A 57,671-nucleotide genomic window follows, 5' to 3' on the forward strand; every position below is an offset into this window, starting at 1 on the left:
CCGGACATATGGACGCAAGCGATCGAAAACGACGCAAAACAACCGTTGCAGGCAGGGCGCCGTCCACATATGGATCCCAGGGTCTGCGCCGCGTCGCTTTGCTCCTTGCTCCGCCCTGGGATGACGAATTGGAGGGATGTTTCAGCCAATCTCCGAAGTTAGCGGTTTGCCACTGAAATTGGCCGCTGACAGAACTATCGACGGTTGCTGCCGATCGGCTTAGCGATTAGCGCAAACGCCCATCGCTTCGTCATCCTGGGGCGGAGCAAGGAGCGAAGCGACGCGGCGCAGACCCCTGGATCCATGCCGCGACATCAGAGCGCTGCCGCGGTGCGGAATTGTGCTCCGCTGCACTCTTCGGCTAAGGTTACCGCATGGATCCCAGGGTCTCAGCGACGGCGCTTCGCTCCTGCTTCGCCCAAGGATGACGAAGTTGGGGAAGTTTCGGCCGATCCCGAATGTTTATGATGGTCCAACGAAACGAACGATGAAATCTTGGCTGCCGATCGGCTTCCAACCCGTCAAGATCGCTGTGCCGGGACTGACTGCTGCCCACCCCGAGCCGTCTTTCGCGTCGGTACTAAGCGTCAGATTTTCACAACCAGACCATGATCCCGAACCGAAGGTCCGCGTACGCGAAAAGTGGAAACCGGTTTTCAAAAAGATCATGATCAAACAAGAAGATCACGTGCGCTGCAGATCGATCCGGGTGGTCACCACACTCTTCCCGGTTTTCGGATCGGTATCGACGACGGTCAGCCGCATGCCGTCCTCGCCGGTTTTCTCAACCGTCATTTGCGCCTTGCGATCGCCATTGACCTCCTTCGCCCAGCGGATGCCGAGATTGATTGCATTGCCGGAGCGGCTGCCGCTCAATTGCGCCGGCCCGGTGCGCGATCCAACATAGGTGCCGGTGTATTTCGTCCCGCTGGACCTGAGGTCCGCGCTGATGGCGCGCGTCACCACGATAAGACCGCGGCAGCTGCCGTCCAGCGACAACGAGCTCGACGTTGCGTCGGAATTGAAATGACAGGAGACATTCACCGTCGGCGCATCGGTGGTCACCTTGACGATGCCTTTGCCGGCGAAATTCCCCTGGAATGAGCGAAGAAAATCCGGATCGTCGGCATGCGCTGCGCCGGCCCCGGCGGCCGTCAGGCAGCCGGCAAGTACAAATCGTGCGAATGATTTCATCGGACCGCTCCTCGTTGGTATCCAAAACACAGCACGCAAACACTGAGGGACCAACGCTCCCCTCAGCGGCGGGTTCCGGCTTCAACATCACTGTTTGCAACGCTGCACGGCTGGCCCAGCCGAATGCGTCGGCTAGCGGTTGCGATGAGCGCTCCGGCTTGCGACATAACCGCATGGCACCCGCACCCTCGATCCCCAAGGCCGCGTTCTGGATGGCGCTGTCGATCGCCTCGTTCCTGGCGATGTCGGTGGCCGGCCGCGCCACGACGGCAGAACTCAACGTCTTCCAGGTGCTCGAGCTGCGCTCGGTGATCGGCTTTTTCATCCTGTTGCCGCTGGTCATGATGTCAGGCGGTTTTCCGGCGATGCGCACCGGACGCCCGCTGGCTCATATCGCCCGCAACGTCGTCCACTATACCGGCCAGGCTGCCTGGCTCTACGCCCTGACGCTGATCCCGCTTGCGGTACTGATCTCGATTGAATTCACGACGCCGATCTGGACCGCTTTGCTGGCCGTCGCTTTCCTCGGCGAGAGGCTGTCCCGGCCACGGCTGGCGGCGATCGTGCTCGGGCTGATCGGCGTTGTGATCATCGTGCGTCCGGGCGTCGGCGCGGTCAATCCGGGACATGTCATCGTGCTGGGAGCCGCAGTCTGCTTCGGCGTCTCGGTGGTTCTCGTCAAGTCGCTGACGCGGACGGACAGCGTCGTGCGCATCATCTTCTGGATGCTGATCATCCAGTCGCTGCTTGGCCTGGTCCCGGCGCTCTACGAATGGCAAAACCCGCCGCTTGAGCTCTGGCCGTGGATCCTGCTCATAGCCTTCACCGGCATGTCGTCGCATTTCTGCATGGCCCGCGCACTTGTCTATGCCGATGCGACGATCATCTCGCCAATGGACTTTTTGCGCGTGCCGCTGTCGGCGGTGATCGGATGGCTGCTCTATCACGAGCAGATCGACGCCTTCACCGCCGGTGGCGCCCTGCTGATCCTCATGGGAAATCTGCTCAACCTGCAGCGGAGAGCACCGCAACCGGCGGAGATCGCCGCTTCATAAGCGTGCGCTAACTCTTAGACCAGTTCCACCTCGACCACGCCTGGCACCGCCCGCATCGCCGACGCGATCTGAGGCGATACGCGGTAGCGGTTGGGCAACTCGATCTCGACCTCGCCCTCGCCGCCTTCCTTGATGACGATGATGCTCACCTGACTGTCGCCACGCTGGCCAAGCTGCGATTGGATTGTCGATGCCGGTGCGTCATTTCTGACGAAGATGCGCAACGCTTTCTGGATACGGCTTGCCTCTTCCTCCAATGACTGCACGGTCTGGATGCGCAGATTGACGCCTTCAGGCCTGTCCTCGGCCGAAACGGTGATCACCACCGAGCGGCCGGGTTCGAGCAAGTCGCGGTATTGCGCCAGCCCCTCGGAAAACAGCACCGCTTCATACTGGCCCGACGTGTCGGAGAACTGCACGACGCCCATCTTGTTGCCGGTGCGCGTCTTGCGCTCCTGCTTGGTGGTCACCGTGCCGGCGAGCCGGCCGGCGGCAGCACCGCGTTTGACGGCGGCCGAAAACTCGCCCCAGGTCTGCACCCGCATTTTCTGCAGCGCCGCCTTGTATTCGTCGAGCGGATGCGCCGAGAGATAGAACCCGACCACCTGGAATTCACGGTGCAGGCGGTCGGCGGCGAGCCAGGGATCGGTCGCCGGCAAGTTGAGCGCCTGCGACTGTGCGCCCAGCGAGGCGCCAAAGATGTCATGCTGGCCGGTGACGGCATTCTGCTGCGCCAGCGACGCCAGCCCCATCATCCGCTCGACGCCGGCCATCATCGCCGCACGGTCATGACCGAAGCAGTCGAGCGCGCCGGCCATGATCAGGCTTTCGAAGACGCGCTTGCCGACGATCTTCGGATCGACCCTTTCACAGAAATCGGCGAGGCTCTTGAAGGGTTTTTCGCCGCGCGTCGCGACGATGTGCTCGACCGCCGCATCGCCGACGCCCTTGAGCGCGGCCAGCGAATAGAAGATGCGGTTCTCGCCGACCTCGAAATCCCGGAACGACGTCATGACCGACGGCGCCACCACCTCGATGCCGAGGCGCAGCGCATCCTGGCGGAAATCGGCGAGCTTGTCCGTATTGCCCATGTCGAGCGTCATCGATGCCGCCAGGAATTCGACGGGGTAATGCGCCTTCAGATAGGCGGTCTGGTAGGAGACGACGGCATAGGCGGCGGCATGCGATTTGTTGAAACCGTAGTCGGCAAACTTCGCCAGCAGGTCGAAGATGAAGTCGGCTTGCGGCTTGCCGACGCCGCGCTCGACCGCGCCCGAAACAAAGCGCTCGCGCTGCTTGTCCATCTCGGCGCGGATCTTCTTGCCCATGGCGCGGCGCAGCAGATCGGCTTCGCCCAGCGAATAGCCGGAGAGCTCCTGCGCGATCTGCATCACCTGTTCCTGGTAGACGATGACGCCTTGCGTCTCCTTGACGAGATGGTCGATCTTCGGGTGGATCGACGCCATCTCCTCCTCGCCGTGCTTTCTGGCGTTGTAGGTCGGTATGTTCTCCATCGGCCCCGGCCGGTAGAGCGCGACCAGCGCGATAATGTCCTCGATACAGTCGGGCCGCATGCCGATCAGCGCCTTGCGCATGCCGGCACTTTCCACCTGGAACACGCCGACCACTTCGCCGCGCGACAGCATGGCGTAGGTTTCGGGGTCGTCGAGCGGAATGTGGGCAAGATCGATCTCGATGCCGCGGCGGCGGATCAGCTTGACGGCCCTGTCCAGCACCGTCAGCGTCTTCAGGCCAAGGAAGTCGAATTTCACCAGCCCGGCCTGCTCGACATATTTCATGTTGAACTGCGTGACCGGCATGTCCGAGCGCGGATCGCGGTACATCGGCACCAGCTCCGACAGCGGCCGGTCGCCGATGACGATGCCGGCGGCGTGCGTCGAGGCGTGCCGATAAAGACCTTCCAGTTTCTGCGCCGTATCGAGCAGCGTCTGCACGATCGGCTCACGCTCCGCCTCTTCGGCAAAGCGCGGCTCGTTGGCGATGGCGTCGGCGAGCTTGACCGGATTGGCCGGGTTCGACGGCACCATCTTGCTCAGCTTGTCGACCTGCCCGTAAGGCATCTGCAGCACGCGGCCGACGTCGCGCAGCACCGCGCGCGCCTGCAGCGTGCCGAAGGTGATGATCTGGCCAACCTGGTCGCGGCCGTATTTCTGCTGGACGTAGCGGATGACTTCCTCGCGCCGGTCCTGGCAGAAGTCGATGTCGAAGTCGGGCATCGACACGCGGTCGGGATTGAGGAAGCGCTCGAACAGCAGCGAAAAACGCAGTGGGTCGATGTCGGTGATGGTCGTGGCATAGGCGACCAGCGAGCCGGCACCCGAACCGCGGCCCGGGCCCACCGGAATCCCTTGTGCCTTGGCCCATTTGATGAAGTCGGCAACGATCAGGAAATAGCCCGGATATTTCATCTTCTCGATGACGCCGAGCTCGAAATCCAGCCTTTCGCGATATTGCTCGACCGTGTAGCCCGGCGTCGGGCCGTGCGCCGCCAGCCGCGCCTCTAGCCCTTCATGCGCCTGCCTGGCAAGCTCCTGCGCCTCCGCCTTGACCGCAGCATCGGCGTCGGCGACATCGCGGCCGGCAAAGCGCGGCAGAATCGGATTGCGGGTCTTCGGGTAATACGAGCAGCGCAGCGCGATCTCGACGGTGTTGTCGATTGCTTCCGGCAGGTCGGCGAACAGCCTCGCCATATCGGCCTGGCCTCTCAGGAAGTGGTCGGGCGAAAGGCGGCGGCGATTGTCGGCCGCAACCACGGAACCTTCGGCGATGGCGATCAGGGCGTCATGCGCCTCATAGTCTTGACGAGAGAAGAAAAACGCCTCGTTGGTGGCAACCAGCGGCAGATCGTGGCGGTAGGCGAGATCGACCGACGACTGCTCGATGGCGCGGTCATAGCCGGACACGCGCTCAAGCTCGACATAGAGCCGGTCGCCGAACAGGCTCTTGAGCGCCGAGAGCCGGGTCTCGGCGAGTTCGCGGCGATCCTGTTTCAAGGCAGTGCCGATCGGACCGCGCGGCCCGCCCGTAAGGCAGATCAATCCGTCGGTGTGGCCCTGCAGCATCTCGCTCGTCAGATGCACCGCTTCGCCGGGCGGTGTCTCGAGGTAGACGCGGCTGACCAGCCTGACCAGATTGCCGTAGCCGGCCTCGGTTGCGGCGATCAGGACGACCGGCCGCATCTCCGGTCCTTGCCGCCTGCGGTCGCGCTGGCTGTCGCTCGCCTCGCCGGAAAAGGCGAGGTCGATCTGGCAGCCGATGATCGGCTGGATGCCATCCTTTACCGCCTTCTGGGCGAATTCCAGCGCGCCGAACAGATTGTTGGTGTCGGTGACGGCGATTGCCGGGCATTCGTCCTGCACCGCATGGCCGACGATCTTGCCGAGCTGCAAGGCACCTTCGAGCAGCGAATAGGCCGAATGCACGCGCAGATGAATGAATCGACGCGCCGCCGCCTCCGCCCGCGACGCCTTTGCATAGGCCTCGCGCAGCAAGGGATCGCGTGGAAGTCTTTCATCCGCCATGGTTTTTTCGCGCCGCCTGAAGGGACTCAGTCGATGAAGTTGTATTGTCGAGCGCCGGGTAGCACGAGTCCAGCGCTAGTGATTAGAGCTTTGGAGGTTTAGAGCAACCGCCGAAGCTGCCAATTTCCCCCCTTGTGGGGGAGATGTCCGGCAGGACAGAGAGGGGCGCTGTCCCGCCAACCTCAGGCTACAAACAAAACCCGCCTCGGCGGGCGGGTCGTTGGAGCCGATTAGCACCATAGCCAAATTAATAGCATAGCTGCCGGCACAAAGCAAGAACAAAATACGGCGCGACGGGGAAAAATTCGAGTTGTCCGTCTCCCGAGGGCGTATCCAGAGGATTGCAGGTCGCGTTCCTTCGCGCCCTCCTCTGTCCTGCCGGACATCTCCCCCATGAGGGGGGAGATTGGCCATCATCTCGGCTTTCGCCAATTTCCAACGTTGCAGGAGCGAGCTAGGCCCCGAAGCTGCCAATCTCCCCACTTTAGGGACACTTTAGGGGGAGATGTCCGGCAGGACAGAGGGGCGCGCTGTCCCGCCAACTTCAGACAGAGCGTCGAGGGCGGGTCCAACCTCACGCGAATTCCATGATCACAGCATCGACGGCAAGGCTGTCGCCGGGCTTGGCGTTGAGCTTCGAGACGATGAGGTCGCGCTCGGCGCGCAGCACGTTTTCCATCTTCATCGCCTCGACCACGGCCAGCGTCTCGCCGGCCTTGACCTCCTGCCCCTCGGCAACGGCAATCGACACGACGAGGCCGGGCATCGGGCATAGCAGCATCTTCGAGGTATCCGGCGCCACTTTTTCCGGCATCAGCCTTTCGAGTTCGGCGGTGCGCGGCAGCATGGCGCGGGCTGTCACCGAGATGCCTTTCCAGGCGATGCGGAACCCGTTCAGCACCGGCCTGACTTGCGCCGCGACCTTGCGGCCGCCGACCGTGCCGCGCCAGATGAGATCGCCCGGCCGCCAGTCGGATGCCACCGTCAGCGGTTTGCCGCCGTCGATTGTGAGGTCAAGCTCGATCGGAATGGAAATCATGCCTTCGACGATGGCAACCGAAAGATAATCCCGGCCGATCTTCACCACCCAATCGCGTTTCAAGGCGCCCGAATGCGGCGCCAGCCGCCCGCCCAGCCGGTCGAGTCGGTCGCGGCGCAGCAGTTCGACCGCGGTTGCGATCGCGGCCAGCACCGCGTTTTCTTCGCTGTTCGGCACAATGGGCGCGAAGCCGTCGGGATATTCCTCGGCGATGAACGCCGTCGATAGCCGCCCTTCCCGCCAGCGCGGATGCTGCATCAGCGCCGCCAGGAACGGTATGTTGTGCTCGATGCCGTCGACGACGAAACTGTCCAGCGCTTCCGATATCGCGTCTATCGCCGCCAGCCGTGTCGGCGCCCAGGTGCACAGCTTGGCGACCATCGGGTCGTAGAACATCGAGATTTCCGAGCCTTCGGTAACGCCGGTATCGTTGCGGATGACGATTTCGCCGAATTTTCCCTCTTCCGGCGGCCGGTATTTCGTCAGCCTGCCGATCGACGGCAGAAAGTTGCGATAGGGGTCTTCGGCATAGAGGCGGCTTTCCACCGCCCAGCCGTTCAGCTTGACGTCGCTCTGCTTGATGGCGAGCTTTTCGCCGGCCGCCACGCGGATCATCTGCTCGACCAGGTCGATGCCGGTGACAAGTTCCGTCACCGGATGCTCGACCTGCAGCCGCGTGTTCATTTCCAGGAAATAGAAGTTCTTGTCGCTGTCGACGATGAACTCGACCGTGCCGGCGCTCTGGTAGTCGACGGCCTTGGCCAGCGCCACCGACTGCTCGCCCATGGCTTTGCGGGTCTTGGCGTCGAGGAAGGGGGACGGCGCCTCCTCCACGACCTTCTGGTTGCGGCGCTGGATCGAGCATTCGCGCTCGCCGAGATAGAGCGTGTTGCCATGCGCGTCGGCGAGCACCTGGATTTCGATATGGCGCGGATCGACGATGAATTTTTCGATGAAGACGCGGTCATCGCCGAACGAGCTTTTCGCCTCCGACCGCGCCCGGTCGAAGCCGTCGCGCACCTCTGCCTTGCTCGAGGCGATGCGCATGCCCTTGCCGCCGCCGCCGGCTGAAGCCTTGATCATCACGGGATAGCCGATTTCGCCGGCTATTCTTTCGGCATGGGCGGCGTTTTCGACGACGCCGAGCCAGCCGGGCACCGTCGACACCTTGGCCGCATTGGCGAACTTCTTCGATTCGATCTTGTCGCCCATCGCCTTGATGGCCTTGGGCTTCGGGCCGATGAAGACGATGCCTTCCTGCTCCAGCGCTTCGCAGAAGGATGCCCGCTCGGACAGGAAACCGTAGCCGGGATGCACGGCCTCTGCTCCTGTGGCCTTGCAGGCGGCGATGATCTTTTCCGCGACCAGATAACTTTGCGCAGCCGGCGAAGGCCCGATATGCACCGCCTCGTCGGCCATTTCGACATGCACGGCGTCGCGGTCGGCGTCGGAATGGACCGCGACGGTGGCGATGCCCATCTTGCGCGCCGTCTTGATCACGCGGCAGGCGATCTCGCCACGGTTGGCGACCAGGATCTTTGTGAACATGCAGGCCTCGTCCCTCGGCTGCCCTTCTTTTACGGGCCTCCCGTTTTATGGGCTTCAGGGGGCCGGTCAAGGCAAAGTCGGAGCCTATCCCGCATGCAAATCGGCGGGCGCTGACGAAAATCCGGGGTCAGAACGTCGCTTCGTGCATAGCGCAGAGCTGAATGGTAAGTTAAATCTAACCTGAATTGCAGACTGCCTTGGGAGGATTGCCTGATGAAAACGCGCGCCGCTGTCGCCGTTGCCGCCGGAAAGCCGCTGCAGATCATGGAGGTCGACCTCGAAGGCCCCCGCGATGGCGAGGTGCTGGTCGAGATCAAGGCAACCGGCATCTGCCACACCGACGAGTTCACGCTGTCGGGCGCCGACCCGGAAGGCCTGTTTCCGGCGATCCTCGGCCATGAGGGCGCCGGCATCGTCGTCGACGTCGGCAAGGGCGTCACCTCGGTCAGGAAGGGCGACCATGTCATCCCGCTCTATACGCCGGAATGCCGGCAGTGCCCGTCCTGCCTGTCGCGCAAGACCAATCTGTGCACCGCCATCCGCGCCACGCAGGGACAGGGCTTGATGCCCGACGGCACCTCGCGCTTCTCGATCGGCAAGGACAGGCTGTTCCACTATATGGGCTGCTCGACCTTCTCCAACTTCACCGTGCTGCCCGAGATCGCGGTGGCCAAGGTCAATGCCGACGCCCCGTTCGACAAGATCTGCTACATCGGCTGCGGCGTCACCACCGGCATCGGCGCTGTCATCAACACGGCCAAGGTCGAGCAAGGCGCGACCGCGGTCGTCTTCGGCCTCGGCGGCATCGGCCTCAACGTCATCCAGGGCCTGCGCCTTGCCGGCGCCGACATGATCATCGGCGTCGACCTGAACAACGACAAGAAGGAATGGGGCGAGAAATTCGGCATGACGCATTTCGTCAATCCGAAGGAGATCGACGGCGATGTCGTGGCTCATCTCGTCAACATGACCAAGCGCGGCGCCGACCAGATCGGCGGCGCCGACTACACGTTCGACTGCACCGGCAACACCAAAGTCATGCGGCAGGCGCTGGAAGCGTCGCATCGCGGCTGGGGCAAGTCGGTCGTCATCGGCGTTGCCGGCGCCGGCCAGGAGATCTCGACGCGGCCGTTCCAGCTCGTCACCGGCCGCACCTGGATGGGCACCGCCTTTGGCGGCGCGCGCGGCCGCACCGACGTGCCGAAGATCGTCGACTGGTACATGGCCGGCAAGATCGAGATCGATCCGATGATCACCCACACGCTGAAGCTCGAGGACATCAACAAGGGCTTTGACCTGATGCATGAAGGCAAGTCGATCAGGAGCGTGGTAGTCTATTGAAGGAGGTACTGATCCGGGTTCGGATCCGATATCCGAATTTCAGCGAGTCGCTCAGTATGCAGAGCTGGCAATTCGGCGAACATCTTTGGGTAGCGCTTAGGAATAACAACCGCGTTCGCATCGACCTCGATGAGATCGACCGCGGCAGAGAAGAAATATCGTTTCTCGTGCGCGATACATATCTGAGTAAGGCGCTCAAGGTGGTAGAGCGCGTCAAGCAAGAACACCGTATGGAGAATGAAGCGGTAATCGAAACGGAACCAGCATAGAACCAAGGGAGGAGACAAAAATGCCGGAAAAACTGCATCCTAAAATCGACAATGGACTGCCACGGGAAAAGGCCGATTTTGCCGGCGGCACGCTGGTCTGCGCCTGCACCAGCAACCCGGTCAAGGTGAAGGTCAAGGGCCAGATCGCCCACAACCATGCCTGCGGCTGCACCAAATGCTGGAAGCCGGAAGGCGCGCTGTTCTCGGTCGTGGCGGTTGCCGGTACAAACGACGTGACGGTGACCGAAAACGGCGACAAGCTGAAGATCGTCGATCCGGGCGCGCTGATCCTGCGCCATGCCTGCACCGGCTGCGGCGTCCACATGCACGGCCCGGTCGAGCGCGACCACGCTTTCAAGGGGCTGTCCTTCATTCATCCGGAACGCTTCCAGGAAGACGGCTGGTCGCCGCCGGGCTTCACCGCCTTTGTCTCCTCGATCATCGAATCCGGTGTCGATCCGAGCCGCATGGACGGCATAAGGTCACAGCTGAAGTCGATCGGGCTCGAACCTTATGATTGCCTCAATCCAGGACTGATGGACTATATCGCCACCTGGACGGCCAAGAGATCCGGCGCGTTGCCGGCCTAGTAGCCGCTCGACTATCATCGATCGAGCCGGGCGACGCCGCCCGGCTCTTTCACATTTGGAACAACGATGCCCGCACCTGCTATTCTCGTCGATGCCGACGCTTGCCCGGTGAAGGCCGAGGTCGAAAAAGTCGCCGAGCGGCACGGCATCGTCGTCACCTTCGTCTCCAATGGCGGCTTGCGTCCGTCGCGCGATCCGATGATCCGCAATGTCGTCGTCTCCAAGGGCGCCGATGCCGCCGACGACTGGATCGTCGAAAATGCCCGGTCCAACGACATTGTGGTGACCGCCGATATCCTGCTTGCCGCGCGCGCGGTGGCGCTTGGCGCCCACGTACTTGGTCCGACCGGACGCCCGTTTACGCCCGAAACGATCGGCATGGCGGTGGCAATGCGCGATCTCAAGCAGCATCTGCGCGAGACGGGCGAAAGCAAGGGCTACAATTCGAGCTTCGCGCCGCAGGATCGCTCGCGGTTCCTGGGCGAGCTTGACCGCATCCTACGGGGAGCGCTGAAATCCGCGTCAGCGGACTGAGACCATGGCGACCGGTACCCCGACCAAGATGCCCATGCGACGCCACACGCCGTTCGCGGTGTCGGCCTGCATCGGCGCGGCAGCCTTTGGCGCCGCGCTGGTCTGGCGTGCGCCGCTTGCCTATTCGATCGGCGCCAATGTGTTCTTTGCCGCCTATCTCGTTCTTGTCATCGCCCACATGCCGCGGCTTACCGGCAGCTATCTGCGCAAGAATGCAGGCGACACGGACCTGCCGGTACTGGCCATCTTCGCGGTCACGCTGATTGTCGTCGCTATTGCCATCATTTCGTTGTTTCAATTGATCAACAGAGAGAAGAGCGCGGACACCGTCGAGCTAACGGTGGCGCTGCTGTCTATCCCGCTTGGCTGGTTGACCATCCATGCCATGGCCGCACTTCACTACGCGCATATCTACTGGTTGGATGGCGATGCGATGGATGGCGACACAAAAAAGAAAATTCCGGTCGGCGGCCTCGACTTCCCGGGCGGCAAGCGGCCGGAAGGCTCGGATTTCCTCTATTTCGCCACTGTGATCGGCATGACGGCGCAAACCGCCGACACCAACATCACGACCTCGCAAATGCGCCGTGTCGTGCTTGTGCACTCGATCCTGTCGTTCTTCTTCAACACGGTCATCGTGGCAGCCGCGGTCAACCTCGCCGTCAGCCTCGGCAGTCCGTAATAAATCCGTGATCGGGTGAAACATCGCTTAGGCTGGCGACGTATTGGGAGGAGAAGAGATCTGGACGAGGCCGCGACGAACGCGCGGCCGGAGGGAACAACAAATGGAATCGCTTGCCAGAAACCAAGCCGCCGGAGCAGATACCGCCGCGCCGAGTGATGCGACGCTGATCTATCGCCAGTCGCGCTGGACGCGGCTGACGCATTGGCTGTGGGCGATCGCGCTGTTCTTCATGCTGCTTTCCGGCCTGCAGATCTTCAACGCCCGCCCGCAGCTCTACATCGGCAAGGAGTCGGGTTTTGGCTACAACAACACCGTCTTCGCCATTGGCGCCGAGAATACGGCGACTGGCCCGCGCGGCTATACCGAAATCTTCGGCAAGCGCTTCGATACCACTGGCGTGCTCGGCTGGTCGGGTCCGGCCGGCCAGGAGACCTCCCGTGCCTTCCCGTCCTGGGCGACGATCCCTTCCTATTACGATCTCGGCACCGCGCGCGTCGTTCATTTCTTCTTTGCCTGGGTGCTGACCACCACGCTGCTGGTCTGGCTGGTCGCCAGCCTGATCAACGGCCATTTGCGCCGCGATCTTGCTCCGCGCCTCGATGATTTCAGGCGCTTGCCGCGAGACATTGTCGAGCACGCCAAGCTCAGGTTCCACCACACGCGCGACTACAACACGCTGCAGAAGATGGCCTATGGCGGCGTGCTGTTCGTGCTGCTGCCGCTGATGATCATCACCGGCCTTGCCATGTCGCCGAGCATGGATTCGGTGCTGCCGTTCGTGAATGATTTGCTCGGCGGCCGGCAGACGGCCCGCACCATTCATTTCACGGTGATGCTGCTGCTCGTCGCCTTCTTCATCATCCACATCCTGATGATCCTCGCCGCCGGCCCGATCAACGAGCTGCGCTCCATCATCACCGGCTGGTACCGAACCGACCCGCCGGCGCATGGCGACAAAGCGCCAGAGAGGAGTGCCTGACATGGCGAAATTCGAGATCAGCTCCAAGCTACAGATAAGCCGAAGAAAGTTCCTGACCTCGGCCAGCCTCGGCCTTTCCGGCATCATGCTGTCGGGCTGCGACGCCTTCGACAGCCAGCTGGGCGTCGGCGACAGCCTGCGCAGCTTCCTCGAAAGCGCCAATGGCCTGACCTGGCGGGCGCAGCGACTGCTTGCCGGCGCTGACGCGCTGGCGCCGGAGTTCACCGAGGCCGACATTCGCCAGCCACAGCGGCCGAACGGTGTCACCGCACCGGACGACGATTTCTACAAGGGCCTGCTCGCCAGCGATTTCGCCGACTGGCGGCTGGAGGTTTCAGGCCTGGTCGAAAAACCGCTGTCGCTGAGCCGCGAGCAGCTGATGAACATGCCGAGCCGCACCCAGATCACCCGTCACGACTGCGTCGAAGGCTGGAGCTGCATTGCCAAATGGACCGGCACGCCGCTGTCGCTGGTGCTCGATCAGGCAGTGGTCAAGCCGCAGGCGCGCTACGTCATGTTCCACTGCCTCGATACGATCGACCGCAGCCTTGCCGGCGACATCAAATATTACGGCTCGATCGACCTGGTCGATGCCCGCCATCCGCAGACGATCCTTGCCTATGGCCTCAACGGCAAGCCATTGCCGGTCGAGAACGGCGCGCCGCTGCGCGTCCGCGTCGAGCGCCAGCTCGGCTACAAGATGCCGAAATACCTCTACAAGATCGAGCTGGTCGACGGCTTCGCCAATCTCGGCGGCGGCAGAGGCGGCTATTGGGAGGACAATGGCTACGACTGGTACGGCGGCATCTGACCGAAACCTGACCCAAGCTTCATCTAACTGTCGTCGTCGCTGTCGTCGCCGTCGCTGCGCAGGGCCGGATTCAGGTCAGGATTATCGTCAGGGGTGACAAGCTTGCCCAGCCCGTGCGGTCCCTGGTAGTTGCCGTGGGTATCGAAGTTGGGGTTGCCCTGATTGTCGAATTGCGGCGTCGGATCGATCGATTGGTCGTAACGGCGCGGGCGCGGCTTCGGATAGTAATTATCGGAATGATGGCGATGCGAATTGCCGTTGTCGAGAATGGCGCCTACCACGCCGCCGACGATAATGGCTGCGGCGACGTCGCCAGCAGAGGGATTGCGGTCGGGGCCGGCGACTGCGAATTCGGCCGAGCAACCATTGTCGACCCAGATGCCGCCGCCGTCATAGCCCCAGCTTCTACCGTATACGCAACGCGCCTTCGAAAGCCTGGAGGTCAACTGCACGCCGCGGCGCGTATCGACCCCGCAATAGGAATAGCGGTAATCGGCGCTGGAGCAGACCACGCGTTTTGCCCCCGCAGCCTGCGCTGCCGCCGGCAGCAGCGAAAGCTTCGCCGGATTGCCCAGGATGCAAACCAGGAACATCATCGAACCGGTAACCGTCATCCGTGTCGACATCGCAACTCTCCATCAGGGTCCGCTATCGACAGAATGGCACCTCTGTGTAAATCTGACAACCGGACGGGCTCAGCGAGGTTATATTAATGCGCGCTAAGATGATCGCCACAACTATACTTGCCCTTTCTGCCTGGTTGGCTTTGTCGCTGCTGCCGGCCCGGGCGGACGACAGCCTCAAGCGCATCATCGACCAGAAGGCACTGACGATCGGCGTGGCGCTCAACCCGCCATGGATCCTCAAGAAGGCCGACGGGAAGTTGGCCGGCTATGATGTCGACCTGACCAGTGCGCTGGCGTCTGATCTCGGCGTCGACCTGAAGCTGGTCGAGGTGCCCTGGAACGACCTCAAGACAAGACTGCTCAAGGGTGATTTCGACATGATCGCGGCGGGCTACGCCAGCACGCCGGAACGCGCACGCGAGGTGGTGTTCTCCAACCAGACCGGTACCGCCGATATCCGTATGGTTGCGACGATCGCCAGCCTTGGGAAAAGGCCGGGAAAGGCAGTGGCGGCGCCGGGATACAAGATCGCCGTGCTGTCCAATTCCACCGATGAAGCCGCCGCGAAGGAAGCTTTTCCCAAGGCGACCATCCTGTCTTTCGACAATACCTCAGATGTTTTCGCCGCGATCATCGGCGGCGACGCACAGGCGATGGTCGCGACGTCGCCGACGCCGCAGATGGCCGCCAGGCTCTATGACGCGAAGTTGACGATGGTGGGCGGCCCGCTGTTGCGGACGCCGGAAGCGTTTGCGATGCGCCCGGACGATGTCCGCCTCATCCAATACGTCAACAACTGGATCGGCGCGCGCACCGCCGACGGCACCATAGGCGGCGTGCGCCGCTACTGGTTCGGCAGCTTCAAATGGATGTCGCGGTTCGACACCAGCGCCAAGCCGGAGCCCGCCAAGCAATAGCGTCGCGCGACCGCTTATGCGACCGTGTCGATCAGCGACCGTATTTCAGCGACAGTGGCGCGCTCGCTCCATGATCGTCGGATTCAGCTGTTTCACGGCCGCAAAATTCGCTTTGGCCCCCGTGGCCGGCATGTGCTAGCGTTGCCAGATGAAAAGTCGTTCCCCCAAATTAGATCGCTCGCCAAAGAGCGGACACTATGTCCTGACGAGCAGTCGAGGCGCCAAAATCAGCGCCGTCGAAGGTATGAAGCTAAGTCCACGCATGGCGCATATCCTTGAGCAAAGCTCGCAGCGTGGGCTGAGCGGTGATGAGCGACGCAAGCTCATCAAAGAACAGGCGCGCAAGAAGTAGCGGACCTTGGTCTATGCCGCCGAATCCGATCCTCTGTGCTATCCGGGCACGACCGTCCTTCGCAACCTCCTCGACATTCATGATCAGTCCGAGCTCGACGAGTTTGAGCTCGCTCTGTTTCTGACCCGGGCCGATGAGGCTTTTCCAGCTGGTGATCTGGATTATCCGCACTATCTGGCACTGCATCGTCACCTGTTTCAGGACGTCTATGCGTGGGCCGGTGAACCGCGCACCATCCGCATCGGCAAGGGCGGTAACTGGTTTTGCTACCCCGAGTACATCGATGCCGAGATGCAGCGGGTTTTCGGAGAACTCTCAGCCGCCGGCCATTATTCCGGCACATCAGCCGAGGTCTTTGCAGCTGGCGCAGCACACGTTCTTGCTGAGATCAATGCGATACACCCCTTCCGAGAAGGCAACGGCCGCACTCAGCTGGCGTTTCTGGCGATATTAGCCGACAACGCCGGCCATGGTTTCGACGATGACGAACTGGATCGCGATCGGGTCATGAAGGCCATGATCTCAAGCTTTTCCGGCGACGAAGCCCCACTCACGCGCCTGATTCAGGACATTGTCGCTTAAGGGCTGTCTACCGATCCTGGCTGATGTTGCCTGTCCTCGGAAAGGTTAATGCGCTGCCGTCGGCTGTAATCAGTCGCTAGAGATGCACTTGAGCCTGTCCAGTTAATTGGCTGCCTGTCCGTTCGCATCGCTTCAGGGTTGGCAGTGACGCTCGGTTGCTCGTGAAAGGCTCACGCAACCTTGTCGATCAGCGGCTTGAGCGCCGGATGGATTTCCGGCGAGGCGTGCTTGATCAGCGTCAGCAGCGCGCGCTCGTTCTCATGCAGCGGCCGGTCGCCGATGTGTTCAGCGAGCCATTTGGCCTCGCCGGCATCGACCGTCTCGGCGCGGCGGGCCAGAGCCTCGGCTGCCTTGTTCTTGGACTCCCACTCGGCTTCGATATCGCCGGGTGAGCGATAGGCTTCCATGATGCCGGACAGGCCGCCCGATACCATGCGGCTGAAGAACCCGCCGATCTCCGGATCGGCCTGCTCGAAGAACGAATCCCGGCGCAGCGCCACGTCGCGCACCGGCGGTTCGTAGCCGGCCGAACACATGACGAAATTGGCGATCGCCTTGACGAACAGATCGTTCCAGGACGGATCGTTGTCGCCCGCCGCTGTCCGCTCGTTGATCTCGAACAGCACCTCGGCCTCGGCGCGGCTGATGGCGATGTTGCCATCGCCGCCGTAGGCGTAAAGGATGCGGCGCAACAGCTCGACCTCAGCCTTGGCAATCGACCCAGGGATAAGCCTGCCGCCGGTCATCAGCGGCCCCTTGCCGTCCACGACCGCATGAGCGACCTGCTCCAGCGCATAGCTGGAAAGCGTGCTCGGCGATGATTTGGCAACTTCCAGCACATGCACCAGCAGCTCGAGTTCGGTCTGGCTGTCGACCATGCCGTCGCGCGAAATCGTCCGGATCAGCCAGTCGGCATTGTCTTGCGAAACATAGCCCGCCGGCTTTTCCTGGTGGACGATGAAATCGGTGACGGCCTCGACGAAAAACTCAAGCCATTCTGCGCATTTGTCCCTCGCCGTTGCATCCAGCGCAAACAGCGCCTCGGCCTCGCCGCGCGTTACCACGCCGTCGCCGAACACTTCGCCGCGCAGCATGACCACGTCTTCCGCCGTGATCCGATTTTTCGAGGTCAGCCCGGCCACCGGCGCGCTCATGATCAATTCGCCCATTTTGTTCCCCGCCCGCCGCCGGTAATTGCCGGCCCTTATGCGGTATATCGGCAAGGTCTTGAGAAACCGGCAAGCGGCGTGGTTAGCGAAGGCTTGCCTGTAAAGAAGGCCCGCAGAAGACTTGGCGTAAAAATGTCGCCGGCAGGTGACAAGGTGTCGTCCACGGGCTATGGATGACGAGTCGAGGGCTCCTGACCGAGTCCTACCTGTTTGTGGGAGAGAGCAGCGAGAGCTGCCGCCGAAGGGGAAATCGCCCGAAATCTCTCAGGCAAAAGAACCGTAGACGGGAAAGACACTCTGGAAAGTCGGGGCTTGCCCCCGCGCCGAAGGTGTAAGCGCTGCCGACAGAGTTACGGGGCGCGAGTCTCTCAGGCTTCAGACAGAGGGGCACGGACTGGTCGCCATTCGCGGCCGCTTGCGTGCGACTCTGGAGATGACATGACGGGCGACGATACCAAACACCTTCCCCTCGAAGATCTGCACATGGCAGCTGGTGCGCGCTTTGGCGCCTTCGCCGGCTGGTCGATGCCGCTGACCTATCCGGCCGGCGTGATGAAGGAGCACCTGCACAGCCGTGAGCGTGCCGGCCTGTTCGACATCTCGCACATGAAGCTGTTCGAAATCAGCGGCCCGGGCGCAGCACCGCTTCTGAACCGCGCCTGCCCGTTCGATGCCGGCGCGCTGAAGATTTCCCAGTCCAAATACACGTTCTTCCTCAATGAGGCGGCCGGCATTCTGGACGATCTGATCGTCACCAGGCTCGGCGCCGAGCGCTTCATGATGGTCGCCAATGCCGGCAACGCCGCCGCCGACGAAAAGCATCTGCGCGCACTGGCCAAAAATTTCGATGCAGAGGGCGATTTCGATGTAAAAGTGGATGCGCTCGACCGCGTCTTCCTGGCCATACAGGGCCCCGAGGCGTGGGCTGCCCTTTCCCGCGCCGGCATCGAGACCGGTTCGCTGGTGTTCATGCACGGCATCGAGCCGCGCGAAAAATGGTTCATGAGCCGGTCCGGCTATACCGGCGAAGACGGCTTCGAGATCGGCCTGCCGGAAGCGGATGCAAGAAACCTCGTCGCCAGGCTGCTCGAGGACGAGCGGGTGATGTGGGTCGGCCTTGCCGCCCGCGACAGCCTGCGGCTCGAAGCCGGACTGTGCCTGCACGGGCTGGACATCACGCCGGAGATCGATCCGGCCAGCGCCGGGCTGATGTGGGCCATCCCCAAGGAGGTTCGCGCCTCTGGCGCCTTCATCGGCGCCGATGCGCTGCGCGCCATCCTGGAGCGTGGTCCGGCGCAAAAACGCGTCGGCCTGAAGCCGGAAGGCCGCCAGCCGGTGCGCGCCGGTGCTGCCCTTTTCGATGCTGACGGCAACCCTGCCGGCCATGTCACCTCAGGCGGCTTCGGCCCCTCGGCCGGTCATCCGGTCGCCATGGGCTACGTCCAGACGCCGCTTGCCAAATCCGGCGCAAAACTGTTCGCCGATGTCCGCGGGACGAAAATCCCGGTCGACATCCACCCCTTGCCCTTCACGCCCCATCGCTACCGCAAAGGATGATTTCAATGGCAAAGACCTATTTCACCGAAGATCACGAATGGCTGCGCGTCGAGGGCGGCATCGCCACGGTCGGCATCACCGATTACGCGCAGCAGCAGCTCGGCGATCTCGTCTTCGTCGAACTGCCGGAGCCGGGGAAGAAGCTGGCCAAGGGCGACACCGCCGTGGTGGTCGAATCGGTCAAGGCCGCATCGGACGTCTACGCGCCGGTCGACGGCGAGATCACCGAGGCCAACACCTCGCTGTCATCGGATCCTTCACTCGTCAATTCGGCGGCAACCGGCGACGGCTGGTTGTGGAAGATGAAGCTGGCCAATGAGCGCCAACTCGACGGACTCCTCGATGAAGCCGCTTACAAAGCCCATATTGGTTGATAGCAGGACCAGGAAGATGACCGCAGCACCCTACCCCTTCTCGGCTCGCCATATCGGCCCGGGCCTCCATGACGTCAGAGCCATGCTGGCGACGATCGGCGTTCCTTCGGTCGAGACCCTGATCAGCCAGGCAGTGCCGAAGTCGATCCGGCTCGACCGGCCGCTGGCCCTGCCCGCGCCCGCAACCGAAGCGGAAGCGCTGGCCGAGCTCGCGGCGACGATGGCAAAGAACACGGTGCAGAAGAGCTTCATCGGTGCCGGGTATCATGGCGTCCACGTGCCGCCGGTGATCCAGCGCAACCTGTTCGAGAACCCGGCCTGGTATACGGCTTACACGCCTTACCAAGCCGAGATCAGTCAGGGCCGGCTGGAGATGCTGTTCAACTTCCAGACACTGGTGACGGAACTGACCGGCCTGCCGGTGGCATCGGCCTCGCTGCTCGACGAGGCGACGGCGGTGGCCGAAGCGGTTGGCATCGCGCTGCGCCATCATCGCGACAAGCGCACCAAGGTGGCACTGGCCGGCACGCCGCACCCGCAGACGCTGGACGTCGTGCGCACCCGCGCCGAGCCGCTCGGCATCGAGGTCGACGGCGAGGTGATCGACGACAACACCGCCGCCCTGCTGGTCTCCTGGCCCGATACATTCGGCGTCTACGGCGACCACAAGGCAGCGATCGACAGGGCCCGTGCTGCCGGCGCGCTGGTCGTCTTCATCGCCGACCCGCTTGGCCTGACGCTGACCGATGCGCCGGCCAGGCTTGGCGCCGACATCGCCGTCGGCCCGATGCAGCGTTTTGGCGTGCCGATGGGCTTTGGCGGGCCGCACGCCGCCTATTGCGCCGTCTCCGACAGGCTGACGCGGCTGATGCCCGGCCGGCTCGTTGGCCAGTCGACGGATAGCAAGGGCCGTCCTGGTTATCGCCTCGCTTTGCAGACACGCGAACAGCATATCCGCCGCGACAAGGCGACGTCCAACATCTGCACCGCACAGGCGCTGCTCGCCAATATGGCGACGGCCTACGCGATCTGGCATGGCCCTGCCGGGCTGCAGGCGATTGCCGGCCGCGTCCACACGCTGGCCAACCGCCTGGCTGCCGGCCTCAAGGCAGCGGGCGTTTCGGTGGTCGGCGACAGCCATTTCGACACGGTGACCGTGAAAGTGAAGGGCAGAGCCGGCGCGATTGCCGCCGCCGCAGAAAAGACCGGCCGGCTGCTGCGCGTCATCGACGCCGACCATGTCGGCATCAGCTTCGACGAGACCTCCACCGAGGCCGATCTGGAGGCGATCGCAGCACTTTTCGGCGCCAAGGCCGGCGTTGCCGCCGGCAGTTCCATGCCAGGAAAACCGCGCGGCAAGGAGTTTCTCACCCAGCCCGTCTTCCGCGAAAACCACTCGGAAACCGACATGATGCGCTTCCTGCGCCGGCTGGCCGACAAGGACCTGGCGCTCGACCGCGCCATGATCCCGCTCGGCTCCTGCACCATGAAGCTCAACGCCGCCGCCGAAATGATGCCGGTGAGCTGGCCTGATGTCGCCAACCTGCATCCCTTCGCCCCGGCCAACCATTCGACAGGCTATCGCGCCATGATCGACGAGCTGGAAGGCTGGCTGGCCGAGATCACCGGCTTCGACGCGGTGACCCTGCAGCCCAATGCCGGCAGCCAGGGCGAATATGCCGGGCTGCTCGCCATTCGCGGCTATCATCTGTCGCGCGGCGAAGGCCATCGCACCATCTGCCTGATCCCGTCCTCGGCGCATGGCACCAATCCGGCAAGTGCGGCCATGGCTGGCATGAGCGTCGTCGTCGTGCGCTGCACCGAGGACGGCAATATCGACATGGCCGACCTGCAGGCCAAGGCGGCCGAGCATGCGCACAACCTCGCGGCGCTGATGTTCACCTACCCTTCGACGCATGGCGTCTTCGAGGAAGGCGCGCGCGACCTTTGTGCCCTCGTCCACAGCCATGGCGGCCAGGTCTATTTCGACGGCGCCAATCTCAACGCGCTGGTCGGCCTCGCCCGTCCCGGCGATATCGGCGCCGATGTCTGCCACATGAACCTGCACAAGACCTTCTGCATCCCGCATGGCGGCGGCGGCCCCGGTGTCGGCCCGATCGGCGTCAAGGCGCATCTGGAGCCATATCTGCCCGGCCACGTCACCGAAGGCTCGGCCCATGCCGTGGCGGCGGCACCGTTCGGCAGTGCCTCCATCCTGCCGATCACCTGGATGTATATTCGTATGATGGGCGCTTCCGGCCTGAAGCAGGCGACCGAGACGGCGATCATCTCCGCCAACTATGTGGCGACGCGGCTCGGCGAGCATTTCCCCCTGCTTTACAAAGGGCGCAACGGACGCGTTGCGCATGAATGCATCCTCGACACCCGCGCGCTCAAAGACAGCGCCGGCATCAGCGTCGACGATATCGCCAAGCGGCTGATCGACTATGGTTTCCATGCACCGACCATGTCGTTCCCGGTGGCCGGCACACTGATGGTGGAGCCGACCGAGTCCGAGCCCAAGCGCGAGCTGGATCGCTTCTGCGAGGCGATGATCGCCATAGCCGGCGAGGCAGCCAAGGTGGCGAAGGGCGAATGGCCGTTGGCCGACAATCCTCTAGTCAATGCGCCGCACACCGCCGCCGAGGCGTTGGCCGGCCAGTGGACCCATCCCTATTCGCGCCTGGAGGCGGCCTACCCCGCCGGCGATGCCGACACGGCGGCAAAATACTGGCCGCCGGTGTCGCGCATCGACAATGTCGCCGGCGACCGCAACCTTGTCTGCTCCTGCCCGCCGCTGTCGGAATATCTGGGTGCGGCGGAATAGATCATGATCCCGAAAAGTGGAATCCGGTTTTCGGACAAGATCATGGGTCTAACAAGAAGATAGAAACCTCAATCAGGCAGAACGCAAGGCCGGCCCGTCGGCCTTGCTCGCCCGGTCCCGGACGACGACGCGATTTCGCCCGGCGCGCTTTGCCGCATAGAGTGCTGCGTCGGCTTCGGCCAGCACATCGTCGAGACCGGTGCCGTTTGTTCCGCCAAAGCCGATGCCGCCGCTGACTGTGCTTCGCAACGGACCGAGCTGGGTGGCCACGACTTCCGTGCCGAAGGCGACGCTGATCTTGCTCGCAATGTCATAGGCCTTCTCTTCCGTCATCCGCGACATGACGAGCACGAATTCCTCGCCGCCCAACCGGAAGGCGTCGACGCCGGTCCGGGCGTATTTCCTGATGATGGCGGCAAAGCGGCACAGAACCTGGTCGCCGACCGGGTGACCAAATACGTCGTTCGTCCTCTTGAAATGGTCGAGGTCGAACATGGCAACGGACATGAACGGACCGAAGACCCGCTCGCCGTAGAGTGCCGTCAACGCCCGCCGATTCATCAGCCCGGTCAATGGATCGGTCATCGTCTCGGCCTTCAATTCGATCTGCGCCTGCAAATGATGCAGGGAGAGCGTCAATGCGCCGAGCCCGGTCATGCAGGCGACGGCCACGACGGAATTCACCCGCTCGGCCCAATTGTCCGGTGCTACACCGAGCACCCATTGGCCCGTGACCAGCAGGACCGCGCCGCAAAGTCCGAACGACAGCGCACAGACGCCGCTCAGGAACGAGACGACCAGCAATATCCGGCGATCGTGACCACCCTCAATCCAGAACATCGCCCCGATGAGCGAGAGCAGCGCCGTTACCGTCGCGTAGGTGACAATAAAGCCGACACCATCAAACCCGAGATACGTCGCGCCCGCGCAAACAGCCATCGCAACCAAGGTCGGCAAGATGGCGCGCCTGTAGTCGCCTGTGCCGAGATATTGCATAGCCGACAGGCAGATGATCAGGAAGCCGAGGCTGAGAAGCACAAGCACGATCTGGCAAAGCCAGGCGCTTGGATCCCTGGTGTAATGCCAGAACAACACGACATGTGCGACCAGCACGAGAATGCCGCAGGCCACCGTCAGCACAAAGCGTGCCTTTGGCGCGGTGAACCAGATCGCAAACATGGTGATGCTAAGGCACGTGCCCGACAGCGCCGCCGCGAGCAGGAGCGAACTGTAATCCAACATGCTTAAGCGACAGCCTCTTGAAGGTTCCACTGCATTCTAGGTCAGCGACAGTTCGCGGATATCGTTTTTCAGCCAACCTTGCGGCGTAACCTTCGGACAAGGTTTACAAAGCGTCGATGCTCCACCCTCGACCCCATTTCCGCCGCTTGGCTGTCGAATGGTTTTGCAGTAAGAGGCCCTATCCTCGAACGTAACAGGAACCTCCGTCGCCTGCCCACAAAAAGCGTGGCAGTATCGGGTGGTGATTCGCAGCATCGGAATCCAGGACCGGCATGGACGACAATAACGATCTTTTCGCCAAATTGGACAAGCAGCCGCAACCGGCTCGCGCCGCCGCGCGCCCGGCCGACCCGCTGGTGCAGGCGGCGAAGCGGCCGGCGCCCCGCGACGCCAGCGAGAGCTACAGTGCCGCCGATATCGAAGTGCTGGAGGGGCTGGAGCCGGTGCGCCGCCGCCCGGGCATGTACATTGGCGGCACCGACGACAAGGCGATGCACCATCTGTTCGCCGAGGTCATCGACAATTCGATGGACGAGGCGGTCGCCGGCCATGCGACCTTCATCGATGTCGAGCTTTCCGCCGACGGATACCTGTCCGTAACCGACAACGGCCGCGGCATTCCGGTCGATCCGCACCCGAAATTCAAGAAGCCGGCGCTCGAACTCATCATGACGACGCTGCATTCAGGCGGCAAGTTCGACAGCAAGGTTTACGAGACGTCCGGCGGCCTGCACGGTGTCGGCGTTTCCGTGGTCAACGCGCTGTCCGACCATCTCGAGGTCGAGGTCGCGATTGGGCGCAAGCTCTATCGCCAGCGCTTCTCGCGAGGCGTTCCGGTGACCGGCCTGGAGCAGCTCGGCGAGGTGCACAACCGCCGCGGCACGAAGATCCGCTTCCATCCAGACGAGCAGATTTTCGGCAAGGGTGCTGCTTTCGAGCCGGCGCGGCTCTACCGCATGGCGCGGTCAAAGGCCTATCTGTTCGGCGGTGTCGAAATCCGCTGGACCTGCGATCCCTCGCTGATCAAGGAAAAGGACACGACGCCGGCCAAGGCAGAATTCCATTTTCCGGGCGGCCTCAAGGACTATCTGAAAGCCTCGCTCGGCGACGAATTCCAGGTGACCCGTGAAATGTTTGCCGGCAAGAGCGAGAAGCAGGGCGGTCACGGTTCGCTCGAATGGGCGGTGACCTGGTTCGGCGGCGACGGTTTTATCAATTCCTATTGCAACACCATCCCGACCGCGGAGGGCGGCACGCATGAGGCCGGCTTCCGCAACGTCCTGACGCGCGGCTTGCGCGCTTATGCCGACCTGGTCGGCAACAAGCGCGCCTCGATCGTCACTTCCGAGGATGTGATGATCTCGGCGGCAGGCATGCTGTCGGTGTTCATCCGCGAACCGGAATTCGTCGGCCAGACCAAGGACAGGTTGGCGACGATCGAGGCGATCCGCATCGTCGAAAGCGCTATCCGCGACCCGTTCGACCATTGGCTGGCCGACAATCCGCAGGAAGCTTCGAAACTGCTCGAATGGGTGATCGCGCGCGCCGACGAGCGGGTGCGCCGCCGCCAGGAAAAGGAAGTGTCGCGCAAGAGTGCGGTGCGCAAGCTGCGCCTGCCCGGCAAGCTCGCCGACTGCACGCAGAATGCCGCCGCCGGTGCCGAGCTGTTCATCGTCGAGGGCGATTCGGCCGGCGGTTCGGCAAAGCAGGCGCGCGACCGCGCCAGCCAGGCGGTGCTGCCTCTGCGCGGCAAGATCCTCAACGTCGCCAGCGCCGGCAACGACAAGCTTGCCGCCAACCAGCAGATATCCGACCTCATCCAGGCGCTTGGCTGCGGAACGCGCTCGAGATACCGCGACGAGGACCTGCGCTACGATCGGGTCATCATCATGACCGATGCCGACGTCGACGGCGCCCATATCGCCTCGCTGCTGATCACCTTTTTCTATCAGGAGATGCCAAGCCTGGTCCGCGGCGGCCATCTCTATCTGGCGGTGCCGCCGCTGTATTCGATCCGGCAAGGCGGCAAGGTCGCCTATGCCCGCAACGATGCACACAAGGACGAACTCCTGCGCACCGAATTCACCGGGCGCGGCAAGGTCGAAATCGGCCGCTTCAAGGGGCTGGGCGAAATGATGGCCGCCCAGCTCAAGGAAACCACCATGGACCCGAAAAAGCGCACGCTGCTCAGGGTCGACGTTATCGATGCCGAGGCAGCGACCAAGGATGCGGTCGACGCATTGATGGGGACCAAGCCCGAGGCCCGTTTCCGGTTCATCCAGGAACGCGCGGAATTCGCCGAGACGGAAGTGCTGGATATCTGAGCTCCCGCCGCTAGCTTGGCCTTCTGAGCTGGAGACGAGCCATTGACCTGGGCGCGGCTGAAGGACGATATCGGCACGCGGATCGCTGGCCTGACACGGCCGACGCGCTCGGACTGGATCTTTGCCCTGCGCACCGTTTCGGCCGGCCTCATCGCGATTTTGGCCGCCTATGCGCTGAAGCTCGACCACCCGCAATGGGCGATGATGACGGTGTTCATCGTCGCACAGCCGGTCGCCGGCATGGTGCTGGCGAAGGGGTTTTATCGTCTCCTCGGCACGCTTGCCGGCGCGCTGGCGGCGATCGGGATTACCACTGTTTTCGATGCCAACCCCTGGTTGCTGGTTGCAGTTCTTGCCGTCTGGATCGGCATCTGCTCGCTGGTCTCGTCGCTGCTACGCAATCCGGAAGCCTATGGCGCGGCGCTTGCCGGCTACACCGCGATGATCATCGGCCTGCCGGCTTTCGGCCAGCCGCACCTCGTCATCGATCTCGCCGTGGCGCGCTGCGCGGAAATCGTGCTTGGTATCGTCTGCGCTGCGCTGACCAGCCGGCTGATCCTGCCGAAACTGGCCGCCGACGCCATCATCTCAAGACTGAAACGCAGCATTCTCGACCTGGCGGCCTATGCGGACGGCGCTTTTTCCGGCGGCGATGCGGAAAAGCTTGCCGGGCTGCACCGCAAGCTGATCGGCGACGTCCAGACGCTCGGCGAGATGCGCACCTACGCAAGGCTGGAGGGGCCGAGCCTCGCCACCCGCGCCTATCCGGTCCGGCGTACCATCGGCCAGCTTCTGTCGGCCCTGTCGGCGGCGCGTGCGCTGCATGCCCACGCCGCGCCGAAGAATGCAGCCCTCATCCCAGTTCGCGCCGAGTTGCAGGCCGTTGTCGGCGAACTGGTAGCCAAGCCGGGCGCGCTGGACGATACGGCGCCCTGGGTGGCGCGGCTCGACGCAATCGCCGGCAAGGCGCGACAGATGCCTGACGTCGCGGCCGGGCAAGACATTGACTGGGCTGGCACTGTCACCCGCCTAACCATTGCCGCCGACTTCGCCGAGGCCATGCAGCAAGTGCTGCGCGGCCTCGATGCACTCCGCTCTCCCCGTGCCAGTCGCGAACGGCGGCAGCCAGCGCTGGTGGTGCACCGCGATTACCGTGCGGCATCGCGCAATGCCGTGCGCGCAGCAATCGCCACGCTCCTGGTCGCCGGCTTCTGGCTGGCGACGAAATGGTCGGACGCGACCGGCACGGTCATTCTGGTCGCCGTTGTCTCCAGCTTGTTCGCCGCGCGCGCCGATCCGATCCGGTCGGCATGGAACTTCTTCGAGGGCACGTTGCTCGCCCTGCCGTTCGCGTTTGTGGTCGGGCAGATAGCACTTCCAGCGCTGCCGGGCTTTGGCTGGTTCGCGGTTTTCGTCGTCCCGATCCTGGTGCCAGCGGCACTGGGCATGGCCAATCCGCGTTACGTCGGCGTGGCAACGGCCTTTGCCATCAATTTCCTCGCCTTCCTCAGCCCACATCAGGTCATGACCTACGATCCGGAGCCGTTCCTCGCCAATTCGGCAGCGGTCCTGGTCGGCATTCTTCTGGCGATCGGCGTCTTCGCCACCGTGCTGCCCGCCGACCCTTGGGTTACAGTCAACCGCATCCTGCAAACCATGCGCGAAGATCTTGCCCGCCTTTGTCTGCACGACCGCCTGCCGCGGCGATCGGCCTTCGAAAGCCTTGCCTACGACCGGATCAACCAGTTGATGCCACTGCTGCAGAACGCCGGCAAGAAAGGCGACGCGGTTCTCGGCGGCGGCATAGCTGCCGTTACCGTCGGCCTCGAAATCCTACGGCTGCGCAACGCGCAGCAAAGTTCCGCGATCCCGCCTGAAACAGCACTTTCCATCGCCAATTTCCTGCGCGGTCTGGCACGCGAACTGCTGTTCAGGCGTCCCGGCGAGCCGCAGACGGCGACCGTCGCAGTCGCCAGGCAGTATGCAGCAGGCATCGCGGAGCGCAGCGTCGCGGCCGAAATGCTGCAGATCGCCGCCTCGCTGCGCATCATTGCCGCCGCGATCGAGGATTTTCCGGATTTTTTCGCGAAGGACCGGGTTTAGGCAGCGGCGATCGCCAGCGCGTGCCCGCGTGCGTTCTCGCGCAGCGCGTCGAGATGGATCGATTTGACCAGCCCGGCGAGATCGCCTTCGGCGGACTGTCCGCCCAATTCCTTCAGCATCAGCCAGCTCACTTCCTGGACGCCGGCGAGGCGTTTGCCGTTGGCGACCTCGCGCCAGACCTTCAGCGCGCGCAGAATGATGGCGTGGGTGGCGGCGGCAAGCCCGGCGCTGCGGAACAGTGCCTGCAACGCTATGTCATGCCCGCCGGCCAGCAGTGCTCTCACCCGTTGTTCGGACTGTTGGCTGAGCGCGACCAGCGCCGAACCAAAGAAGTCGACCTTGCCGTGCGCAATGGTGCGGACGACGAAGCTTGCGGTCAGGTCGCCGCGCAGGCGCAGATGTTCGACAAGTGCGGTATGTTCCTCTGTCCGCGTGCCTTCGATCAGCGTCACCGAAGCCTTGATGCAAGCATCGCGCGTGACGCGCTCGGCCCTGGCGGCGCCCATCAGCGCCAGCACCAGCGGCGACCCCTTGAGCATCTCCCCGAGCTTGACCAGCAGCGTATGCCGGCAATCGGCGGGCAGCCGGGTGTCGGCGATCAGCGCCTCGCGCACCAGAGGCAGATGGCCGTGCCGCTCGGCCATGCGGCGAAAGCTGACGGATGCGATGTCGGCGCCGCTGTTGGCGAGCAGCGTGGCGCAGGCTTCCGGCTCGCCGATCTCGGCGATCGCCGCCGCAACCGACATCGAGACGCGTGGCCGGTCGGCGATCACCTTCTGCGTCGCCTTCTGGCCGCCGGCAACCCGATCGATCAGGTCGGCATCGGTGAGCAGCGGCGAGCGCGCCAGCACCAAGGCTGCGACTTCCGGCTGGTCCGAGGCCAGCGCGCTGACGATCTGCGGCGGCGCATGATGGCTCATGGAAAGCGCGTCGGCGATCGCCGCCCGCACCTTCGACGATACGTCATCGAGCAGCAACGTCAGCGCCGCCTCGGCAGCGCAGCGGTCCTCGAAAGGCAGCTCCGAGTCGACATAGGCGCGAGCCAGCGCGCTTGCCGCCGCAGCACGCTCCGACACCTTCGCCGTATGGATCCATTTCAGGAAATGCGAAACGACCATGTCGCCTGCTTACGCCCCTTGCCAGAACGCTTCTGACCCTGGCGGAGACCGTAGGCACAAATGGTTTACGAACGGTTCACCATGTTCGTTAACTGGCTTGCGAGCCCGGTATGCAACGCCTATCAACCCTTAAGCAGCGGAGGAGATCGACAATGGCCGGACTTTACCTTGAGGAGTTCGTTCTCGGCCATGTGTTCAAGCACACGCTGCGCAAGACCGTGACCGAAAGCGACAATATGCTGTTTTCGGTGATGACGCTGAACCCGCAGCCGCTGCACATCGACTTCGACTTCGCGGCGAAGAGCGAATGGGGCAAGCCGCTGGTCAATTCGCTGTTCACGCTTGGCCTGATGATCGGCATCTCGGTCAATGACATCACCGTCGGCACCACCATCGCCAATCTCGGCATGAAGGAGACAGTGTTTCCGCACCCCGTCTTCCACGGCGACACCATTCGCGTCGAGACCACGGTGGTTTCGGTGCGCGATTCCAGGTCGAAACCGGACCGCGGTATCGTCGAGTTCGAGCACCGCGCCTATAACCAGAACGATGTGCTGGTTGCCAAATGCACGAGGCAAGCCATGATGATGAAAAAGGCATAGCCGATGCGTTCTCTGCTCTTCGTTCCTGGCGATTCGGAAAAGAAGCTGGAGAAGGGCTTTGGCGTAGGCGCCGACGTGGTCATCGTCGACCTCGAGGATTCGATTGCCGCGCAGAACAAGGGGTTGGCGCGCGACACAGCGGCGCGTTTTATCGCCGAGCACAGGCACCGGACCAGCTCCGCGATCTATGTGCGCGTCAACGATCTTTCGACCGGACTGACCGACGACGATCTGGCGGCGCTCGTGCCGGTGAAACCAGACGGCATCATGCTGCCTAAGTCGAACAGCGGACTGGATGTCCAGCATCTCTCGGCCAAGCTCAGGGTGCACGAAGCCGAAGGCGGCCTGCCGGATGGCGCGATAAGGATCCTGCCGATCATCACCGAAACGGCCGCAGGCGTCTTGGCCGCAGCGACCTACGCCCGTGCAAGCGCGCGGCTTGTCGGCGTCACCTGGGGGGCGGAAGATCTGTCGGCGGCGATTGGCGCGCGCGCGACGCGCGACGCGAATGGCCGCTACACGGATGTGTTCCGCCTCGCCCGCACCATGACCATGCTTGCCGCAAGTGCCGCGGAAGTCGCGGCAATCGACACCGTCTTTCCGGATTTTCGCGACATGGCCGGCTTCGAGGCCGAATGCGCCGAGGCCGAGCGCGACGGTTTCACCGGCAAGATGGCGATCCATCCGGCGCAGGTACCGGTCATCAACGCCGCCTTCACGCCTTCGGCGCAAGCGGTGAAAAGCGCCCTGGCGATCGTCGAGGCGTTCGAGGCGGCAGGAAATCCCGGCGTCGTTGGCATGGATGGCAAGATGTACGACCGGCCGCATCTCAAGCTCGCAGAGCGGCTCCTGGCGCGAGCCAAGGCATCGGAGCTTGATCCTTAGGGGGTCTGTTCCGCGCCGAAATTATCCCACCCACGGCCCTGAATAGTCGGCATAGAGCTTTGCCGGATCGGGCCGCGGTCGTTCCGGTGCTGGCCCCTGGTAGGAGCCGATATGGACGAAGCCGACGACCCGCTCATGCGGCGCCAGGCCGAGGATCGCCCTGCCCTCGGGCACGTCGGAATACCAGTTGCTGATCATGTTGGTGCCGTAGCCCAGCGCATTGGGGGCAAGCATCAGGTTCATCGCCGCCATGCCGCCGGACAGGAACATCTCCCATTGCGGGATCTTTGGATTTTCCCTAGGGATAGAAATCACGCCGATGACCAGCGGTGCCCGCGAAAAGCGCGCCAATTCCTGGTTGCGCCGGCCTTCCGGCAGCGGCCCTTCGCGCTGTTCGGCAAGTTCTGCCAGCTTCTTGCCGATCTCGATACGGGCCTCGCCGCGATAGAGGATGAAACGCCAAGGCTCCAGCCGGCCATGGTCCGGCACCCGCGAGGCGGCGGCGATCATCGTCGCGATCTCCGCATCGCCCGGTGCCGGTTCTTTCAAATCCGGGATCGGCGCGGAATTTCGGGTCAGCAGAAGATCGATGATCGGCGACGCCATGGGCGCGAGTCTCCTGGAATTTGAGCTGAAGCGCACCATCGGGACATCGGGCGGCTTGGGCATTGGCGCGGCGCGCCGGACAAAGAGCCCTGTAGCAGAAGCCGACCGGACTCTTAAGCCTTGAAATTGCCACCGCCTTGGGCTTCAACGCAAGGCATGTTTGAGGGGACATTGCGTCTTTTCCTGATATGGCTCGCTGCCACACTGTTGATGGTGCCGGTTTCGCTTGCCGTCGCCCAGGATGTGGACGGCCTCGGCGAGCTGAAGCTTCCCGGAATTTCGGGCTATGCGCCTCCGAAAAGCGAGACATCGCTGGCATTGGGCAGCAGCGGGGCGATCACGCTGTCGGCGCAATTGACCGACAAGGGCGCCGACATCACGCGCGGCATCGTCTGGCGCGTCTTCAAACCCGAATCGGCCAGCGACGGCAAGCTGCCGATGGTCGCCTCCTCTCATGGCGGCACCGCCATATTCCAGCTCGAGCCGGGTTCGTATCTGGTCCACGCCTCCTACGGGCGGGCCGGCGCCACCAAGCGCATCACCGTCGGCAAGGAAGCCAAGCGCGAGAGCCTCGTGCTCGATGCCGGCGGCCTCAAGCTCGATGCCGTGCTGTCCGGCGGGGTACGCATACCGCCGAAGAAGCTGCGCTTCTCGATCTATGAGAGCCACGCCGCGGCCGATGGCGATCGCGCCCTGATCATACCCGATGTCGAGCCGAACAGCGTCGTGCGGCTCAATGCCGGCACCTACCACGTCGTGTCGACCTATGGCGCGGTGAACGCGGTCATCCGCTCCGACATCCGCGTCGAGGCCGGCAAGCTGACCGAAGCGACCGTCGAGCACCGTGCCGCCGAAATGACCATGAAGCTGGTGCGCGAACCAGGCGGCGAGGCGATCGCCGACACCTCCTGGTCCCTGCTCAACGAATCCGGCGATCCGATCAAGGAAACTGTCGGCGCCTTTGCCTCGATGGTGCTGGCCGAGGGCGACTACACCATCATCGCCAAGAACCGCGACCGCATCTACCAGAAGGATTTTACGGTGGTGGCTGGGCACAACCAGGACATCGAGGTTCTGGCCACCGAGGCTTCGGCCATCGATTCCGAGGAAGGCGCCGACTGAGGCGCGCCCCTCTAAGCTGCCTTGCGCATGCGTCGCGCCAGCGCGTCGCCGACGCGCACGTCGATCGATTTGCCAGATAGGCGCGCGGCGTGACAGGCATATAAAATATAAAAATGGCGGTGGATCGCTCCACCGCCATTCGTTGCTGGTCGGCTGGTTCAGGCCGCGCGGCGCTTGCGGTCGGGTGTCACCGCCTCATCGGCAAGCAGCTTCACGGCGGCTGCGAGGCCGAGCGATTCCTGGTCGCGCGAACCGAGACGACGGATATTGACCGCTTCTTCCTCGGCCTCGCGCTTGCCACAGACGAGGATGACCGGGACCTTGGCCAGCGAATGCTCGCGGACCTTGTAGTTGATCTTCTCGTTGCGCAGATCGGCTTCGGCGATCAGCCCCGCCGCCTTCAGCTGTGCAACGACCTTTTGGGCGTAATCGTCGGCATCGGAAGTGATCGTCGCCACCACCACCTGCAGCGGCGCGAACCAGAGCGGGAAATGGCCGGAATAATTCTCGATCAGGATGCCGAGAAAACGCTCCATCGAGCCGCAGATGGCGCGATGCACCATCACCGGCTGCTTCTTTTCCGAATCCGAGCCGATGTAGAAGGCGCCGAACCGTTCCGGCAAGTTGAAATCAACCTGCGTGGTGCCGCATTGCCAGTCGCGGCCGATGGCGTCCTTCAGCACATATTCGAACTTCGGCCCGTAGAACGTGCCCTCACCCGGATTGACGCCCGTCTTGATCCGGTTGCCCGACCGCGCCGCGATCTTGTCGAGCACGTCCTGCAGCACGCCCTCGGCATGATCCCACATCGCGTCGGTGCCGACCCGTTTTTCGGGGCGGGTCGCCAGCTTGACGGTGATTTCGTCGAAGCCGAAATCGGCATACGTCGACAGGATCAGATCGTTGATCTTGATGCACTCGTCGGCGAGCTGTTCCTCGGTGCAGAAGATGTGCGCATCGTCCTGGGTAAAGCCGCGCACGCGCATCAGCCCGTGCAGCGCGCCGGACGGCTCATAGCGATGCACATTGCCGAATTCCGCAAGTTTTACCGGCAGATCGCGGTAGGATTTCAGCCCGTGCTTGAAGATTTGGACGTGACCGGGGCAGTTCATCGGCTTCAGCGCAAACACCCGGTCGTCGTCGGTGTCGTCGCCAGCAACCGTCACCTTGAACATGTTGTCCCGGTACCAGCCCCAGTGGCCTGACGTCTCCCACAGGCTCTTGTCGAGCACCTGCGGCGCGTTGACCTCCTGATAGCCCTGCTCGTCGAGGCGGCGACGCATGTAATTGACCAGGTTCTGGAACATCCTCCAGCCCTTGGCGTGCCAGAACACGACCCCGGGGCCCTCCTCCTGGAAGTGGAACAGGTCCATCTCACGGCCGAGCTTCCTGTGGTCGCGCTTCTCCGCCTCGTCCAGCATCGTCTGATAGGCTTCGAGCTGCGCCTGGTCGGCCCAGGCCGTGCCGTAGATGCGGGTCAGCATCGGATTGTTCGAATCGCCGCGCCAATAGGCGCCGGCGACCTTCATCAGCTTGAAGGCGCTGCCGATCTGGCCGGTCGCGGCCATATGCGGGCCACGGCAGAGGTCGAACCAGTCGCCCTGTGCATAGATCTTGAGGTCCTGATCCTCGGGGATGGCGTCGATCAACTCGAGCTTGTAGCGCTCGCCCTTGTCGGCAAAGATCCTTTTCGCCTTTTCGCGCGACCAGACCTCTTTGGTGAACGGCTTGTTGCGCGCAATGATCTCGCGCATCTTCTTCTCGATCACCGGGAAATCGTCGGGCGTGAACGGCTCGTTGCGGGCAAAATCGTAGTAGAACCCGTTTTCGATCACCGGCCCGATGGTCACCTGCGTTCCCGGCCAAAGTTCCTGCACGGCTTCGGCCAGCACATGGGCTGCATCGTGGCGGATGAGCTCCAGCGCACGCGGGTCCTCGCGGGTGATGATCTCGACCTTGCCGGACTTGCCGATCCGGTCGGAAAGATCGCGCAGCGTGCCGTCGATCGAATAGGCAACGGCCTTCTTGGCCAGCGACTTCGAGATCGATTCCGCCAGGCCGGCGCCGGTCATCGCCGCGTCGTAATCGCGAACGGAACCATCGGGAAATGTCAGGGAAACGGAATTCAGCATAAGATTCTCCTATCCAGTCCCGCAAACGAGCGCGGGTGGTGAAATGCATGTCGCCCAAGACTGCTTAGCGGTTTTGGGGCTACGACATGCATCAGTAAGAGCCGGATGCGTCCGGCGGCGAGCGGTCTTTTATGGGCAGTTTTCGGCGCCGTAAAGCCGGATGTAGGTCACCTGAGGAGATTCGGCATATCTTTCAGGAACATCGCCCGCGTCTTGAGCCCCTTTGGCGTGTCGGAATGTTTCGTATCGACTACCAGGCGGGCAAAGACGATCTTGCGGGTATCGGTCTGCGCCCAGCCGACAAACCAGCCGAGCGAGCGCTTGTCGGCGCTGTCGCCGAGCCTGGTCGTTCCAGTCTTGCCCTGCACCGTCCAGCCGCCTGCCCGGAAGGTCGGGACAATCGCGCTGGTCATCGCATGGGCCTTGTCCGAAACCGGCAGTTTTCGCGCCAGCAGCTTGCGCAGGAAATCGACCTGCTCGACCGGCGATATCTTGAGCGAAGAATTCACCCAGGAATGGGTGAGGCCGTCATTCTTGCCGGCAGTGCCGGAGACTTCGGTGTTGCCATAGTCCAATCTGGACACATAGCCGGCAAACTGTTTGCTGCCGAGCCGGCGCGTAATCTCGCGTGAGAACCAAAGGACCGAATCCCTTTCCCAGATCGTCGGGTCGACGGTCTTGCGGTCCCGTTTCGGGGCATTGAACTCTGCCTTGTACTCCCAGCTTGGCGTATGCTCGTCGCTCAGGATTCCAGCATCATAGCCGATCAGCGCCAGCGGAACCTTGAATGTCGAGGCGGGGCTGAAGCGCTGATCACAGGTCCCTTGGCGATACAGCGTCTCGCCGCTTGCGGCGTCGACGATCAGCGTGCATTCGACGTCCCCGAGCGGCGCCGATTGCGCACGGATCGGAAAACCCATCAGCCACGCCAGGACGTAGAGAACCACGGCGAAAATGAAGGGACGACGATCTATCCGGCGCATTTGGTAATCTCTCCTGAAGGGTGTCAGGAGCGGCTTAGCGAGGTGTCTTGTCTCGATTTTGTCTCAAATGCGCTATGTCAGCGCAAGCTGCGGTTAACCCTACCAGATCGTAAAAAGCGATCCCTTTGTGCACCGCACAGTTGCGGTCAACTGTCCAGGTCGCCACGTTTTTTCCCGATCCGCCAGTACCGCCATGGCGTGAACCAGAGGTAGCGATCAGCCAGTGCCTCAGGCACCCGGTCGATGCCGTGCGTGCCGAACGGTCCGCAGCGCAGCACCCGGAAAAACCCCATCCAGCCGCCGGCCCACAGCCCGTGGCGGGCGATCGCTTCGTACGCGTATTCGGAACAGGTCGGCAGATGCCGGCAGGAATTGCCGACGAAGCCGGACAGCGTCAGCTGGTAAAGTCGGACAAGCGACGTGCCGAAGACGCGGCCCGGCGTCTTGCGCCACGGGCCGGACCAGTTGCGTCCTTGTCGAATCGGCCTGGCGCCGTGCGCATGCCGATGTTGGCCGACCACCGCAGTCTCCACATCGCGTTTCCCTACGCGATAGATGTGCGCATCGGGCCAGGAACGCAATGCCGTTCCGGCAATCCCGTCATGGCCTGGTAGGGCGAACCGGATAGCGGTCGGGCGTCGGCCTTCGGCATACGGCGACGCTGGTCGGCGGCCTCTCCTCGCACCAATCCCTATGCGGTTTCTCGTCGTACCATTGAAACGTCGCGATCCGCATCACATCGCCCAGAATGTTGAGAAACTGGATCATGGCGGCACTCCTTGAGCACCGATTAGAGCGCCGCTGGCCTTCCTCTTCAAACGAGTATAACGTCCACGTCAGATAACTCTGAGTTATGCGAATGAAGCGCGGACACCTCCCCCTGACGGCTCTCAGAAGCTTCGAAGCAGCCGGTCGTCACCTGAGCTTCAGCCGTGCGGCCGAGGAGCTTTATGTTTCGCAGGCGGCGATCAGCCGACAGATCCGCGAGCTCGAAACCTTCCTGCGCCAACCTTTGTTCTTCCGCCATCATCGCCGCGTCGAGTTGACCGACACCGGCCAGCGGCTGCTCGACCAGTTGGTCAGAAGTTTCGAGGGCATCGACAGGCTGCTTTCGGAATTGACGGCGGCCCCGACGCAGTCCGTGGTGCGTGTCAGCGTCGAGCCATCACTTGCATCCGTATGGCTGGTGCCGCGGCTCAACCGCTTTCGCGAGTTGCGACCCGACATCGACGTTTCCCTTGAGGTCGACCCGAGATTGATAGAGTTTCGCAGCGATCAGCCCGAACTTGCCCTGCGTTTCAGTGCGCACGCCACCTCATGGCCACGCAGCGAAGCCGAACAGCTTGCCGCGGTCGTCGATTCCCCAGTCCTGTCGCCGGCACTTCTTGCATCCGGCCCAGCTCTGGAAAAGCCGATCGACCTTGGTCGCTATACATTGCTGCACGAAGAAAACCGTCAGGCTTGGGCGCGCTGGTTCGAAGCGGCGGGCGTGACGGCTGATGCCGTGCCTGCGCGCGGCCCGATGCTGGCCGATGCTTCGCTTTCGAAGCAGGCAGCCTTGCTTGGACATGGTGTCGCGCTGGGCGATCTTTTGCAGATCGGCGAAGAACTTGCGTCCGGCGCGCTGATCAAGCCTTTCGACATCGACGTCGCGTCGGGCGCCTCTTGGCTAGTGGCCAGAAGGCTGAATGACCTTTCCGAGCCAGCCAGGGCTTTTGCCGACTGGGTCCGGGCGGAATTCGCCGAAAGCCGGCGTTTTCTCGCCAAGGTTTAAGCTGCCTCTTCCGCCCGCTTCTTTTCGATCTGGCCGATCGCGTCGACCACTGCGTCGAAGGTCAGCATGGTCGAGGCGTGGCGCGCCTTATAGTCGCGCACCGGCTCCAGGTATTTCAGGTCGGCGAAGCGGCCTTCGGGCGGCGGGCCATTTTCCTTCAGCATCTTCAGCATCGTCTCGCGCACGCTGCGCAATTCTTCTGCACTGGCGCCGACGACATGCTGCGCCATGATCGAAGACGACGCCTGGCCAAGCGCACAGGCTTTCACGTCATGCGCGAAATCGCTGACGACGCCGTCATCCATCTTCAGATCGACGGTCACCGTCGAGCCACACAGTTTGGAATGTGCTCGTGCGGTTGCATCGGGCCGGTCGAGCCGGCCGATCCGTGCGATATTTCCGGCAAAACCCAGAATTTCCGCATTGTAGACATCGTCGATCATATTTTTCCAATCCGTCGCCGCCCAGCGAACAGCGATTGCCGCTCTGGCGTCTTCCTTTCGCTCGGCACGAACATATATAATGGCAGTAGTCGGGTATCGACAAGGCGACCACAAACCTCGTCATGCCCAAATCTGTTCACGCCACTTACGGGCTGGAAACCGGGCGAGTTTCTAACACCCGAAAGGTCGTGGTCCGTTCAACTCGTTCCTCCTAAGAGAGGAACTACGGGAGACGCCTTTATGGACGCCGTTATCAAGAAACTCATGCCGCAGTCGGCCTATATGGAAAAGCCGGTCACCGACCGGCCAAGCGAGGCCGAAGTCGAAGCCGCGGTGCGCACCTTGCTGCGCTGGACCGGCGACAACCCTGACCGCGAGGGTCTGATCGACACACCGAAGCGCGTCACCAAGGCGTTCCGCGAAATGTTCAACGGTTATGATATGTGCCCAGCCGAGGAACTTGGCCGCACCTTCGAGGAAGTCGCCGGCTATGACGACCTCGTGATCGTCAAGGACATCACGTTCCACTCGCATTGCGAGCACCACATGGTGCCGATCATCGGCAAGGCGCATGTCGGCTATCTGCCGGACGGCAAGGTCGTCGGCCTATCCAAGATCGCCCGCGTCGTCGACATCTTCGCTCACCGCCTGCAGACCCAGGAAGCGATGACGGCGCAGATTGCCGGGGTCATCCAGGACGTGCTCAATCCGCGCGGCGTCGCCGTTATGCTTGAGGCCGAGCATATGTGCATGGCCATGCGCGGTATTCGCAAGCAGGGCTCCACCACGCTGACCTCGACCTTCACCGGCGTCTTCAAGGATACACCCGAAGAGCAGGTCCGCTTCGTCACCATGGTGCGCGGCGGCGAAACTGATCAGACCCGCCCCACCTTAGTTAAATAAGGACCGGCGAATGTCGGCATTGGAATTCCCGAAAGCTCCAACAGACAAGAAGGCACTCGAGGAAGGCGCGGTCCTTTCACCGCGCTTCGATGCTGCCGGCCTCGTCACTGTCGTGGTCACCGATGCCGAAGACGGCGTGCTGCTGATGGTCGCGCACATGAATGCCGAGGCGCTGGCGCTGACGCTCGAGACCGGCATCGCGCACTACTGGTCGCGTTCGCGCAACGCGCTGTGGAAGAAGGGCGAAACCTCGGGCAATGTCCAGCAGGTTGTCGAGATGCTCACGGATTGTGACCAGGACGCGATATGGTTGCGCGTCAAAGTGCTGGGTCACCAAGCAACTTGTCACACCGGCCGACGTTCATGCTTTTATCGGACGGTGGGGCTGAGCGATGGCAAAGGGACGCTTGCCAGCGACGGCAGCAAGCCGCTGTTCGATGCGGAAAAAACGTATCGAAAGCCCAATACACCATCAATATGAACCATTCGCAGCACTTCAGCCACGTATATTCATGATTTCGATACGGCCCGCCTATAGGATGACCGTGGGACAAGGGAGATTGTGATGCTCGACTGGGCGTCATTGCGCAACAGACCTGACGTTCGGGAGGCCAATGGCCTCTCCTCGGCCGCGGGCGCATCCGAAACCAAATCTCCGGGCAAAACTGGGATTTCGCTGGCATTGGGTGGCGGCTGTGCGCGCGGCTGGGCGCATATCGGCGTGCTGCGCGCGCTTGATGAAGCCGGCATCGAAGTGTCGATGATCGCCGGCACCTCGATCGGCGCGCTGGTCGGCGGCTGCTATGTTGCCGGCAAGCTCGACGAGTTGGAAGAATTCGCGCGCAGCCTGACCAGGCGGCGCATTTTTGGCCTTCTCGACCTCAATCTACGCGGCAGCGGCCTGTTCGGTGGCATGAAGCTCGATGCGCGGCTGCGCGAGCACATAGCCGGCATCCGCTTCGAGGACCTGCCAAAACCATTCGTCTGCGTCGCTTCGGAAATCCGCACCGGCCATGAGATCTGGCTGTCGAGCGGCTCGTTGAGCACCGCAATGCGCGCCTCCTACGCGCTGCCCGGCGTGTTCGAGCCGGTCGCCTGCAATGGGCGTGTGCTGGTTGACGGCGCACTGGTCAATCCGGTGCCGGTCTCGGTCTGCCGTGCCTACGAGCAGCCGCTCGTGGTTGCGGTGAACCTTCACTACGATCTGTTCGGCCGCGCCGCGGTGATCAAGCACAATGCCGGCGAGCTGGTCATCGAGAAAGACGCGCCGAGGGCCGGCCACGCCGATCCCGAACGCCAGTCGCGCGAGACGCGGCTCGGCATTACTGGCGTCATGGTCGAGGCCTTTAACATCATCCAGGACCGCATTTCGCGCGCCAGGCTGGCCGGCGACCCGCCGGACATATCGCTGCAGCCGAAGCTCAGCCATATCGGCCTGACCGAATTCCACCGCGCCGACGAAGCGATCCGTATCGGCTACCAGGCAACGATGGCGCAGATCGGCGACCTGACCCGGCTGCAGACCGTCCTCGCTTAGGCAGGGCGGCAGCGAGCTCTCAGGCAAGCGCCGCGTCGACGATGCGGAACTGCACCGTGCGGTTGCCGTTCCAGTGGTTGCCCGACAGCGAGCCGGCGACATGCACCGGCTTACCCCTGTTCTTGAACAGGAATTCGCCAAGAGCCGTGTCGACCGCGCGAAAGGCGATCGCCTGGATGCGGCCGCCGCTTTCCGACTGCAGGTCGGCGCGGATGTGGTTGCTGCCGACCGCCCGCGCATCGACAAGCCGGTGGCGCGGAAGCGCGAACACCGGCGCAACATGCCCGGCGCCGAACGGCCCTGCCCTCTCAAGCGCATCGAGCAGCGCAAGCGTCGCGCCCTCGGCGGCAAGCGCGCCGTCGATCGCCAGGCTCTCCTCGCCTTGCAGGCGGAACACATCCACCGCCGCGCGCTCTTCGAAGAAAGCCCTGAGTTCGCCGAGCTTCGCCCGCTCGACAGTGATGCCGGCCGCCATTCCGTGGCCGCCGCCCTTGACGATAAGCCCGGCATCGGCAGCCTCGCGCACCAGCCGGCCGAGGTCGAAGCCCGACACCGATCGGCCTGACCCCGTACCGACACCATTGGCGTTGAAGGCGATGGCAAAGGCCGGCCGTCTTGCATGGTCCTTGAGCCGCGAGGCAAGCAGGCCGACAATGCCAGGATGCCAGTTGCTGCTGGCTGTCACCACGATGGCCGGACCATTGCCGCCGGCAAGCTCGGCATCGGCCTCTGAGCGCGCGGCGGCCAGCATCTCCTGCTCCATCGACTGCCGTTCCTGGTTGAGCCGATCCAGCGTCTCGGCGATGGTGCGGGCCTCGACGGGGTCGTCGGTTGCAAGCAGGCGGCTGCCAAGTGCTGCGTCGCCGATGCGCCCGCCGGCGTTGATGCGCGGACCGATCAGAAAGGCCAGATGGAACGTGCTGATCGGCTCGCCTATACGCGAGACCCGCGCCAACGCCGCCAGCCCTTCGTTTCTCTGCTGCCGCGCCACCTGCAGCCCCTTGACCACGAAGGCGCGGTTGACGCCGGTGAGCGGCACCACGTCGCAGACTGTGCCCAGCGCCACCAGGTCGAGCAGGCCAAGCAGGTCCGGCGGTGCGGCATCCGGCAAGCGGCCGCGCAGGATCTTCGCGGTCTGCACCAGGCAAAGGAAGACGACGCCGGCGGCACAAAGATGACCTTGGCCGGAAAGGTCGTCCTCGCGATTTGGGTTGACGACCGCAGCCGCCGCCGGCAGCGGCCCGCCGACCTGATGGTGATCGAGCACCACGACGTCGGCGCCGGCGGCCTTTGCGGCGTCGATGGAAGCAGCACTGTTGGTGCCGCAATCGACGGTGACGATCAGCGTCGCGCCGCGCGAGACGAGTTCGCGCATCGCTTCCGGATTGGGGCCGTAACCCTCGAAGATGCGGTCCGGTATGTAGATCTCCGACGCCACCGAGAAATATGCGAGAAAGCGCTTGAGCAGCGCCGACGAGGCGGCGCCGTCGACATCGTAGTCGCCAAAGATCGCCACTTTTTCCCTGGCCATCACCGCCTGGGCGATGCGAGCGGCGGCCCTGTCCATGTCGGTCAGCGATGCCGGGTCGGGCAGCAGATTGCGGATGGTCGGATCCAGAAACCGCTCGGTCTGCTCGGCGGTGACACCACGCCCGGCCAGCACACGTGCCACGATGTCAGGCACGCCATACCCTTGCGCGATGGCGAGCGCGGCCATGTCCTGACGCTCGGTCAGCCGGTGTTCCCAGGAAACGCCGGTGGCCGACTGCCTGACATCGAGGAAAAAGCGTCTTTCCCCCGTCACGTGACGCGCCGTCTGCAATTTGTCATTGCGCACAATATGCAACGGCTAACTGAGTCGAAATCAAAACTTTTCCAGATCCTGATGCCTGGCTTTGATTTCGCGCACGGTCCGCGATGACGAGCGCAGCACGATCGTGTGCGTGGTGATGAAATTGCGGCCGAACTTGACGCCGGCCAGCATATTGCCGTCGGTGACGCCGGTCGCGGCAAACAGCACGTCGCCGCGTGCCATGTCTTGCGTGTGGTAGATCCGTTTTGGGTCGGAGATCCCCATCTTCGCGGCGCGCGCCAGCTTTTCCGGCGTATCGAAGATCAACCTGCCCTGCATCTGGCCACCGGTGCAGCGCAAGGCGGCAGCTGCGAGCACGCCTTCGGGCGCGCCTCCGGTGCCGAGATAGATGTCGATGCCGGTCTCGTCCGGGTCGGTGGTATGGATGACCCCGGCGACATCACCGTCGCCGATCAGACGGATCGCGGCTCCGGTCGCCCGCACGGCTTCGATCAACGCGCCATGGCGTGGCCGGTCGAGAATACAGGCGGTGATCTCCGCCACCGGCACGCCCTTGGCCCTGGCGAGGCTGGCGATGTTTTCGGCCGGCGAGGCATCGATGTCGATGATGCCGTCGGCATAACCCGGACCGATCGCGATCTTGTCCATATAGACGTCCGGCGCGAACAAAAGGCTGCCTTTTTCGGCAATGGCGATAACGGCCAGTGCGTTGGGCAGGTTCTTGGCGCAGATCGTCGTGCCTTCGAGCGGATCAAGCGCGATGTCGACAGCCGGGCCTTGGCCGGTACCGACCTCTTCGCCGATATAAAGCATCGGCGCCTCGTCGCGCTCGCCTTCGCCGATCACCACCGTGCCGTTGATGGCAAGACGGTTGAGCTCCTGCCGCATGGCATCGACGGCGACCTGGTCGGCGGCTTTCTCGTCGCCGCGTCCGCGCAATCTGGCGGCCGCGACCGCGGCGCGTTCGGTGACGCGCACCAATTCCATGGTCAGTATCCGGTCGAGGCCGGCGACAATGTTCTGGGCCACATTCATCGATGGACAATCCTCGTTGGCAGTTTAGCCTCTCCGCCAGAGACGCGCTTCTTGTGTCAAAGCCCCGTGACAACAGCAAGACCTGCGTTGGACCTTTTTGAAAGCGCAGCAATATCAATCGATTAAACGCAAAATGTGAGACTGCTATCCGGCCCGCTCGATGCGGATGACTTGCGGCTTGTCGGTCAGAAGGCTGTCCCTGGTGATGCCGTCGACGGCCTTGCGCACCGCCGCCTCGGTCGTCTCGTGGGTCACCAGGATGACCGTCTTCTGTGCCTCGGTTTCCGGCCCGGCGGCATGCTGGACAATCGATTCCAGCGAAATGTCGTTGTCGGCCATGCGCTTGGCTATTGCCGCGAAGACGCCGAGGCGGTCGTGCACGGTCAGCCGGATGAAATAGCCGCCGGCATGGCTGCGCATCTGCGCTTTCTTGTAAGGCTTCAATTCCTTCGCCGGCCGGCCGAAGACCGGACCATGCTGGAAGCCAGGCCGGCTCTTGGCGATGTCGGCAATGTCGCCGATCACCGCCGACGCGGTGGCGTTGCCGCCGGCGCCAGGGCCGGAAAGCAGCAATTCGCCGAGGATGTCGGTTTCTATCGCCACCGCGTTGGTGACGCCGTGCACCTGCGCGATGACCGAGGCCGTCGGCACCATGGTCGGGTGCACGCGCTGCTCGATGCCGCTTTCGGTGCGTTGGGCGACGCCAAGCAGCTTGATCCGGTAGCCGAGATCGCCGGCCGCGCGGATGTCGGCCTGGCTGATGTTGGAGATGCCTTCCATGTAGATATCGTTGGCGGCGATCCTCGTGCCGAAGGCCAGGCTGGTCAGGATCGACAGCTTGTGCGCGGTGTCGTGGCCCTCGATGTCGAAGGTCGGGTCTGCTTCCGCATAGCCCAGCCGCTGCGCGTCCTTCAGGCAGGCATCGAAAGACAGGCCCTCGGCTTCCATGCGCGTCAGAATGTAGTTGCAGGTACCGTTGAGGATGCCGAAAACGCGGGTCACCGAATTGCCGGCCATCGCCTCGCGCATCGTCTTGATGACCGGAATGCCGCCGGCCACCGCCGCCTCGTAATTGAGCAGCACGCCTTTCCTCTCGGCGATCTCGGCCAATGCCACCCCGTGTTTGGCAAGCAACGCCTTGTTTGCGGTGACGACGTGGCGGCCGGCCTCGAGCGCCGCTTTGACGGACGAGCGTGACGGGCCTTCGTCGCCGCCGATCAGCTCGACGAAGACATCGATCTCGGCGGTCTGCGCCATCTTGACGGCATCGTCGAACCACTGTGCTGTGCCAAGATCAACGCCGCGGTCGCGTTTGGGGTCGCGGGCCGAAACCGCCGACACGACGATGTCGCGCCCGCACTGCCGCGTCAGTTCGGCCGCCTTGTCGCGCAGCACGCGGGCCACCGACGCACCGACGGTGCCGAGGCCGGCAATTCCAACACGCAACGCTTCAGTCATCGGAGAGTCTGTCCGCCAGCTAGAATTGATTTTCGACCGCAACCAGATAGTCGTCGTTTTCATCAGGCTTCCGGGTCACGGTGACTATAGTCCCGGGCTGAAATTCCCACACTTCCGAGGCTGGTATGGGCTGGTCCAAGATGAGGTATGTGGTCGGACTAATTTGTTTTGCTTGCACCGGCCGCCAAACGGAAACCGACTCATCGATTAGCCTGACATAAACGACGGCCTGGACGTTCATGCTGGCAGGGACGGTCATGGCTGTGACTGAACCACTCAGCGATGCGCGGCGAGCGGCACGACATTGTTTGGCTGCTTGGCGCTGGACGTCAGGAAGCGCTTGATGTTGCGCGCCGCTTGCCGGATCCGGTGCTCGTTTTCGACCAGCGCGATGCGCACGTGATCGTCGCCATGCTCGCCGAAGCCGACGCCCGGCGCCACCGCGACGTCGGCGTGCTCGATCAGGAGCTTGGAGAATTCAAGCGAGCCCAGGTGCTTGAACGGCTCCGGGATCGGCGCCCAGGCGAACATCGAAGCCGCCGGTGCGGGAATGGTCCAGCCGGCGCGGCTGAAAGCGTCGACCATGACATCGCGGCGTTTGCGGTAGACGTCGCGCACTTCGGCGATGTCGGCGCCGTCGCCGTTGAGTGCATGCGCCGCCGCCACCTGGATTGGCGTGAAGGCGCCGTAGTCGAGATAGGATTTCACTCGCGTCAGCGCCGAGATCAGCCGTTCATTGCCGACCGCAAAACCCATGCGCCAGCCCGGCATCGAAAAGGTCTTCGACATCGAGGTGAACTCGACGGCGACGTCTATGGCGCCCGGCACCTGTAGCACCGAAGGCGGCGGATTGCCGTCGAAATAGATCTCCGAATAGGCAAGATCCGACAGGATGATGATGTCGTTCTTCCTGGCGAAGGCCACCACCTCCTTGTAGAAATCGAGCGAAGCGACCAGTGCCGTCGGGTTGGACGGATAATTGAGGATCAGTGCCAGCGGCTTCGGGATCGAATGGCGGATGCCGCGCTCCAGGGCCGGGATAAAGCCGTCGTCCGGCTCGACCTGCAGCGAGCGGATGACGCCGCCTGACATAATGAAGCCGAAGGCGTGGATCGGATAGGTCGGATTGGGGCACAGGATCACATCGCCGGGGGCGGTGATCGCCTGCGCCATATTGGCGAAGCCCTCCTTCGAGCCGAGCGTCGCCACCACTTGGCTGTCCGGGTCGAGCTTCACACCGAAGCGGCGGGCATAGTAGTTGGCCTGGGCACGACGCAGGCCCGGAATGCCGCGCGACGACGAATAGCGGTGCGTGCGCGGATCGCGTACCACCTCGCAGAGTTTGTCGACGATGGCCTTGGGCGTCGGCAGGTCCGGATTGCCCATGCCAAGGTCGATGATGTCGGCGCCGCGCGAACGGGCGCTGGCCTTCAGCCGGTTGACCTGTTCGAAGACATAGGGCGGAAGCCGGCGGACCTTGTGAAATTCTTCCATGGCAGTTCCAGACAGTGAGGTTGCGGTCGCGCGTATAAGCTTATTTGCAACTAGGGTCGAGAGCGGGGTCGCATTTGCCTTCGATCTGCTTCAGCGCCTCGGCGCCGTGTTTTTTTGCCAGCTGGTCCAGCGCTGCCTGGTCCGCAACCTTGACGCCGCCGCCCTTGGCGGCCTGGCTCTGCTCCTCGGCCTTCAGTTGGGCGAGCTTGGCGTTCTTTTCCTCGTCGGTGAATTGCTCGGCCGCCACCTGCGGCCGGATGTTCAGGTTCGGATAGGAACCGGTGTCCTTCGCGCCGACAAGGCCGGTGGCGGGCGCTGCACCTTCTATGTTGCTGCTCGTGCAACCGGCCATCGCCAACAGGACGAGCGCCATGCGGCAAAAACGACCAGTGCCGGAAAAAACGTTCTTGCCAATATTAATCGTCATATTGTTTTCCTGGCGGCCGGGTTAGAGCACATTGGACCCTGTTCGATATCCCATGGTAATATGTCAACAAAACGCTTCGGGAGGAACCCCGCGAACCATGTCCAAAACACCCGATTCGGGCAAAGCGGAAGATGACCAACCTTCGACCGTCGAGCAATATCTGGTGAAGGACCCGGAGCGCTTCGCTCTGAACATGGCCCGCATGATCGAGCAGGCCGGCAAGGCCGCCTCGGCATGGGCCGAGCCGCGGGAAAAGGGCGAGGTGCGCGATCACGTCGCCGAGCCGGTCGTCGACATGGTGAAGACGTTCTCCAAGCTCACCGAGTACTGGCTCTCCGACCCGCAGCGCGCGCTGGAGGCGCAAACGCGGCTGTTTTCCGGCTACATGACCGTCTGGGCCAACGCCGTCCAGCGCATCGGCGCCGGCGCCGAGGACGCCGAGGACGCGGTCAAGCCCGAGCGCGGCGACAAGCGTTTCCAGGACCCGGAATGGGGCCGCAACGCCTTCTTCGATTTCCTCAAACAGGCGTATCTGGTCACCTCGCGCTGGGCGGCCGAACTGGTCGAGCACGCCGACGGCCTGGACGAGCACACCCGCCACAAGGCCGGCTTTTATGTCAAGCAGGTGTCCAATGCCATCTCGCCGTCGAATTTCATCCTGACCAATCCGGAATTGTTTCGCGAGACTGTCGCCTCGAACGGCGAAAACCTGGTGCGCGGCATGAAGATGCTGGCCGAGGACATTGCCGCCGGCAAGGGCGACCTGAAGCTGCGGCAGGCCGATTATTCGCCTTTCGAGATCGGCAAGAATCTCGCCGCCACGCCCGGCAAGGTGGTCGGCCGCAGCGACGTCGCCGAAATCCTGCAATACGATCCGGCGACCGACACCGTGCTCAAGCGGCCGCTGCTGATCTGCCCGCCATGGATCAACAAATACTACATCCTCGACCTCAACCCGCAAAAGTCCTTCATTCGCTGGGCAGTCGAGCAAGGCCACACCGTCTTCGTCATCTCCTGGATCAACCCGGACGAGCGGCACGGCGCCAAGAGCTGGGAGGCCTATATCAGGGAGGGCCTGCAATACGGCCTCGACACGATTGAAAAGGCCACCGGCGAAAGGCAAGTCAACGCCATCGGCTATTGCGTCGGCGGCACGCTTCTGGCGGCGGCCCTGGCGCTGATGGCGCAGGAAGGCGACAACCGCATCAAATCCGCCACCTTCTTCACCACCCAGGTCGATTTCACCTATGCCGGCGATCTAAAAGTGTTCGTCGACGAGGAGCAGGTCGCGGCCGTCGAAAAGGCGATGAACGAGAAAGGCTATCTCGACGGCACCAAGATGGCGACCGCCTTCAACATGCTGCGCTCGGGCGACCTGATCTGGCCCTATGTCGTCAACAACTACATGCGCGGCAAGGATCCCCTGCCTTTCGACCTGCTCTACTGGAATGCCGATTCGACCCGCATGGGCGCTGCCAACCATTCCTTCTATTTGCGCAATTGCTATCTCGAGAACAGGCTTTCGCAAGGCATGATGGAACTGGCGGGCCGCACGGTTTCGCTGAAGGACGTTACCATTCCGGTCTACAACCTCGCCTCTAAGGAGGACCATATCGCGCCGGCGCTTTCGGTCTTCCTCGGCTCGAAATATTTCGGCGGCGAGGTCGATTACGTCATGGCCGGCTCCGGCCACATCGCCGGGGTCGTCAATCCGCCGGCGGCGCAGAAATATCACTACTGGACCGGCGGCAAGCCGGCCGGCGACTTCGACCAGTGGCTCGCCGGGGCCACCGACCATCCCGGTTCCTGGTGGCCGCACTGGCAACGCTGGATCGAGGCCAAGGACAATACCCGCGTACCGGCCCGCAAACCGGGCGAGCATATGCAAGTTCTAGGCGAAGCCCCCGGCACCTATGTCAAGGTGCGCGTGTAACCATCTGTAATGTGTGGTGAGTTGACGCGCCGCCAAAAGCGGGCGAAATGGTGCCGTCAACCCTGAGCAGCCTTGATTCATCCTCTAGCCGCCAAATTACTTTGAGGCTTGCAGATTTGACACAGGTCTCGTTTCCGGTTCGGGAACAAGGGTCATTTCGACGAGACGTTTCGACGCCGCGCCAATGACGAACCGGTCGGATATCGAGGGGGAATTTTGTTTTGAGATCAGCAGGATCGCGCCTCGCGAAGGGAGAAAGCCGCGCCATTGTGGCGGCGCTTTTCTCGGTGCTCCTGGCGTCCTGCACCTCGGCCGGCGACCCGACCATGTCGGTCGGCATGCCAGGCTACAATACCTCGGCTACCGAAATCAGCACGGCCGCCGGTGCGCCCCAGGCCAGCACGGCCGCATCATCGTCGCAGATGACAAGCGCACAAATGACGATGAATGCCGACGGCGACGCCAACCTTCCCGAGCAGGTCGCCTATGTGCCGGTGGCCAAGCCAGGGGCCAAGCTCGACGCTGGATTCCCGATCGCCGTCCCCACCGCAGCCGAGACGATCGCGGGACACACGCCGCAACCGCTGCAACCAAACGCCCAGACAGCCGAACAGGCCGTGGCGCAGAACAGTGCTGATGCATTGAAGCCCGACGCCAAGGCCGCCGCACCGGCGATGACCAACCCGGTTTATGTGACCGCCGGCGAGATGCCGCAGCCACAGGCCTACGCACCGAAGAAAAACTTCCTGGCCTCACTGTTCAGCGCCACGCCTGCTTCGGCGGCACCTTCTTCGCCGGCCAACAGCAGAGCGGGCGGGCAGCCAACGGTCATGCAGGCCAAGGCGACGCCTGCGGCAAAACCTACCGTCACCCTGGCTTCGGCCGATCCGGCTGAAAAGCCGGTGCAGCTGGTGTCGACGGGCGATACCAGCCACTTCACGGCCGATGCGCTGCCCGGCGTGCGACAGACGGCGCTGTTCGAGATCAAGCGCAAATCCGGCCTCGACGATGAGAGTGACGTCGATCTCAACGAAGACGAAGGTTCGGGTGGCGCCTACCAGGTCGCCTCCGCCGCCGGCCTTGCCCGGCTGGCGCCCAACGGCCTCCTGAAACAGAACGAAAGCGTCGATGTCGCCTGCTTGAAGCCGTCGCTGGTTCGCGTGCTGAAGACGATCGAAGGCCACTACGGCCGCAAGATGACGGTCACCTCCGGCTATCGCGATCCGGCCCGCAACCGCCGCGCCAACGGCGCCAAGAATTCGCTGCACATGTACTGCGCTGCCGCCGACATCCAGGTCCCCGGCGTCTCGAAGTGGGAACTGGCGAGCTACATTCGCACCATGCCGGGCCGCGGCGGCGTCGGCACCTACTGCCACACCGAATCCGTTCACGTCGATGTCGGACCGGAGCGCGACTGGAACTGGCGCTGCCGCAGGCGCGGCTAGGGCGAGGATCTTCCGTCACCGCGAAGGCCCTTCGGCGGCGTTGCATCATGCCGCAAAAACCAGCTTGGCTGTCGGAAAGACGCGGTTTGGAGCCAAAGGAAAAAAGTTGTCGCAGCCGGCGGCAGACGGGTTGCCGGTTTGTCGCGACGCAACTATAAGCGCTCACATCTGAGCGCGCCCATCGTCTAGCGGTCAGGACACCGCCCTTTCACGGCGGTAACAGGGGTTCGATTCCCCTTGGGCGTACCAGCATTTCAACTTGGCATATGTCTATCGCCAGCGTGATGCTGCGCCAGCTCTGCTGGGCCCGCCACTCTGATAGGGATGTCGGCAAGAAGAGACGAAGACGACTGAGGACTATGTCGAAGGCTGTCTAAGCCCGCAGTCCCCTCGCCTCGCCGCCGCGCTTGCGCGGAACCATCATGTCCCTGGCAAGCAGGCCGCTCACCCGGCAAAAGGCCATGAAGGCCCGCCATGCGTCTTCGGTCTCGACGATGTCCACCGTGGCGCCAAAACAGGCATTGAACGCGGCCTGGTAGGTTGGTCCCTTCCGGCGAACCGGCCATGTTTGCAGGAAATCGAGCGCCTGCTCGACACTGTAGATTTCCTCGACCGGCTGGCCGGGCACAGGCGCGATCCGCACCGGCACCTCGAATTGCAGTCTGTCCATTCGATCTCTCCCGAACTGACACCCCCGCAGCAACGCCGTTCGTCGCAAAAAATTGCCGTGGCGGCTTAATGCTTGGGCCGCTTCTCGCCTAGAAATGTGTCGTCACTACGGTGGTCAATGAACCCAGCGAAGTATGGGCCGCTAGAGGCAAGGAGAATGCCCCCAGGCGTGAATATCGCCGGTCTTCGGCCCGTCGCTGGCAGTTCGTCCTTGAACCTTGCGCTTTCCAGTGCCAAATCTGGGAAGGTTTCTCTCGCCGAGGCTCATCCAGCCCCGCATCCCTGCAAGACGGATAAAATGGTCACCTATCTCGACGCCGCCACGGCACCGCTCAGAAACACCGGCCAGATCCGTCTTTACGACGAGGAAGGTTTTGTCGGCATGCGCAAGGCTTGCGATCTCACCGCGCGCTGCCTTGACGAACTGGTACCGATTGTGGCGCCCGGCGTCACCACCGAAGCGATTGATCGCTTCGTCTTCGAGTTCGGGATGGACCATGGCGCGCTTCCGGCGACGCTCAACTACCGTGGCTACACGAAATCATCCTGCACCTCGATCAACCACGTCGTCTGTCACGGCATACCCGACAACAAGCCGTTGAAGGATGGCGACATCGTCAATATCGACGTCACCTATATCCTCGACGGCTGGCATGGCGACTCCTCGCGCATGTATCCGGTGGGCACGATCAAGCGTGCCGCGGAGCGGCTGCTCGAAGTCACGTATGAGTGCCTGATGCGCGGCATCGCGGCAATCAAGCCGGGCGCCCGAACCGGCGCCATCGGCGCCGCCATCCAGACCTATGCCGAAGCCGAGCGTTGCTCGGTGGTGCGTGATTTCTGCGGCCACGGGGTTGGCCGGCTGTTTCATGACGCGCCGAATATCCTGCATTACGGCAGCGCCAGCGAAGGCGTCGAGATGCGGCCGGGCATGATCTTCACCGTCGAGCCGATGATCAATCTCGGCCGGCCGCATGTGAAAGTGCTGTCGGACGGCTGGACCGCGGTGACGCGCGACCGTTCGCTGTCGGCGCAGTACGAGCACACGATCGGCGTCACCGAGACCGGCTGCGAGATCTTCACGCTGTCGCCAAAAAACCTCGACCGCCCCGGCCTGCGGGCCTAGTGTCTGGCAGATCGGGCGTTACCTTGCCCGGCAAATGCTGGGTGGGGCAGCCATGAACGGCAACGACGACGAGCGGGCCTTCTTTCCCGAAAGGCCAGTGCGATCGCCCGCGAAGGCGGTGGCCGCCGACAAGCCGCATTATCTCGGCCATCGCGACCGCCTGCGCGAGCGCTTCGCCGCCGGTGCCAACACCCTCCCCGACTACGAACTGCTCGAGCTTCTTTTGTTCCGGCTGATCCCGCGCGCCGACACCAAGCCGGTCGCCAAGGCATTGCTGGCACGCTTCGGTACATTGGCCGAGGTCCTCGGTGCGTCCGTCGAGCGCCTGCAGGAGGTGAAGGGCATCGGCCCGGCGGTGGCGCTCGACCTCAAGGTGGTTGCGGCAACGGCGCAGCGCATGGCGCGCGGCGAGATCGCCGGCCGCGAGCCGTTGTCGACGTGGACGCAGGTTCTCGAATACTGCCGGTCGGTGATGGCCTTCGAGGAGCGCGAGCAGTTCCGCATCCTGTTCCTCGACAAGAAAAACGCGCTGATCGCCGACGAAGTCCAGCAGGTCGGCACCGTCGACCACACACCGGTCTATCCGCGCGAGGTGGTCAGGCGCGCCTTGGAGCTCTCCGCCACGGCGATCATTCTGGCGCATAACCATCCGTCGGGAGACCCGACGCCGTCGCGCGCCGACATCGAGATGACCAAGCTGATCATCGAGACGGCCAAACCGCTTGGTATTGCCGTTCACGACCACATCATCATCGGCAGGAAAGGCCACTCCAGCATGAAGGGGCTGCTGCTGATCTGAGGTTTGGCGTTGTTTTCAGCTTTGTCCGCTGTACGCCTATGTACCGCAACGTGAAGGCGGTCGGCTCGATAAATTCTGGCGCCGAGGCTCAGCTGGCCGTGCGCAGGCGTCGCGATCGGACAAAGGTCTTAAGTCCCTCGGAATCGAACGCGTGGCCGAAGGCATAACCCTGCAATATGTCGCAGCCCAGGCCCTTAAGTAGCCGTGCATGCTGCATCGTCTCGACGCCTTCCGCCACGACCTCGATACCCAGCGACTTGCCGATTTCAATGATCGACGAGACAACCTGCCTTCTCTGCGGCGATTTGACGATTGGGGTGACCAGCTGCCGATCTATCTTCAGCCGGCGCGGCTGCAACTTCAGCAAACTGACCATCGAAGCGTAACCGGTACCAAAATCGTCTATTTCGATGTCAATCCCCAGTTCTTTTATCTGCTCGATGTTCCACGTGACAAGGTCGTCGTTCTCGTCCAGGAAAATCGACTCAACAAGCTCAAACGAAACTGTTCCCTTCTTGATATTTTGCTCTCGCAGGCTCTTGATGAGCTCCTCATCCTGAAGGCGCCTGGCCGAGACATTGACCGACACCCGCGGAATGTGAAGTTTTGCAGCGGACCACGCTTCGAAATCCGAAAGCGATTGCTTCAATATGGCTTGGTCGATGATCGAGACAACGTTCAGTTCTTCTGCAATTCTCAGGAAGACGTCGGGCGCCAAAATACCCTTTATTGGATGTTTCCACCTCGCCAGCGCCTCAACCCCAACGATTTCGAGCGTCTTTGCGTCAAATTGGGGCTGGTAGAACGGGATGAACTCGTTGCGCTCGAGGCCGCCGAGAATTTCGTCGGCAATCCGCTTGGTATCGACGATTTCGCTTTGCATCGCGTCGGTGAAGAATTCGTATCGATTGCGCCCCCGCCCCTTTGCTCGGTAAAGCGCGATATCGGCGTTCACCAGCAGGTGTTTGGCTTCGACATCTTTTCCGTTGTCGACAGCGATTCCCACGCTGACACCAAAACGGCATCGATGACCCTGATAGTAGACCGGTTCGCGCATCTGGCTGATGACGCGGTCGGCGAGCAGCGCCAGCTGCTTGGTATCGTCGCGCACCACGCACAGAACGATGAATTCGTCTCCCCCGATACGGGCGACGAATCCCTCGTCGCCGACCTTCGATCTGAGGACTGTCGACGCGTGAACCAACATCGCGTCACCGGCGGCGTGGCCCAGTGTATCGTTGATGTGCTTGAACCGATCCAGATCTATGTGAAGCAGTGCCGCGTGCCCACCTGAGCGCCTGGCGTTTGCCGCGTAATGTTCCAGTACCTGGTCGAGGTAACGCCGGTTGGGCAAGCCGGTCAGCGAATCATGAAGCGCGATGTGCTCTATGCGCGCTTTGGCCGACTCGAGTTCCGCATTTTTCGACTCGGACAGCTGTTTTGCACGAACCAGATCCTTGTTCAGCAGGACGTCGGCAGTCACGTCCCATTCCGCGCCGATCATTTTTGGGGTGTCGTTTGCGACCCGGTAAACGATCGCCTTGGACCGGACATGACGAATCTCGCCATCCTGACGCACAATCCGGTACTCCGACAAATATGGTCGTCCGCTGGCCACCGCCCTGTCGAAGTCCGCGTTGGCGCCAGCCAAATCATCTGGGTGGATTGCTCCCGCCCAGTCTGGATAGCCCCGGTGCTCGCCGGTTGGTTTGCCATATATTTCGTTGACGCGATCATCCCACGTAAGCTCGTTGGTCGCGAGATCGTGTTCCCAAACCCCAATAGCCGAAGCTTCCAGGGCGAGTTCCAAGCGTCGTGACAATCGACGCAATTCCGCATAATTGCGCTGTCTTTCGCCAATCAGGCGGCCTGTGACCAGGAAAGGGAACACAACCAAGGCTCCGGCCGTCGCCATGATAGCGCGCAACAACCATGCGTTGCTTGGCGTCGAAGGCCAGCCGTTTTTGGGAATGGCCGCGAGCTGCCACGAGCCGGAAGGAAGCAAAACGTCAGCCGTCACCGGATCGCTTTTGCTGATCTCCTCATTGCCGTAGAATTGACCACCTCGGTGACCGAGGGCGTCCCTGCCGATCAGCGCTACGTCGATCCCGAGATCGTCGTCAAGCAGGCCGCTCGCTTTGTAAAGGCGCTGCACGTCGACAACGGCGGAAATGATACCCCAGAACCTTTCCGTATTGCCAGCGCTCGGCACGAAGACCGGAAAGCGGCCGATGAAGCCTTGTCCTCCCTGTTTCAGGTCGACGGGACCGGCAAGCACCAGCTTGCGTTCGTCTCGCGCCCTTAGCGCAGCCGCACGCTGCCGCTCGTTCTTGCGGTAGTCCAGACCCATCGCCTGCTCGTTACCCTCCATCGGATACATCAGGGAAACGACCAGATCGGGCGCGCCGGCAATATCGTTCAATTGCGAGTCGGCGCCAAATAGATTGCTCGCGAGCGAGGCGAAGCGTTGCTGTCCCATATAGGGCTCGGTCACGACCGCGGCGACCAGTCCACGCACGAGCTGGAGGTTTCCATTGATATTGCCTTCGAGCTTGGCGCGGATGAGATTGACCTTGGTCAGCACGTCCGCACGGACGGCCTGGTCCGAGACGATTTTGTTCTGGTGCTCCGCGAACGCTGCGCTGACAAGGATGACGACAAACGCGATCGCCGCCGGAATATTTGCCGACGAAAAGACGGCCTCCTTGATGCCGTTGAACCTAGCGCGGAAAAAAGCCAATAGGCGATTCCTCAAGTGCCATTTTCAGGTTCTCGGGGTCGACCCGATGAGGAACATTAGCTTTCAATGTTTAATTTGACCTTCATACTCCTGAGAAATTTCATTTTCCGACGGCTGACGCCGGCTGCGATACCGACAGCGATGCTGAAGGCGGGCTGCACGATGCGGACCAATATGAAACGCCAGCTAGATCAGCCTTGCTCGGAAGATCGAGGCGCACGAGCGCCATTGCACATTTCGACGCTCCGACCCGAGTACTCTGGAGCGTTGACCTTGGACTAGTGCCCCTCAATCGCCTTGGGAGACACAAGGTATGGTATCTTGCCGACGCTGCGCTTCGTCGCGCCAATGGAATAGGCCATCGGTATCTTGGGAGAGTTCTCGGGTAGGCCGTACATATCCTTGCCGGCGCGCACGGCAAATGAAAAGTGCTGCCACGAAACCGTATCATGCTCATTGAGAAAATCGAGCGTCAGACCAGCTGAAATCAGCGCATTCACCACGTCACTGATCGGGTGGATCCATTCATAATAGCGAGGATGCTTCAAGATGCGATCATCGCCGGTGTAGGTCAGTTCCTCGTTCCAGGCGAGCGGCCGAGCTATCGGCGTTCGCCAGTCGTGCTTCAATTCCAGGGCCGCGGCCTTTCGATCGCACTGAAACATCAATGGATGGCCCTCGGCCATGTAGAGGCGGCCGCCGGGTCGCAGAAGATCGGCAACCACCCGCGCCCAACGGAACACGTCGTCCAGCCAGTTTACCGAGCCCCAAGTAACGTAAGCGATGTCAAAGGTCCGGCCGAGCGCTTCCACCGCCTCGAACAGTGGCGCTTCCACGAAGCGCACGTCGGTGCCTGCCTTCGCAGCAAAATCCCGCGCCGCCACGATCGCCGTCGGTGAAAAGTCGAGCCCGGTCACGCTGCCTGCGCCGAGATTCTTCAGGCTGATCGTGTCAAGACCGATGTGACACTGCAGGTGGACGATATCCTTGCCGGCGATATCGCCGAGCTCGCGTGTTTCCAGCTCATAGAGATTGGATCCGCCGGCCAGCACATTCTCGATGTGGTAGCTGCCCGTTGTGTCGGTCGAGTGCAGTTCGGCCCGATCATCCCAATTAAGGCGGTTCGCGCCCAGAAAGCGTTCCAAATTCCCCCCACCCCTGACTGACGCATGGTAAACAAGTCGTTAAAGCACCTTTGCAGCGAAAGTAGCGCGCGTCAATCCGGACCGGGCGGCAGTGCGCCGCCGCTCGCGAAAGCATCAGCCCCGGGAAGGCTTGCTGCTGATCAAAGGCTTCTGGCGCGATCGCCGCGCCCGGCGACAGGACCCCGCAGGCGCTCCCGGACTCCGCCGTCGTGGTCTGTATGTGGATTAGTCGGTTCCTCAGCCCGGCACAGCCACCATCGCGATATTTCTGGAGAGCTCGTTTGTGGGGGCAACTGCGTCTGCCGTGCCGCTCGTGAGTGCTCGGTAGAGTGCCACATAATCGCTGCACATGCGCTCGACCGTGAACCGCTTCTCGAACGTCTGCCGCACTCGTGCGCGATCGAGGCTGTCTATGCGCCGGAGCGCGCCCACGGCTTCCTCCACCGTATCCACGATCCATCCGGACACACCGTCATCGATGATCTCCGGGACGGCGCCACGCCGGAACGCAACCACCGGCGTACCGCAGGCCATTGCTTCGATCGTTACGAGCCCGAAGGGTTCCGGCCAGTCGATCGGAAACAAAAGCGCTATCGCATTGCCCAGAAAATCCGCCTTTTGCCGCTCATCGATCTCGCCAATGAACTCCACGTTCGAATGCCGCAGCACTTGCGGCTCGACCCTTTCCTTCCAGAACGACTGGTCCACCTTGTCGATCTTGGCGGCGATCTTCAGGGGAAACCCGGCCCGCGCTGCTATTTCTATGGCCGCTTCCGGCCCCTTTTCCGGCGAGATGCGACCGAGAAACGCAAGATAGCCAGAGGTGTTCGGGTGGAATGGCAGAAGATCGCGGGGCAGGCCGTGATGCACGGTTCCAACCCAATTGACGGGCGGCATGGGCCGGCGCTGGTCGAAGGAGATCGAGACCAGGGGAACGTCGTCGAACATCGCATAAAGCTGCGCCAGATCGGGCAGGTCGAGCCTGCCGTGAAGCGTGGTAACCGTTCGTCTGGCAAAATCCCGAATTATGGGGAAGTGCAGGACATCGACGTGGAAATGTAAAACGTCGAATTCATCGGCTCGCCGGCGCACCCGTTCAAGCATCATAACATGGTGCGGACCACCGTCCTGGACCCTGGGGTTCAGGCGCAGCGCGACGTCGCAACACCGCACCAGCTCGGCTGAGGTACGAGAATCGGCGCTGGCGAACAGCGTCACCTCGTGGCCCTGTCGGACAAGTTCTTCGGTCAGATACGAAACAATTCGCTCCGTTCCACCGTAGGTTCGGGGCGGCACGGATTCGGTTAGCGGTGCGATCTGGGCTATTTTCATTTAGAAATCTTTTCGGCGGCGACCGCCGTCTTTCAAACAAGCTTCGGCGGCAACCAAGACAAGCGAGAGCTTCCAGTTGCGAAGTATTCTATGCAGAGCGTATTTATAGTTGTGCCGTCCGTGCTCCTCCCGTGCAATCAGGTTGCCCTTATTCAACTCCTCTGCATCCAAGAACTGCGATCCATGAGAAATGTTTCACCGGCTCGATAAAAAGACAGAATGAGCTACGCGCCGCCGCCCCGCCGCCCCCTGACAGGCAGCTTTGGATCGCTCGATCACCACCAAGTGATCCAGGCGTGCCGGTGCCGAATGGAACATAAAGCCCGGAATTCAGTTAGATAGCCGGATTTGGCTGGAGTACCGCCAGATGCGGAATTCCAGCCGGGCAGGGCACTACCGTGACACGGAGTGAGCGGCTTCGGGCGCATCTCGCCGAACTCAGGCACCACCTTGCCGAACTCGGGAGCCATAAACGCTCCCTATGGAGGAT

Annotated in this window: 47 protein-coding genes, 1 tRNA gene and 1 riboswitch; of the genes, 27 read left to right on the forward strand and 21 right to left on the reverse strand. The window is 62.6% G+C overall.

The features are described from left to right. Positions 1 to 684: 684 nt before the first annotated feature. Complete coding sequence (locus NKJ55_RS19735) at positions 685 to 1,194, reverse strand: hypothetical protein (RefSeq protein WP_352451327.1); 510 nt, start codon at positions 1,192 to 1,194, stop codon at positions 685 to 687. A gap of 173 nt (positions 1,195 to 1,367) precedes the next feature. Between NKJ55_RS19735 and NKJ55_RS19740 the strand changes: the two genes are divergently transcribed. Continuing rightward, positions 1,368 to 2,249 (forward strand): DMT family transporter, encoded by an 882-nt coding sequence (locus tag NKJ55_RS19740; RefSeq protein WP_352451328.1) that lies wholly within the window; start codon positions 1,368 to 1,370, stop codon positions 2,247 to 2,249. A 14-nt stretch (positions 2,250 to 2,263) separates the two neighbouring features. On the opposite strand, the gene dnaE is transcribed toward NKJ55_RS19740, so the two are convergent. Together dnaE and NKJ55_RS19750 are read right to left on the reverse strand one after the other, a co-directional pair. Further along, a complete protein-coding gene (gene dnaE / locus NKJ55_RS19745) occupies positions 2,264 to 5,791 on the reverse strand; it encodes a DNA polymerase III subunit alpha (RefSeq protein ID WP_352451329.1) in 3,528 nt (1,175 codons plus the stop codon). A gap of 574 nt (positions 5,792 to 6,365) precedes the next feature. Continuing rightward, the gene (locus NKJ55_RS19750; protein ID WP_352451330.1) at positions 6,366 to 8,378 is read right to left on the reverse strand and encodes an acetyl-CoA carboxylase biotin carboxylase subunit; all 2,013 of its coding nucleotides are present in this window, start codon (positions 8,376 to 8,378) and stop codon (positions 6,366 to 6,368) included. Between the two features lie 213 nt (positions 8,379 to 8,591). Between NKJ55_RS19750 and NKJ55_RS19755 the strand changes: the two genes are divergently transcribed. From NKJ55_RS19755 to NKJ55_RS19785, 7 genes are all read left to right on the forward strand, one after another. Continuing rightward, on the forward strand, positions 8,592 to 9,719 hold the full coding sequence (locus NKJ55_RS19755; protein ID WP_352451331.1) for an S-(hydroxymethyl)glutathione dehydrogenase/class III alcohol dehydrogenase: 1,128 nt from the start codon (positions 8,592 to 8,594) through the stop codon (positions 9,717 to 9,719). Continuing rightward, positions 9,716 to 9,988: a hypothetical protein gene (locus NKJ55_RS19760; protein WP_352451332.1), complete on the forward strand. Its 273-nt coding sequence runs from the start codon at positions 9,716 to 9,718 to the stop codon at positions 9,986 to 9,988. The genes NKJ55_RS19755 and NKJ55_RS19760 overlap by 4 nt, the downstream gene beginning before the upstream one ends. Before the next feature lie 20 nt (positions 9,989 to 10,008). Further along, positions 10,009 to 10,578 (forward strand): S-(hydroxymethyl)glutathione synthase, encoded by a 570-nt coding sequence (gene gfa, locus NKJ55_RS19765; RefSeq protein ID WP_352451333.1) that lies wholly within the window; start codon positions 10,009 to 10,011, stop codon positions 10,576 to 10,578. Positions 10,579 to 10,644: 66 nt separating this feature from the next. Continuing rightward, positions 10,645 to 11,112, forward strand: coding sequence for a YaiI/YqxD family protein (locus tag NKJ55_RS19770; protein WP_352451334.1), 468 nt, complete (start codon positions 10,645 to 10,647; stop codon positions 11,110 to 11,112). Positions 11,113 to 11,116: 4 nt separating this feature from the next. Further along, entirely contained in the window at positions 11,117 to 11,794 is a 678-nt protein-coding gene (locus NKJ55_RS19775; protein ID WP_352451335.1) for a DUF1345 domain-containing protein, read from the forward strand. Positions 11,795 to 11,897: 103 nt separating this feature from the next. After that, positions 11,898 to 12,776 carry a cytochrome b/b6 domain-containing protein gene (locus NKJ55_RS19780; RefSeq protein WP_352451336.1) on the forward strand — a complete coding sequence of 293 codons (879 nt, stop codon included), beginning with the start codon at positions 11,898 to 11,900 and terminating at the stop codon, positions 12,774 to 12,776. A gap of 1 nt (position 12,777) precedes the next feature. After that, positions 12,778 to 13,587 carry a molybdopterin-binding protein gene (locus tag NKJ55_RS19785; protein ID WP_352451337.1) on the forward strand — a complete coding sequence of 270 codons (810 nt, stop codon included), beginning with the start codon at positions 12,778 to 12,780 and terminating at the stop codon, positions 13,585 to 13,587. Between the two features lie 23 nt (positions 13,588 to 13,610). Here NKJ55_RS19785 and NKJ55_RS19790 read toward each other — a convergent pair whose 3' ends face one another. Then, complete coding sequence (locus tag NKJ55_RS19790; RefSeq protein WP_352451338.1) at positions 13,611 to 14,213, reverse strand: DUF3011 domain-containing protein; 603 nt, start codon at positions 14,211 to 14,213, stop codon at positions 13,611 to 13,613. 86 nt (positions 14,214 to 14,299) lie between these two features. On the opposite strand from NKJ55_RS19790, the gene NKJ55_RS19795 reads away from it, so the two are divergent. Together NKJ55_RS19795 and NKJ55_RS19800 are read left to right on the forward strand one after the other, a co-directional pair. After that, positions 14,300 to 15,130, forward strand: coding sequence for a transporter substrate-binding domain-containing protein (locus tag NKJ55_RS19795; protein ID WP_352451339.1), 831 nt, complete (start codon positions 14,300 to 14,302; stop codon positions 15,128 to 15,130). A gap of 358 nt (positions 15,131 to 15,488) precedes the next feature. After that, positions 15,489 to 16,064 carry a Fic/DOC family protein gene (locus NKJ55_RS19800; RefSeq protein ID WP_352451340.1) on the forward strand — a complete coding sequence of 192 codons (576 nt, stop codon included), beginning with the start codon at positions 15,489 to 15,491 and terminating at the stop codon, positions 16,062 to 16,064. Between the two features lie 170 nt (positions 16,065 to 16,234). On the opposite strand, the gene NKJ55_RS19805 is transcribed toward NKJ55_RS19800, so the two are convergent. Continuing rightward, positions 16,235 to 17,233, reverse strand: coding sequence for a hypothetical protein (locus NKJ55_RS19805; RefSeq protein WP_352451341.1), 999 nt, complete (start codon positions 17,231 to 17,233; stop codon positions 16,235 to 16,237). A 203-nt stretch (positions 17,234 to 17,436) separates the two neighbouring features. Next, positions 17,437 to 17,523, forward strand: a riboswitch (glycine riboswitch). A gap of 148 nt (positions 17,524 to 17,671) precedes the next feature. On the opposite strand from NKJ55_RS19805, the gene gcvT reads away from it, so the two are divergent. From gcvT to gcvP, 3 genes are read left to right on the forward strand one after another with little or no spacing between them, the layout of a single operon-like run. After that, positions 17,672 to 18,790, forward strand: coding sequence for a glycine cleavage system aminomethyltransferase GcvT (gcvT, locus tag NKJ55_RS19810; protein ID WP_352451342.1), 1,119 nt, complete (start codon positions 17,672 to 17,674; stop codon positions 18,788 to 18,790). Between the two features lie 5 nt (positions 18,791 to 18,795). Next, positions 18,796 to 19,164 carry a glycine cleavage system protein GcvH gene (gene gcvH / locus NKJ55_RS19815; protein ID WP_352451343.1) on the forward strand — a complete coding sequence of 123 codons (369 nt, stop codon included), beginning with the start codon at positions 18,796 to 18,798 and terminating at the stop codon, positions 19,162 to 19,164. A gap of 16 nt (positions 19,165 to 19,180) precedes the next feature. Continuing rightward, the gene (gene gcvP / locus NKJ55_RS19820) at positions 19,181 to 21,991 is read left to right on the forward strand and encodes an aminomethyl-transferring glycine dehydrogenase (protein WP_352451344.1); all 2,811 of its coding nucleotides are present in this window, start codon (positions 19,181 to 19,183) and stop codon (positions 21,989 to 21,991) included. 72 nt (positions 21,992 to 22,063) lie between these two features. Here the strand turns inward: gcvP and NKJ55_RS19825 are convergent, their stop codons facing one another. Continuing rightward, positions 22,064 to 23,233, reverse strand: coding sequence for a GGDEF domain-containing protein (locus NKJ55_RS19825; RefSeq protein ID WP_352451345.1), 1,170 nt, complete (start codon positions 23,231 to 23,233; stop codon positions 22,064 to 22,066). A gap of 272 nt (positions 23,234 to 23,505) precedes the next feature. Between NKJ55_RS19825 and parE the strand changes: the two genes are divergently transcribed. Both parE and NKJ55_RS19835 read left to right on the forward strand, forming a co-directional pair. Then, positions 23,506 to 25,557 (forward strand): DNA topoisomerase IV subunit B, encoded by a 2,052-nt coding sequence (gene parE, locus NKJ55_RS19830; protein ID WP_352451346.1) that lies wholly within the window; start codon positions 23,506 to 23,508, stop codon positions 25,555 to 25,557. Positions 25,558 to 25,599: 42 nt separating this feature from the next. Next, the gene (locus NKJ55_RS19835) at positions 25,600 to 27,660 is read left to right on the forward strand and encodes an FUSC family protein (RefSeq protein WP_352451347.1); all 2,061 of its coding nucleotides are present in this window, start codon (positions 25,600 to 25,602) and stop codon (positions 27,658 to 27,660) included. Here the strand turns inward: NKJ55_RS19835 and NKJ55_RS19840 are convergent. Continuing rightward, positions 27,657 to 28,778: a DUF2336 domain-containing protein gene (locus tag NKJ55_RS19840; protein WP_352451348.1), complete on the reverse strand. Its 1,122-nt coding sequence runs from the start codon at positions 28,776 to 28,778 to the stop codon at positions 27,657 to 27,659. The genes NKJ55_RS19835 and NKJ55_RS19840 overlap by 4 nt on opposite strands. 110 nt (positions 28,779 to 28,888) lie before the next feature. Between NKJ55_RS19840 and NKJ55_RS19845 the strand changes: the two genes are divergently transcribed. Then, positions 28,889 to 29,380, forward strand: coding sequence for a MaoC family dehydratase (locus NKJ55_RS19845; protein ID WP_502894930.1), 492 nt, complete (start codon positions 28,889 to 28,891; stop codon positions 29,378 to 29,380). Positions 29,381 to 29,383: 3 nt separating this feature from the next. Next, positions 29,384 to 30,265, forward strand: coding sequence for an HpcH/HpaI aldolase/citrate lyase family protein (locus NKJ55_RS19850; protein ID WP_352451350.1), 882 nt, complete (start codon positions 29,384 to 29,386; stop codon positions 30,263 to 30,265). Between the two features lie 21 nt (positions 30,266 to 30,286). Here the strand turns inward: NKJ55_RS19850 and NKJ55_RS19855 are convergent, their stop codons facing one another. Beyond that, the gene (locus NKJ55_RS19855) at positions 30,287 to 30,871 is read right to left on the reverse strand and encodes a nitroreductase family protein (protein ID WP_352451351.1); all 585 of its coding nucleotides are present in this window, start codon (positions 30,869 to 30,871) and stop codon (positions 30,287 to 30,289) included. A gap of 156 nt (positions 30,872 to 31,027) precedes the next feature. On the opposite strand from NKJ55_RS19855, the gene NKJ55_RS19860 reads away from it, so the two are divergent. Beyond that, a complete protein-coding gene (locus tag NKJ55_RS19860) occupies positions 31,028 to 31,993 on the forward strand; it encodes an RgsD C-terminal domain-containing protein (RefSeq protein WP_352451411.1) in 966 nt (321 codons plus the stop codon). Positions 31,994 to 32,151: 158 nt separating this feature from the next. Here the strand turns inward: NKJ55_RS19860 and thrS are convergent, their stop codons facing one another. From thrS to yidD, 3 genes are all read right to left on the reverse strand, one after another. Continuing rightward, complete coding sequence (gene thrS, locus NKJ55_RS19865; RefSeq protein ID WP_352451352.1) at positions 32,152 to 34,125, reverse strand: threonine--tRNA ligase; 1,974 nt, start codon at positions 34,123 to 34,125, stop codon at positions 32,152 to 32,154. Between the two features lie 167 nt (positions 34,126 to 34,292). Then, positions 34,293 to 35,108 (reverse strand): class D beta-lactamase, encoded by an 816-nt coding sequence (blaOXA, locus tag NKJ55_RS19870; protein ID WP_352451353.1) that lies wholly within the window; start codon positions 35,106 to 35,108, stop codon positions 34,293 to 34,295. A 146-nt stretch (positions 35,109 to 35,254) separates the two neighbouring features. Beyond that, positions 35,255 to 35,629, reverse strand: a complete 375-nt coding sequence (gene yidD, locus NKJ55_RS19875) for a membrane protein insertion efficiency factor YidD (protein WP_352451412.1) — start codon at positions 35,627 to 35,629, stop codon at positions 35,255 to 35,257. 338 nt (positions 35,630 to 35,967) lie between these two features. Here yidD and NKJ55_RS19880 point away from each other — a divergent pair, with 338 nt between their 5' ends. Beyond that, positions 35,968 to 36,882: a LysR substrate-binding domain-containing protein gene (locus tag NKJ55_RS19880; RefSeq protein ID WP_352451354.1), complete on the forward strand. Its 915-nt coding sequence runs from the start codon at positions 35,968 to 35,970 to the stop codon at positions 36,880 to 36,882. On the opposite strand, the gene NKJ55_RS19885 is transcribed toward NKJ55_RS19880, so the two are convergent. Beyond that, positions 36,879 to 37,325 (reverse strand): iron-sulfur cluster assembly scaffold protein, encoded by a 447-nt coding sequence (locus NKJ55_RS19885; RefSeq protein ID WP_352451355.1) that lies wholly within the window; start codon positions 37,323 to 37,325, stop codon positions 36,879 to 36,881. The genes NKJ55_RS19880 and NKJ55_RS19885 overlap by 4 nt on opposite strands. Before the next feature lie 240 nt (positions 37,326 to 37,565). Between NKJ55_RS19885 and folE the strand changes: the two genes are divergently transcribed. The 3 genes from folE to NKJ55_RS19900 all read left to right on the forward strand — a co-directional run bounded on the left by folE (position 37,566) and on the right by NKJ55_RS19900 (position 39,765). Next, positions 37,566 to 38,228, forward strand: a complete 663-nt coding sequence (gene folE / locus NKJ55_RS19890; RefSeq protein ID WP_352451356.1) for a GTP cyclohydrolase I FolE — start codon at positions 37,566 to 37,568, stop codon at positions 38,226 to 38,228. A gap of 10 nt (positions 38,229 to 38,238) precedes the next feature. Further along, positions 38,239 to 38,709 carry a phosphoribosyl-AMP cyclohydrolase gene (gene hisI / locus NKJ55_RS19895; protein ID WP_352451357.1) on the forward strand — a complete coding sequence of 157 codons (471 nt, stop codon included), beginning with the start codon at positions 38,239 to 38,241 and terminating at the stop codon, positions 38,707 to 38,709. Between the two features lie 84 nt (positions 38,710 to 38,793). Continuing rightward, positions 38,794 to 39,765 carry a patatin family protein gene (locus tag NKJ55_RS19900; RefSeq protein ID WP_023678882.1) on the forward strand — a complete coding sequence of 324 codons (972 nt, stop codon included), beginning with the start codon at positions 38,794 to 38,796 and terminating at the stop codon, positions 39,763 to 39,765. 19 nt (positions 39,766 to 39,784) lie between these two features. On the opposite strand, the gene recJ is transcribed toward NKJ55_RS19900, so the two are convergent. From recJ to NKJ55_RS19925, 5 genes are all read right to left on the reverse strand, one after another. Further along, the gene (recJ, locus tag NKJ55_RS19905; RefSeq protein ID WP_352451358.1) at positions 39,785 to 41,569 is read right to left on the reverse strand and encodes a single-stranded-DNA-specific exonuclease RecJ; all 1,785 of its coding nucleotides are present in this window, start codon (positions 41,567 to 41,569) and stop codon (positions 39,785 to 39,787) included. A 60-nt stretch (positions 41,570 to 41,629) separates the two neighbouring features. Next, the gene (gene glpX, locus NKJ55_RS19910; protein ID WP_352451359.1) at positions 41,630 to 42,613 is read right to left on the reverse strand and encodes a class II fructose-bisphosphatase; all 984 of its coding nucleotides are present in this window, start codon (positions 42,611 to 42,613) and stop codon (positions 41,630 to 41,632) included. Positions 42,614 to 42,757: 144 nt separating this feature from the next. After that, positions 42,758 to 44,071 carry a homoserine dehydrogenase gene (locus NKJ55_RS19915; RefSeq protein WP_352451360.1) on the reverse strand — a complete coding sequence of 438 codons (1,314 nt, stop codon included), beginning with the start codon at positions 44,069 to 44,071 and terminating at the stop codon, positions 42,758 to 42,760. 276 nt (positions 44,072 to 44,347) lie between these two features. Beyond that, positions 44,348 to 45,565, reverse strand: a complete 1,218-nt coding sequence (locus NKJ55_RS19920; RefSeq protein WP_352451361.1) for an LL-diaminopimelate aminotransferase — start codon at positions 45,563 to 45,565, stop codon at positions 44,348 to 44,350. 40 nt (positions 45,566 to 45,605) lie between these two features. Continuing rightward, positions 45,606 to 45,992, reverse strand: a complete 387-nt coding sequence (locus NKJ55_RS19925) for a hypothetical protein (RefSeq protein ID WP_023678887.1) — start codon at positions 45,990 to 45,992, stop codon at positions 45,606 to 45,608. 97 nt (positions 45,993 to 46,089) lie between these two features. On the opposite strand from NKJ55_RS19925, the gene phaC reads away from it, so the two are divergent. From phaC to NKJ55_RS19940, 3 genes are all read left to right on the forward strand, one after another. Further along, complete coding sequence (gene phaC / locus NKJ55_RS19930; protein WP_352451362.1) at positions 46,090 to 47,925, forward strand: class I poly(R)-hydroxyalkanoic acid synthase; 1,836 nt, start codon at positions 46,090 to 46,092, stop codon at positions 47,923 to 47,925. Positions 47,926 to 48,251: 326 nt separating this feature from the next. Then, on the forward strand, positions 48,252 to 49,370 hold the full coding sequence (locus tag NKJ55_RS19935) for a YcbK family protein (RefSeq protein WP_352451413.1): 1,119 nt from the start codon (positions 48,252 to 48,254) through the stop codon (positions 49,368 to 49,370). Positions 49,371 to 49,544: 174 nt separating this feature from the next. Next, positions 49,545 to 49,619 (forward strand) — tRNA-Glu (locus NKJ55_RS19940). Between the two features lie 124 nt (positions 49,620 to 49,743). Here the strand turns inward: NKJ55_RS19940 and NKJ55_RS19945 are convergent. Further along, the gene (locus NKJ55_RS19945) at positions 49,744 to 50,040 is read right to left on the reverse strand and encodes a DUF982 domain-containing protein (protein ID WP_023678889.1); all 297 of its coding nucleotides are present in this window, start codon (positions 50,038 to 50,040) and stop codon (positions 49,744 to 49,746) included. 297 nt (positions 50,041 to 50,337) lie between these two features. Between NKJ55_RS19945 and map the strand changes: the two genes are divergently transcribed. Further along, the gene (map, locus tag NKJ55_RS19950) at positions 50,338 to 51,165 is read left to right on the forward strand and encodes a type I methionyl aminopeptidase (RefSeq protein ID WP_352451363.1); all 828 of its coding nucleotides are present in this window, start codon (positions 50,338 to 50,340) and stop codon (positions 51,163 to 51,165) included. Between the two features lie 52 nt (positions 51,166 to 51,217). Continuing rightward, positions 51,218 to 51,964 carry a RadC family protein gene (radC, locus tag NKJ55_RS19955; RefSeq protein ID WP_352451364.1) on the forward strand — a complete coding sequence of 249 codons (747 nt, stop codon included), beginning with the start codon at positions 51,218 to 51,220 and terminating at the stop codon, positions 51,962 to 51,964. 88 nt (positions 51,965 to 52,052) lie between these two features. Here the strand turns inward: radC and NKJ55_RS19960 are convergent, their stop codons facing one another. The 3 genes from NKJ55_RS19960 to NKJ55_RS19970 form a co-directional block, all read right to left on the reverse strand. Further along, positions 52,053 to 54,632: a bifunctional diguanylate cyclase/phosphodiesterase gene (locus NKJ55_RS19960; RefSeq protein WP_352451414.1), complete on the reverse strand. Its 2,580-nt coding sequence runs from the start codon at positions 54,630 to 54,632 to the stop codon at positions 52,053 to 52,055. Between the two features lie 350 nt (positions 54,633 to 54,982). Further along, positions 54,983 to 55,849, reverse strand: coding sequence for a class I SAM-dependent methyltransferase (locus NKJ55_RS19965; protein WP_023678894.1), 867 nt, complete (start codon positions 55,847 to 55,849; stop codon positions 54,983 to 54,985). A 237-nt stretch (positions 55,850 to 56,086) separates the two neighbouring features. Continuing rightward, positions 56,087 to 57,181: a glycosyltransferase family 4 protein gene (locus NKJ55_RS19970; protein ID WP_352451365.1), complete on the reverse strand. Its 1,095-nt coding sequence runs from the start codon at positions 57,179 to 57,181 to the stop codon at positions 56,087 to 56,089. Positions 57,182 to 57,671: the final 490 nt, after the last annotated feature.

This window comes from Mesorhizobium sp. M0106, from assembly GCF_040322715.1.
GTDB lineage: Bacteria > Pseudomonadota > Alphaproteobacteria > Rhizobiales > Rhizobiaceae > Mesorhizobium.

Coding starts and splice junctions, on each gene's coding strand:
- NKJ55_RS19735 (WP_352451327.1), bottom strand. CDS start 1,194: ATGAAATCATTCGCACGATTTGTACTTGCCGGCTGCCTGACGGCCGCC.
- NKJ55_RS19740 (WP_352451328.1), top strand. CDS start 1,368: ATGGCACCCGCACCCTCGATCCCCAAGGCCGCGTTCTGGATGGCGCTG.
- dnaE (WP_352451329.1), bottom strand. CDS start 5,791: ATGGCGGATGAAAGACTTCCACGCGATCCCTTGCTGCGCGAGGCCTAT.
- NKJ55_RS19750 (WP_352451330.1), bottom strand. CDS start 8,378: ATGTTCACAAAGATCCTGGTCGCCAACCGTGGCGAGATCGCCTGCCGC.
- NKJ55_RS19755 (WP_352451331.1), top strand. CDS start 8,592: ATGAAAACGCGCGCCGCTGTCGCCGTTGCCGCCGGAAAGCCGCTGCAG.
- gfa (WP_352451333.1), top strand. CDS start 10,009: ATGCCGGAAAAACTGCATCCTAAAATCGACAATGGACTGCCACGGGAA.
- NKJ55_RS19770 (WP_352451334.1), top strand. CDS start 10,645: ATGCCCGCACCTGCTATTCTCGTCGATGCCGACGCTTGCCCGGTGAAG.
- NKJ55_RS19775 (WP_352451335.1), top strand. CDS start 11,117: ATGGCGACCGGTACCCCGACCAAGATGCCCATGCGACGCCACACGCCG.
- NKJ55_RS19780 (WP_352451336.1), top strand. CDS start 11,898: ATGGAATCGCTTGCCAGAAACCAAGCCGCCGGAGCAGATACCGCCGCG.
- NKJ55_RS19785 (WP_352451337.1), top strand. CDS start 12,778: ATGGCGAAATTCGAGATCAGCTCCAAGCTACAGATAAGCCGAAGAAAG.
- NKJ55_RS19790 (WP_352451338.1), bottom strand. CDS start 14,213: ATGTCGACACGGATGACGGTTACCGGTTCGATGATGTTCCTGGTTTGC.
- NKJ55_RS19795 (WP_352451339.1), top strand. CDS start 14,300: ATGCGCGCTAAGATGATCGCCACAACTATACTTGCCCTTTCTGCCTGG.
- NKJ55_RS19805 (WP_352451341.1), bottom strand. CDS start 17,233: ATGGGCGAATTGATCATGAGCGCGCCGGTGGCCGGGCTGACCTCGAAA.
- gcvT (WP_352451342.1), top strand. CDS start 17,672: ATGACGGGCGACGATACCAAACACCTTCCCCTCGAAGATCTGCACATG.
- gcvH (WP_352451343.1), top strand. CDS start 18,796: ATGGCAAAGACCTATTTCACCGAAGATCACGAATGGCTGCGCGTCGAG.
- gcvP (WP_352451344.1), top strand. CDS start 19,181: ATGACCGCAGCACCCTACCCCTTCTCGGCTCGCCATATCGGCCCGGGC.
- NKJ55_RS19825 (WP_352451345.1), bottom strand. CDS start 23,233: ATGTTGGATTACAGTTCGCTCCTGCTCGCGGCGGCGCTGTCGGGCACG.
- parE (WP_352451346.1), top strand. CDS start 23,506: ATGGACGACAATAACGATCTTTTCGCCAAATTGGACAAGCAGCCGCAA.
- NKJ55_RS19840 (WP_352451348.1), bottom strand. CDS start 28,778: ATGGTCGTTTCGCATTTCCTGAAATGGATCCATACGGCGAAGGTGTCG.
- NKJ55_RS19845 (WP_502894930.1), top strand. CDS start 28,889: ATGCAACGCCTATCAACCCTTAAGCAGCGGAGGAGATCGACAATGGCC.
- NKJ55_RS19850 (WP_352451350.1), top strand. CDS start 29,384: ATGCGTTCTCTGCTCTTCGTTCCTGGCGATTCGGAAAAGAAGCTGGAG.
- NKJ55_RS19855 (WP_352451351.1), bottom strand. CDS start 30,871: ATGGCGTCGCCGATCATCGATCTTCTGCTGACCCGAAATTCCGCGCCG.
- NKJ55_RS19860 (WP_352451411.1), top strand. CDS start 31,028: ATGTTTGAGGGGACATTGCGTCTTTTCCTGATATGGCTCGCTGCCACA.
- thrS (WP_352451352.1), bottom strand. CDS start 34,125: ATGCTGAATTCCGTTTCCCTGACATTTCCCGATGGTTCCGTTCGCGAT.
- blaOXA (WP_352451353.1), bottom strand. CDS start 35,108: ATGCGCCGGATAGATCGTCGTCCCTTCATTTTCGCCGTGGTTCTCTAC.
- NKJ55_RS19880 (WP_352451354.1), top strand. CDS start 35,968: ATGAAGCGCGGACACCTCCCCCTGACGGCTCTCAGAAGCTTCGAAGCA.
- NKJ55_RS19885 (WP_352451355.1), bottom strand. CDS start 37,325: ATGATCGACGATGTCTACAATGCGGAAATTCTGGGTTTTGCCGGAAAT.
- folE (WP_352451356.1), top strand. CDS start 37,566: ATGGACGCCGTTATCAAGAAACTCATGCCGCAGTCGGCCTATATGGAA.
- hisI (WP_352451357.1), top strand. CDS start 38,239: ATGTCGGCATTGGAATTCCCGAAAGCTCCAACAGACAAGAAGGCACTC.
- NKJ55_RS19900 (WP_023678882.1), top strand. CDS start 38,794: ATGCTCGACTGGGCGTCATTGCGCAACAGACCTGACGTTCGGGAGGCC.
- glpX (WP_352451359.1), bottom strand. CDS start 42,613: ATGAATGTGGCCCAGAACATTGTCGCCGGCCTCGACCGGATACTGACC.
- NKJ55_RS19915 (WP_352451360.1), bottom strand. CDS start 44,071: ATGACTGAAGCGTTGCGTGTTGGAATTGCCGGCCTCGGCACCGTCGGT.
- NKJ55_RS19920 (WP_352451361.1), bottom strand. CDS start 45,565: ATGGAAGAATTTCACAAGGTCCGCCGGCTTCCGCCCTATGTCTTCGAA.
- NKJ55_RS19925 (WP_023678887.1), bottom strand. CDS start 45,992: ATGACGATTAATATTGGCAAGAACGTTTTTTCCGGCACTGGTCGTTTT.
- phaC (WP_352451362.1), top strand. CDS start 46,090: ATGTCCAAAACACCCGATTCGGGCAAAGCGGAAGATGACCAACCTTCG.
- NKJ55_RS19935 (WP_352451413.1), top strand. CDS start 48,252: ATGTCGGTCGGCATGCCAGGCTACAATACCTCGGCTACCGAAATCAGC.
- NKJ55_RS19945 (WP_023678889.1), bottom strand. CDS start 50,040: ATGGACAGACTGCAATTCGAGGTGCCGGTGCGGATCGCGCCTGTGCCC.
- map (WP_352451363.1), top strand. CDS start 50,338: ATGGTCACCTATCTCGACGCCGCCACGGCACCGCTCAGAAACACCGGC.
- radC (WP_352451364.1), top strand. CDS start 51,218: ATGAACGGCAACGACGACGAGCGGGCCTTCTTTCCCGAAAGGCCAGTG.
- NKJ55_RS19970 (WP_352451365.1), bottom strand. CDS start 57,181: ATGAAAATAGCCCAGATCGCACCGCTAACCGAATCCGTGCCGCCCCGA.